General features: G+C 65.0%; 56 protein-coding genes and 1 tRNA gene (1 of these 57 running past the window's edge). 31 read left to right on the forward strand and 26 right to left on the reverse strand.

What is annotated here, in order from left to right; genetic code table 11:
• Positions 1–95: 95 nt before the first annotated feature.
• The 5 genes from AX703_RS22765 to AX703_RS22785 form a co-directional block, all read right to left on the reverse strand.
• Complete coding sequence (locus AX703_RS22765) at positions 96–452, reverse strand: hypothetical protein (RefSeq protein ID WP_039336380.1); 357 nt, start codon at positions 450–452, stop codon at positions 96–98.
• A gap of 106 nt (positions 453–558) precedes the next feature.
• Entirely contained in the window at positions 559–1,677 is a 1,119-nt protein-coding gene (locus AX703_RS22770) for an ATP phosphoribosyltransferase regulatory subunit (RefSeq protein ID WP_062347473.1), read from the reverse strand.
• 86 nt (positions 1,678–1,763) lie between these two features.
• A complete protein-coding gene (serA, locus tag AX703_RS22775; RefSeq protein ID WP_062347475.1) occupies positions 1,764–3,350 on the reverse strand; it encodes a phosphoglycerate dehydrogenase in 1,587 nt (528 codons plus the stop codon).
• Positions 3,351–3,524: 174 nt separating this feature from the next.
• Entirely contained in the window at positions 3,525–4,664 is a 1,140-nt protein-coding gene (locus AX703_RS22780; RefSeq protein ID WP_062347477.1) for a phosphoserine transaminase, read from the reverse strand.
• Between the two features lie 172 nt (positions 4,665–4,836).
• Positions 4,837–5,421 (reverse strand): TlpA disulfide reductase family protein, encoded by a 585-nt coding sequence (locus tag AX703_RS22785; protein WP_062347479.1) that lies wholly within the window; start codon positions 5,419–5,421, stop codon positions 4,837–4,839.
• A 25-nt stretch (positions 5,422–5,446) separates the two neighbouring features.
• Between AX703_RS22785 and argH the strand changes: the two genes are divergently transcribed.
• The 4 genes from argH to AX703_RS22805 are packed head-to-tail and all read left to right on the forward strand — an operon-like array spanning position 5,447 to position 9,121.
• On the forward strand, positions 5,447–6,829 hold the full coding sequence (argH, locus tag AX703_RS22790) for an argininosuccinate lyase (RefSeq protein WP_062347550.1): 1,383 nt from the start codon (positions 5,447–5,449) through the stop codon (positions 6,827–6,829).
• Positions 6,826–7,077: a hypothetical protein gene (locus tag AX703_RS22795; RefSeq protein ID WP_039336391.1), complete on the forward strand. Its 252-nt coding sequence runs from the start codon at positions 6,826–6,828 to the stop codon at positions 7,075–7,077. The genes argH and AX703_RS22795 overlap by 4 nt, the downstream gene beginning before the upstream one ends.
• 9 nt (positions 7,078–7,086) lie before the next feature.
• Positions 7,087–8,346: a diaminopimelate decarboxylase gene (gene lysA, locus AX703_RS22800; RefSeq protein ID WP_062347480.1), complete on the forward strand. Its 1,260-nt coding sequence runs from the start codon at positions 7,087–7,089 to the stop codon at positions 8,344–8,346.
• A 1-nt stretch (position 8,347) separates the two neighbouring features.
• On the forward strand, positions 8,348–9,121 hold the full coding sequence (locus AX703_RS22805) for a bifunctional precorrin-2 dehydrogenase/sirohydrochlorin ferrochelatase (RefSeq protein WP_062347483.1): 774 nt from the start codon (positions 8,348–8,350) through the stop codon (positions 9,119–9,121).
• Positions 9,122–9,255: 134 nt separating this feature from the next.
• On the opposite strand, the gene AX703_RS22810 is transcribed toward AX703_RS22805, so the two are convergent.
• Positions 9,256–10,164 (reverse strand): SDR family NAD(P)-dependent oxidoreductase, encoded by a 909-nt coding sequence (locus AX703_RS22810; RefSeq protein WP_039336397.1) that lies wholly within the window; start codon positions 10,162–10,164, stop codon positions 9,256–9,258.
• 187 nt (positions 10,165–10,351) lie between these two features.
• Between AX703_RS22810 and AX703_RS22815 the strand changes: the two genes are divergently transcribed.
• A complete protein-coding gene (locus AX703_RS22815; protein WP_082734765.1) occupies positions 10,352–11,806 on the forward strand; it encodes an OprO/OprP family phosphate-selective porin in 1,455 nt (484 codons plus the stop codon).
• A 72-nt stretch (positions 11,807–11,878) separates the two neighbouring features.
• On the opposite strand, the gene AX703_RS22820 is transcribed toward AX703_RS22815, so the two are convergent.
• Together AX703_RS22820 and AX703_RS22825 are read right to left on the reverse strand one after the other, a co-directional pair.
• Positions 11,879–12,979, reverse strand: a complete 1,101-nt coding sequence (locus AX703_RS22820) for a branched-chain amino acid aminotransferase (RefSeq protein ID WP_062347485.1) — start codon at positions 12,977–12,979, stop codon at positions 11,879–11,881.
• Positions 12,980–13,438: 459 nt separating this feature from the next.
• A complete protein-coding gene (locus tag AX703_RS22825) occupies positions 13,439–13,993 on the reverse strand; it encodes a hypothetical protein (protein WP_052242578.1) in 555 nt (184 codons plus the stop codon).
• On the opposite strand from AX703_RS22825, the gene AX703_RS22830 reads away from it, so the two are divergent.
• The 4 genes from AX703_RS22830 (at position 13,992) to AX703_RS22845 (ending at position 16,147) form a co-directional block, all read left to right on the forward strand.
• Entirely contained in the window at positions 13,992–14,786 is a 795-nt protein-coding gene (locus AX703_RS22830; RefSeq protein WP_197423808.1) for a TlyA family RNA methyltransferase, read from the forward strand. The two genes, AX703_RS22825 and AX703_RS22830, sit on opposite strands and share 2 nt — an antisense overlap.
• A 123-nt stretch (positions 14,787–14,909) precedes the next feature.
• On the forward strand, positions 14,910–15,464 hold the full coding sequence (locus AX703_RS22835) for a TspO/MBR family protein (RefSeq protein ID WP_039336402.1): 555 nt from the start codon (positions 14,910–14,912) through the stop codon (positions 15,462–15,464).
• 75 nt (positions 15,465–15,539) lie between these two features.
• Positions 15,540–15,791, forward strand: coding sequence for an accessory factor UbiK family protein (locus AX703_RS22840; RefSeq protein WP_039336498.1), 252 nt, complete (start codon positions 15,540–15,542; stop codon positions 15,789–15,791).
• A 74-nt stretch (positions 15,792–15,865) separates the two neighbouring features.
• Positions 15,866–16,147, forward strand: a complete 282-nt coding sequence (locus AX703_RS22845) for a hypothetical protein (RefSeq protein WP_062347487.1) — start codon at positions 15,866–15,868, stop codon at positions 16,145–16,147.
• A 3-nt stretch (positions 16,148–16,150) separates the two neighbouring features.
• Here AX703_RS22845 and AX703_RS22850 read toward each other — a convergent pair whose 3' ends face one another.
• Positions 16,151–17,488 (reverse strand): PAS domain S-box protein, encoded by a 1,338-nt coding sequence (locus tag AX703_RS22850; RefSeq protein ID WP_062347489.1) that lies wholly within the window; start codon positions 17,486–17,488, stop codon positions 16,151–16,153.
• 93 nt (positions 17,489–17,581) lie between these two features.
• Positions 17,582–18,790, reverse strand: coding sequence for a PLP-dependent aspartate aminotransferase family protein (locus tag AX703_RS22855; RefSeq protein WP_039336406.1), 1,209 nt, complete (start codon positions 18,788–18,790; stop codon positions 17,582–17,584).
• Positions 18,791–18,873: 83 nt separating this feature from the next.
• Between AX703_RS22855 and AX703_RS22860 the strand changes: the two genes are divergently transcribed.
• Positions 18,874–20,196 (forward strand): phospholipid carrier-dependent glycosyltransferase, encoded by a 1,323-nt coding sequence (locus AX703_RS22860; protein WP_062347491.1) that lies wholly within the window; start codon positions 18,874–18,876, stop codon positions 20,194–20,196.
• Here the strand turns inward: AX703_RS22860 and AX703_RS22865 are convergent.
• Genes AX703_RS22865 through AX703_RS22880 form a run of 4 tightly spaced genes read right to left on the reverse strand, consistent with a single transcriptional unit; the run spans position 20,180 to position 23,655 of the window.
• A complete protein-coding gene (locus tag AX703_RS22865) occupies positions 20,180–20,812 on the reverse strand; it encodes a DUF2238 domain-containing protein (protein WP_062347493.1) in 633 nt (210 codons plus the stop codon). The genes AX703_RS22860 and AX703_RS22865 overlap by 17 nt on opposite strands.
• Position 20,813: 1 nt before the next feature.
• Positions 20,814–21,938 (reverse strand): glycosyltransferase family 2 protein, encoded by a 1,125-nt coding sequence (locus AX703_RS22870; RefSeq protein ID WP_062347495.1) that lies wholly within the window; start codon positions 21,936–21,938, stop codon positions 20,814–20,816.
• 12 nt (positions 21,939–21,950) lie between these two features.
• Positions 21,951–23,009, reverse strand: coding sequence for a 3-isopropylmalate dehydrogenase (leuB, locus tag AX703_RS22875; protein WP_062347497.1), 1,059 nt, complete (start codon positions 23,007–23,009; stop codon positions 21,951–21,953).
• A 34-nt stretch (positions 23,010–23,043) separates the two neighbouring features.
• On the reverse strand, positions 23,044–23,655 hold the full coding sequence (locus tag AX703_RS22880; RefSeq protein WP_039336415.1) for a DNA repair protein RecO: 612 nt from the start codon (positions 23,653–23,655) through the stop codon (positions 23,044–23,046).
• Between the two features lie 112 nt (positions 23,656–23,767).
• Here AX703_RS22880 and apaG point away from each other — a divergent pair, with 112 nt between their 5' ends.
• From apaG to AX703_RS22895, 3 genes are all read left to right on the forward strand, one after another.
• Positions 23,768–24,166, forward strand: a complete 399-nt coding sequence (gene apaG, locus AX703_RS22885) for a Co2+/Mg2+ efflux protein ApaG (protein ID WP_062347557.1) — start codon at positions 23,768–23,770, stop codon at positions 24,164–24,166.
• 12 nt (positions 24,167–24,178) lie between these two features.
• The gene (locus AX703_RS22890; protein WP_039336417.1) at positions 24,179–24,976 is read left to right on the forward strand and encodes a LysR family transcriptional regulator; all 798 of its coding nucleotides are present in this window, start codon (positions 24,179–24,181) and stop codon (positions 24,974–24,976) included.
• Between the two features lie 90 nt (positions 24,977–25,066).
• Positions 25,067–27,067 carry a bifunctional diguanylate cyclase/phosphodiesterase gene (locus AX703_RS22895; RefSeq protein WP_082734766.1) on the forward strand — a complete coding sequence of 667 codons (2,001 nt, stop codon included), beginning with the start codon at positions 25,067–25,069 and terminating at the stop codon, positions 27,065–27,067.
• Positions 27,068–27,212: 145 nt separating this feature from the next.
• On the opposite strand, the gene AX703_RS22900 is transcribed toward AX703_RS22895, so the two are convergent.
• Positions 27,213–28,481, reverse strand: coding sequence for a multidrug effflux MFS transporter (locus tag AX703_RS22900; RefSeq protein ID WP_039336505.1), 1,269 nt, complete (start codon positions 28,479–28,481; stop codon positions 27,213–27,215).
• An 86-nt stretch (positions 28,482–28,567) separates the two neighbouring features.
• Here AX703_RS22900 and dinB point away from each other — a divergent pair, with 86 nt between their 5' ends.
• The gene (dinB, locus tag AX703_RS22905; RefSeq protein ID WP_062347499.1) at positions 28,568–29,704 is read left to right on the forward strand and encodes a DNA polymerase IV; all 1,137 of its coding nucleotides are present in this window, start codon (positions 28,568–28,570) and stop codon (positions 29,702–29,704) included.
• Here the strand turns inward: dinB and AX703_RS22910 are convergent.
• The 5 genes from AX703_RS22910 to AX703_RS22930 all read right to left on the reverse strand — a co-directional run bounded on the left by AX703_RS22910 (position 29,683) and on the right by AX703_RS22930 (position 34,853).
• Positions 29,683–30,168: an NUDIX domain-containing protein gene (locus tag AX703_RS22910; protein ID WP_062347501.1), complete on the reverse strand. Its 486-nt coding sequence runs from the start codon at positions 30,166–30,168 to the stop codon at positions 29,683–29,685. The two genes, dinB and AX703_RS22910, sit on opposite strands and share 22 nt — an antisense overlap.
• A gap of 40 nt (positions 30,169–30,208) precedes the next feature.
• Entirely contained in the window at positions 30,209–31,501 is a 1,293-nt protein-coding gene (locus AX703_RS22915) for a cytochrome P450 (protein WP_062347503.1), read from the reverse strand.
• 14 nt (positions 31,502–31,515) lie between these two features.
• Positions 31,516–33,066, reverse strand: a complete 1,551-nt coding sequence (locus AX703_RS22920) for an acyl-CoA synthetase (protein ID WP_082734768.1) — start codon at positions 33,064–33,066, stop codon at positions 31,516–31,518.
• A 158-nt stretch (positions 33,067–33,224) separates the two neighbouring features.
• Entirely contained in the window at positions 33,225–33,785 is a 561-nt protein-coding gene (locus AX703_RS22925) for a fasciclin domain-containing protein (protein ID WP_062347505.1), read from the reverse strand.
• Between the two features lie 30 nt (positions 33,786–33,815).
• Positions 33,816–34,853, reverse strand: coding sequence for a hypothetical protein (locus tag AX703_RS22930; RefSeq protein ID WP_062347507.1), 1,038 nt, complete (start codon positions 34,851–34,853; stop codon positions 33,816–33,818).
• Between the two features lie 76 nt (positions 34,854–34,929).
• On the opposite strand from AX703_RS22930, the gene AX703_RS22935 reads away from it, so the two are divergent.
• The 3 genes from AX703_RS22935 (at position 34,930) to AX703_RS22945 (ending at position 38,850) form a co-directional block, all read left to right on the forward strand.
• Positions 34,930–35,613, forward strand: a complete 684-nt coding sequence (locus AX703_RS22935) for a spermidine synthase (protein WP_062347509.1) — start codon at positions 34,930–34,932, stop codon at positions 35,611–35,613.
• Between the two features lie 140 nt (positions 35,614–35,753).
• On the forward strand, positions 35,754–36,698 hold the full coding sequence (locus AX703_RS22940) for a fumarylacetoacetate hydrolase family protein (protein ID WP_062347511.1): 945 nt from the start codon (positions 35,754–35,756) through the stop codon (positions 36,696–36,698).
• Between the two features lie 64 nt (positions 36,699–36,762).
• Entirely contained in the window at positions 36,763–38,850 is a 2,088-nt protein-coding gene (locus AX703_RS22945; RefSeq protein ID WP_062347512.1) for an acetate--CoA ligase family protein, read from the forward strand.
• 25 nt (positions 38,851–38,875) lie between these two features.
• Here AX703_RS22945 and AX703_RS22950 read toward each other — a convergent pair whose 3' ends face one another.
• The 3 genes from AX703_RS22950 to AX703_RS22960 are packed head-to-tail and all read right to left on the reverse strand — an operon-like array spanning position 38,876 to position 40,760.
• Complete coding sequence (locus AX703_RS22950) at positions 38,876–39,547, reverse strand: phytanoyl-CoA dioxygenase family protein (RefSeq protein ID WP_082734769.1); 672 nt, start codon at positions 39,545–39,547, stop codon at positions 38,876–38,878.
• A gap of 6 nt (positions 39,548–39,553) precedes the next feature.
• Positions 39,554–40,090: an adenine phosphoribosyltransferase gene (locus AX703_RS22955; RefSeq protein WP_062347514.1), complete on the reverse strand. Its 537-nt coding sequence runs from the start codon at positions 40,088–40,090 to the stop codon at positions 39,554–39,556.
• Positions 40,091–40,115: 25 nt separating this feature from the next.
• Complete coding sequence (locus AX703_RS22960) at positions 40,116–40,760, reverse strand: HAD-IA family hydrolase (RefSeq protein ID WP_039336509.1); 645 nt, start codon at positions 40,758–40,760, stop codon at positions 40,116–40,118.
• Positions 40,761–40,906: 146 nt separating this feature from the next.
• Here AX703_RS22960 and AX703_RS22965 point away from each other — a divergent pair, with 146 nt between their 5' ends.
• From AX703_RS22965 to AX703_RS22975, 3 genes are all read left to right on the forward strand, one after another.
• Positions 40,907–41,686 carry a universal stress protein gene (locus AX703_RS22965; RefSeq protein WP_039336435.1) on the forward strand — a complete coding sequence of 260 codons (780 nt, stop codon included), beginning with the start codon at positions 40,907–40,909 and terminating at the stop codon, positions 41,684–41,686.
• A gap of 50 nt (positions 41,687–41,736) precedes the next feature.
• The gene (locus AX703_RS22970) at positions 41,737–42,216 is read left to right on the forward strand and encodes a COG3650 family protein (protein ID WP_062347516.1); all 480 of its coding nucleotides are present in this window, start codon (positions 41,737–41,739) and stop codon (positions 42,214–42,216) included.
• Between the two features lie 394 nt (positions 42,217–42,610).
• Positions 42,611–44,929, forward strand: coding sequence for a CDC48 family AAA ATPase (locus AX703_RS22975; protein ID WP_039336436.1), 2,319 nt, complete (start codon positions 42,611–42,613; stop codon positions 44,927–44,929).
• A 21-nt stretch (positions 44,930–44,950) separates the two neighbouring features.
• On the opposite strand, the gene AX703_RS22980 is transcribed toward AX703_RS22975, so the two are convergent.
• Positions 44,951–46,273, reverse strand: coding sequence for a sensor histidine kinase (locus AX703_RS22980; protein ID WP_052242581.1), 1,323 nt, complete (start codon positions 46,271–46,273; stop codon positions 44,951–44,953).
• A 169-nt stretch (positions 46,274–46,442) separates the two neighbouring features.
• On the opposite strand from AX703_RS22980, the gene rpmH reads away from it, so the two are divergent.
• From rpmH to dapE, 7 genes are all read left to right on the forward strand, one after another.
• Positions 46,443–46,577: a 50S ribosomal protein L34 gene (rpmH, locus tag AX703_RS22985; RefSeq protein ID WP_039336437.1), complete on the forward strand. Its 135-nt coding sequence runs from the start codon at positions 46,443–46,445 to the stop codon at positions 46,575–46,577.
• A 37-nt stretch (positions 46,578–46,614) separates the two neighbouring features.
• A complete protein-coding gene (gene rnpA, locus AX703_RS22990; protein WP_062347518.1) occupies positions 46,615–47,016 on the forward strand; it encodes a ribonuclease P protein component in 402 nt (133 codons plus the stop codon).
• Positions 47,013–47,222: a membrane protein insertion efficiency factor YidD gene (yidD, locus tag AX703_RS22995; RefSeq protein WP_062347520.1), complete on the forward strand. Its 210-nt coding sequence runs from the start codon at positions 47,013–47,015 to the stop codon at positions 47,220–47,222. The genes rnpA and yidD overlap by 4 nt, the downstream gene beginning before the upstream one ends.
• Positions 47,223–47,270: 48 nt before the next feature.
• The gene (gene yidC / locus AX703_RS23000; RefSeq protein WP_062347522.1) at positions 47,271–49,064 is read left to right on the forward strand and encodes a membrane protein insertase YidC; all 1,794 of its coding nucleotides are present in this window, start codon (positions 47,271–47,273) and stop codon (positions 49,062–49,064) included.
• Positions 49,061–49,714 carry a ribosome biogenesis GTP-binding protein YihA/YsxC gene (gene yihA, locus AX703_RS23005; RefSeq protein WP_062347524.1) on the forward strand — a complete coding sequence of 218 codons (654 nt, stop codon included), beginning with the start codon at positions 49,061–49,063 and terminating at the stop codon, positions 49,712–49,714. Before yidC ends, yihA begins: the two co-directional genes overlap by 4 nt.
• 426 nt (positions 49,715–50,140) lie before the next feature.
• Complete coding sequence (locus tag AX703_RS23010) at positions 50,141–50,815, forward strand: glutathione S-transferase family protein (protein ID WP_039336514.1); 675 nt, start codon at positions 50,141–50,143, stop codon at positions 50,813–50,815.
• Entirely contained in the window at positions 50,815–51,942 is a 1,128-nt protein-coding gene (gene dapE, locus AX703_RS23015; RefSeq protein WP_062347527.1) for a succinyl-diaminopimelate desuccinylase, read from the forward strand. The genes AX703_RS23010 and dapE overlap by 1 nt, the downstream gene beginning before the upstream one ends.
• A 93-nt stretch (positions 51,943–52,035) precedes the next feature.
• Here the strand turns inward: dapE and msrA are convergent, their stop codons facing one another.
• On the reverse strand, positions 52,036–52,572 hold the full coding sequence (msrA, locus tag AX703_RS23020; RefSeq protein ID WP_062347530.1) for a peptide-methionine (S)-S-oxide reductase MsrA: 537 nt from the start codon (positions 52,570–52,572) through the stop codon (positions 52,036–52,038).
• 77 nt (positions 52,573–52,649) lie between these two features.
• Here msrA and AX703_RS23025 point away from each other — a divergent pair, with 77 nt between their 5' ends.
• The 4 genes from AX703_RS23025 (at position 52,650) to AX703_RS23040 (ending at position 55,038) form a co-directional block, all read left to right on the forward strand.
• Positions 52,650–53,507 (forward strand): class I SAM-dependent methyltransferase, encoded by an 858-nt coding sequence (locus AX703_RS23025; RefSeq protein ID WP_062347532.1) that lies wholly within the window; start codon positions 52,650–52,652, stop codon positions 53,505–53,507.
• A 62-nt stretch (positions 53,508–53,569) separates the two neighbouring features.
• On the forward strand, positions 53,570–54,418 hold the full coding sequence (gene aguB, locus AX703_RS23030) for an N-carbamoylputrescine amidase (RefSeq protein ID WP_039336450.1): 849 nt from the start codon (positions 53,570–53,572) through the stop codon (positions 54,416–54,418).
• A gap of 17 nt (positions 54,419–54,435) precedes the next feature.
• A complete protein-coding gene (gene folK, locus AX703_RS23035) occupies positions 54,436–54,924 on the forward strand; it encodes a 2-amino-4-hydroxy-6-hydroxymethyldihydropteridine diphosphokinase (RefSeq protein WP_231735667.1) in 489 nt (162 codons plus the stop codon).
• 38 nt (positions 54,925–54,962) lie between these two features.
• Positions 54,963–55,038, forward strand: a tRNA-Lys gene (locus tag AX703_RS23040).
• Positions 55,039–55,172: 134 nt separating this feature from the next.
• On the opposite strand, the gene AX703_RS23045 is transcribed toward AX703_RS23040, so the two are convergent.
• A protein-coding gene (locus tag AX703_RS23045) for a TauD/TfdA family dioxygenase (RefSeq protein ID WP_039336452.1) crosses the window boundary here: on the reverse strand, positions 55,173–55,697 show its 3' portion. 429 nt of this gene lie beyond the right edge of the window; 525 of the gene's 954 nt are visible here — the last part of the coding sequence; its start codon lies off the right edge, out of view; it ends in the stop codon at positions 55,173–55,175.

The following is a 55,697-nucleotide window of genomic DNA, read 5'->3' on the forward strand; positions in this document are numbered from 1 at the left end:
GCCCAGCGCTGAAGAAGAAAAGCCAAGTCCCGGATCAAGTCCGGGACGACGGGTTTTGGGGTCGTGATGTTGTTGCTTGGATAGCAGGAACGGGGTTAGGCGCTGTCCTGATCTTCAACGATGATCCACGTCCACAGTCGCGCCCCTTCAATTGGGAAAACTACCCGCAGCGCGTTGGTCAGCATTGCAACTTTCGTCTCTGACAGGAGATTTTGACTCCTTTGGAAAAAGAGACGCTGTTGCGGATCTGATGGTTCATCCGGCTGTTCGGTAAAAGTCCAACCATCCCTTTCCATTGCCTCGACCGCAGCCGCGACATGCTGTGGAGGAACATCAATCCTCAATTGAACGGTTCGTTCGACGGACGGGCTTAGGCTTTCCTCATCCGCAGAAGTCCAGTAAATCCCATCCGGATCAAGAACCCGTTCAAGTGTGTCGCTAAAGCTGCTCATACCACTTTTATGCAAGGGATGCGCAGTTGGTTCAATGTCTGCGATGGCGTCGGTCCGGAACGGCCGCTTCCAGTGCAGAATGAAGCGAAACTTGCCGTTCGCTACCTCAAACCTTCTCTGGCCCTATAGCGCCCAGCACATGCGTGCACCCCAGCGCCTGCGCACTGTCCGCATCACTGAGCGCTGCAACGGTGCGCCAACCGATCGAGCGCAACCGCGCCGCCTCGGCACGGTCATGCCCCAACGGCAGGAACACGCGGTCCTCTGGTGTTTCGCTCGCCGAGAGCAGATCGATCAGCGCGTCGGGGTAGAGCGAGAAGCCGGTCGCCGCTTCATCCTTGCCATTGCCTGCAATGCGATAGGTGCCGCCGCGACCGACCGGTCCGCGCGCGCCTTCGGCGTAGAGGGTGAAGCCGAACCAGGTCTGGTATTCGAAGCCGTGGCGCTCGCTGGGGTCGAGCGTCAGCCGCGCCGCGCCGTTCAGGCTGGCGGCGATCTGCCTGAGCGACGCGATGCGCGAGGCGAGCGCGCCGCCTGCGTCGATCTCGCAAAGCTTCTCGATCGCGCTGTCGAACTCGCCGGTGGCGTAGAGCAGCGGCACATAGGCCTCGCCGCCCACATCGCGCAGGCCGCCCGCATCCTTGGTGTCGAGTTCGCGCCGCACCGCCTCGATCTGTTCGGGCGCAAGCGGGAAGGCCTTGGCGGCGAGCGTATCGACCAGATCGGGCAGGGTGAAATCGACGCTGACGCCGCGCGCGCCTGCTGCCTGTAGAGCCTCGACGGCGATGGAGACGATCTCGGTCGCCGCCGCCAGATTGTCCGCGCCGACGAGTTCGGCGCCGCACTGCAGCTTCTCCCGCGCGGGGTTCAGTCCGTCGCTCTTGATGGTCAGCACTTGCCCTGCATACATCAGCCGCAATGGCCGCGCCGCTTCGGCCAGCCGCGTCTGCGCGATGCGGCCGATCTGCGGGGTGTGGTCAGACCGCAGGCCCATCATTCGCAAGCTCGACGGATCAGTGAAGCGGAACATGCGACGTGACTGAATTCCCGCCATGCGCGCGGCGAGGCTCTTCTCGAACTCGATCATCGGCGGCAGCACGCGGTCATAGCCGTGGCCGTGCATGACGTCCTGAATGCTGCGCATCACGCGCGTGGTGGTCGCCGCCTCGGCAGGCAGGCGGTCCTCAAGCCCCTCGGGCAGCAAGCTGGAATCGACGTCGGTCATGGTTGCGGCGCTTAGCGGCTAGGTAGCCAAAAGCAAAGGGCGGGCGCATCGCTGCACCCGCCCCTCGATTTCACGCTGACGCTGGATCAGACGAAGTTCAGGGCCTTGACCACGCGTACGCCTTCGATGTCGCAGGCCTGCTTGAGCACGTCCTGCGGGACCGGGCTGTCAAGCGAGAGCAGCAGCACGGCTTCGCCACCGGCTTCGCGACGGCCGAGGTGGAAGGTGCCGATGTTGATGTTCGACTGGCCGAGCAGCGTGCCGATGCGGCCGATGAAGCCCGGTGCGTCGGAGTTGACGATGTAGAGCATGTCGCCATCGAGATCGGCTTCGATGCCGATGCCGAAGATCTCGACCAGGCGCGGCTGGCCGTTGCCGAACAGCGTGCCTGCAACCGAACGCTCGCCCTGCGAGGTGCTGACGGTGACGCGCACCAGGGTGCGGTATTCGCCTTCGCGATCATGGCGCACTTCGCGCACGTCAAGCCCGCGCTCCTTGGCGAGGAACGGCGCGTTGACCATGTTCACGCTCTGCGAATACTGGCTCATCAGGCCGGCAAGCACCGCAGCGGTGATTGGCTTCTGGTTGAGCTGCGCGGCGGCGCCTTCAACCTCGATGGCGATCTTGGTCAGGTTGTCGTGCGCGAGCTGGCCGACCAGCTTGCCCAGCTTTTCCGCCAGCGCCATGTAGGGCTTGAGCTTCGGCGCTTCCTCGGCCGAGAGCGAGGGCATGTTGAGCGCGTTGGTGACGCCGCCCGTCACGAGGAAATCGGCCATCTGCTCGGCCACCTGAAGGGCGACGTTGACCTGCGCTTCGGTCGTGCTCGCGCCGAGGTGCGGGGTGCAGATGAAGTTCGGGGTTCCGAACAGCGGCGATTCCTTGGCGGGTTCGGTCTCGAACACGTCGAGCGCGGCGCCTGCCACCTGGCCCGAATCCAGCGCAGCCTTCAACGCTGCTTCATCGATCAGGCCGCCACGCGCGCAGTTCACGATGCGCACGCCCTTCTTGCACTTGGCGATGTTCTCGGCCGAAAGGATGTTGCGGGTCTGGTCGGTCAGCGGCGTGTGCAGCGTGATGAAGTCCGCCTTGGCCAGCAGCGTGTCGAGGTCGGCCTTTTCGACGCCCATTTCCACGGCGCGCTCGGGCGTCAGGAAGGGGTCGAAGGCGACGACCTTCATCTTGAGGCCAAGCGCGCGGCTGGCAACGATCGAGCCGATGTTGCCAGCGCCGATCAGGCCCAATGTCTTGCCGGTGACTTCAACGCCCATGAAGCCGTTCTTCGGCCACAGGCCCGCCTGGGTCTGGGCGTTGGCTTCCGGGATCTGGCGGGCGAGCGCAAACATCATCGCGATGGCGTGTTCGGCGGTGGTGATCGAGTTGCCGAACGGGGTGTTCATCACCACCACGCCCTTCGAGGAGGCGTAGGGGATGTCGACGTTGTCGACGCCGATGCCGGCGCGGCCGATGACCTTGAGGTTGGTGGCGGCATCAAGGATCGCCTTGGTCACCTTGGTCGAGGAACGGATGGCGAGGCCATCGTATTCGCCGATGCGGGCGATCAGCTGTTCCGGGGTTTCGCCGGTGATCACGTCGACGTCGCAGCCCATCTCGGTGAAGATGCGGGCGGCGTTGGGATCCATCTTGTCGGAAATGAGAACCTTGGGCTTGGTCATGTTTCGATCCAATCCATCAGAATGAGACACCGTCATGCTGAACTCGTTTCAGCATCCATCCCTCGGCCAGAGAAGTCGGTTGAGGGGGAGAAATGGACCCTGAAACAAGTTCAGGGTGACGACGGGAAGAACGGGGAGGTACTGGCGCTACCCTGCGGCAGCGCCAAACCTTGATCAGGCCGCGGCCAGTTCGGCCTTGGTCGTCTCGTAGGCCCAGTCGAGCCATGGGCCGAGATCGGCGATGTCCTCGGCGTTGACGGTCGCGCCGCACCAGATGCGCAGGCCCGCCGGGGCATCGCGGTAACCGGCGATGTCGTAGGCCGCGCCCTGCTTTTCGAGCAGGCCTGCGAACTTCTTGATGAAGTCTGCGTCCGCGCCTTCGACCGAGAGGCAGACCGAGGTCTTCGACCGGGTCGCTTCGTCAGCGGCCAGGTGCGAGAGCCACGAACGCTCTTCGACGATCTTGTTGAGCGCTGCCGCATTGGCATCGCTGCGCGCCTGGAGGCCCTTCAGCCCACCCAGACCCTTCGCCCATTCGAGCGCGAAGATCGCGTCTTCGACAGCAAGCATCGAGGGGGTGTTGATGGTCTCGCCCTTGAACACGCCCTCGGCCAGCTTGCCCTTTGAAACAAGGCGGAACACCTTGGGCAGCGGCCATGCAGGGGTGTAGGTTTCGAGCCGTTCGACCGCGCGGGGCCCCAGGATCAGCACGCCGTGGCCGCCTTCGCCGCCAAGGACCTTCTGCCAGGAGAAGGTGGCAACGTCGATCTTCGACCAGTCGATGTCGTAGGCAAAGACAGCCGAAGTCGCGTCGGCGAACGAGAGGCCTTCGCGGGTTTCCGGGATGAAATCGGCGTTCGGCACGCGCACGCCCGAGGTGGTGCCGTTCCAGGTGAACAGCACGTCGTTCGACCAGTCGATCGCGTTCAGATCGGGGATCTGGCCATAGTCGGCGCGCAGGATCGTGGGATCGAGCTTGAGCTGCTTGGCGGCATCGGTGACCCAACCTTCACCGAATGATTCCCATGCCAGCGTGGTGACGGGGCGGGCGCCCAGCATCGTCCACATCGCCATTTCGAAAGCGCCGGTGTCAGACCCCGGAACGATGCCGATGCGGTGCGTATCGGGCAGCTGCAGCACTTCGCGCATCAGGTCGATGCAATACTGCAGGCGCGTCTTGCCGATCTTGGCGCGGTGTGAACGGCCGAGCGATTCGGTGCTGAGCTTTTCGGGGGAGTATCCGGGCGGCTTTGCGCAGGGACCGGACGAGAAGAAGGGGCGCGCAGGCTTGCGAGCCGGAATCGTAGCAGACATTGTAGTCTCTCCTTGCAGAGAGCACGCGCGGCGTTGGGACCGCGTGGCCCGCCGGCCGCTCTAGTGGCACGTGAGCGAATGTCAAACCATTCCGTTTCCAACTCTCCTGAACTTCAGGGCAAGTCTCCCCCAACTCTCCGAAGCAGAAGGCCAACTCGCGGGAGCGAACGCCCTACTTCTCGAGGGTCTCCGCGAGCATCGCGGCGGTCCTTGGACCTGACCAATCATGCGCGCCGATCATGCGCCAGACTTCCTTGCCATCCCGGTCGTAGAGCACCGTCGTCGGCAGCATGCCCGTCTCGTAGAAGAAGCCGAGGTTGTTCTCGGTGTCGAGCCAGGGTTCCAGCTTGGCGAACTTCTTCTCGGCATAGAACGGTGCGACCTTCGCCCCTCCTTCGATGTCCTGCGATACAGTGAGGACGCGGAGCTTGCCCGCGTTGTCCGCTGCCAGCTTGTCGAGCATCGGCATCTCGAGGACGCATGGCCCGCACCATGTCGCCCAGAGGTTGACCAGCACCGGCTTGCCCTTGAGATCGCGCAACTTGAGCGTCTTGCCCGACGGATCGGTCACGGTGAAGTCGGGCATGTCCTTGCCGCGATTGGCGATGTCGAGCGTGCCATTGAATTCGCCCTTGGCGACAGATTCCGTAGGTGCCGCGCTGCTCTGCGGTTGCGAGTCGCTCGGCGCTTGCCTATCGCACCCCGCAACGGCAAGGGCCGCCACGAGCAACAGCACTTTGGGCGAATAGACGGACATGGGCGACAAATCAGGCTCCAACCAGATGTGGGGCGGGCGCTTCGCAGGCGGTCCCTCGGCGATCATGCGCGAGATTAACGCCTCGATTCCCTTCGACAAGGCGCTGTGGCGGCAAGACATCGCCGCGTCAAAGGCCCATGTGGACATGCTGGGTGCGCAGGGAATCGTCTCGGCCGAGGATGCTGCGCTGATCGCGCAAGGGCTGGATCAGGTCGCGGCGGAGTATGAGGCCAACGGGGTGCCCGAAAACTGGGACCTCGAAGACATCCACATGACCACCGAGAGCCGCCTTGCCGAACTGATCGGCCCGGCGGCAGGGCGCCTCCACACCGCGCGCAGCCGCAACGACCAGGTGGCGACGGATTTCCGCCTGTGGGTGCGCGATGCGATGGACCAGGCCCAGCTTGGCCTCAAGCAGTTGCAGGTGGCGCTGGTGAGCCGCGCAGGCGAACACGCCGCATCGATCATGCCCGGCTTCACCCACCTGCAGACCGCGCAGCCTGTCACGCTTGGCCATCACCTGATGGCCTATTACGAGATGATCGGGCGGGATCGTTCGCGCTTTGCCGATGCGCGCAGCCGCATGAACCGCAGCCCGCTGGGTTCGGCGGCACTTGCCGGAACCGGCTTTCCGATCGACCGCTTCCGTACCGCCGAGGCGCTGGGCTTTGACGGGCCAACCGACAACAGCCTCGATTCGGTGTCAGACCGCGATTTCGCGCTCGATTACCTGATGGCGGCGGCGCAGTGCTCGCTGCACCTTTCGCGGCTGGCCGAGGAGTTCATCATCTGGGCAAGCCAGCCCTTCGGCTTCGTGACGCTGCCCGACAGCCTGTCGACCGGCAGTTCGATCATGCCGCAGAAGAAGAACCCCGATGCCGCCGAACTGGTGCGCGGGCATTCCGGACGGATCGTCGGTTGCCTGACCGCCCTGATGATCACGATGAAGGGCCTGCCGCTGGCCTATTCGAAGGACATGCAGGACGACAAGCCGCCGGTGTTCGAAGCCGCAAGCCTGCTCGCCCTGTCGATCGCCGCGATGACCGGTATGGTGGCCGAAGCCAAGTTCCGCACCGACCGCATGCGCGCCGCCGCCGAACTCGGCTATGCCACGGCGACCGACCTTGCCGACTGGCTGGTGCGGCAGGCGAACATCCCGTTCCGCGAGGCGCATCACATCACCGGCAGCGCCGTGAAACTGGCCGAATCGCGCGGTATCGCGCTCGATCAGCTCTCGATCGAGGACCTCAAGGCCATTGACCAGCGCATCGACGATCGCGTCTACGCCGCGCTTTCGGTCGAGGCGAGCGTGGCGGCGCGTTGCAGCCATGGCGGAACCGCGCCGGACGAGGTAAGGAAGCGCGTGGCCCAGGCGCGCGTCGCGCTGGGGCTGGAGGAACAGGCTTGAAGCTTTCGCGCACCATTTTGCTCGGCACCCTTGGCGCCCTCGCTCTGGCAGGCTGCGGCAACAAGGCCGAGCTGAAGCTGGCGCCAGACCAGACGCCGCCGCCGATCCCCTATGGCCGCGAGGTCCAGCCGGGCGCGGACGATCTGCTCAAAACCCCCGCGCAGGCAGCCCCTGCGCGCAACGTCGAGCCGCGTCGCCGCTCGCAGGATCGCGAAGACGATCCTTTCGACCTGCCTCCCGAAGACTGAGAATTTCCGATGGACCATTTTGAACTGAACAACGGCGTGCTCTGCGCCGAGAACGTGCCCCTGCCGGTGATCGCAGCGGAAGTCGGCACGCCCGTCTATGTCTATTCGCGCGCGACGCTGACCCGCCACGCCCGCGTGTTCCGCGATGCCCTTGGCGTGCTGCGCGACGTGAAGATCGCCTTCGCGGTCAAGTCCAACCCCAACCTCGCCGTGCTCAAGGTCCTGGCTGCCGAAGGCTACGGCGCCGATGTCGTCTCGGGAGGCGAGATGGAACGCGCGCTGGCGGCAGGCATGGCGCCCGATGGCATCGTGTTCTCGGGCGTGGGCAAGACCGCGGCCGAAATGCGCCGTGGCATCGAAGCCGGGATCGGCCAGTTCAACCTCGAAAGCGAGGAAGAAGGGCTGGAGCTTGCGGAAATCGCCGCGTCGATGGGCAAGGTCGCTTCTGCCGCGCTGCGCGTGAATCCTGACGTTGACGCCGGGACGCACGGTAAGATTTCCACCGGCAAGGCCGAGAACAAGTTCGGCGTGCCGTTCGATCGTGCTGCGGCAATCTATGGCCGACTGGCCAATACGCCGGGCCTGAACATGCGCGGCCTCACGCTGCACATCGGCAGCCAGCTTTCCAGGCTCGAGCCGCTGGAAGCCGCCTTCAACAAGGTCGGCGCGCTGATGGAAGAGATCCGCGCTGCTGGCCATAGCGTCACGCACATGGACTTGGGCGGCGGCATCGGTGTGCCCTACAAGACGGGCGAGGTGTTCCCGCAGCCCGCCGAATATGCGGCGATGGTCGCGCGGGTGACCGGCAACTGGGGCGTGACCCTGATGTTCGAACCGGGCCGCGTCATCACCGGCAACACCGGCGTGCTGGTGACGGAAGTGATCCGCGTGAAGGAAGGCGTGGGGCACCCCTGGGTCGTCGTCGACGCCGCAATGAACGATCTGGCGCGCCCGGCGCTCTACGATGCCTGGCACGATTTCGCCGCGGTGGAGCCGAAGGGCGAGACCTTCACCGCCAACATCGTCGGCCCGATCTGCGAAAGCTCGGACACCTTCGCCATGGCTCGCACCATCGACAAGGTTGGGCGTGGTGACCTTGCCGTGTTCCGCACCGCCGGGGCCTATGGCGCGACGATGGCCAACACCTACAATTCGCGGCCCTTGGTGCCCGAAGTCATGGTCGATGGCGACAAGTGGGCCGTGGTGGCTGATCGCATCGCTCCCGCGACGATCCTGGCGGCAGAGCGCGTGCCGGACTTCCTCAAGTAAGATGCATTCGCTCCCCCTCTTCCACCGCATCGCGGGCCAGCCGGTGATCCTGCTGGGCGAGGGAGATGCCGCCGCGGCCAAGCAGCGCCTGATCGAGCGCGCGGGCGGAGTGATCTACCGCGATATCAACGCCGGGATCGACGACGGCGCGCGCCTCGCCTTCATCGCGCACGACAATCCCGACATGGCGCAGGGCGATGCGATCCGGCTGCGCTGTGCCGGCCTGCTGGTGAACGTGGTCGACCGGCCCGAACTGTGCGATTTCACCACGCCCTCGATCCTCGACCGTGACCCGGTGCTGATCGCGGTGGGCACGGGCGGGGCCTCGGCAGGCCTCGCCAAGATCCTGCGCCTGCGGCTGGAGCGCCTGTTGCCGCAAGGGCTTGGCGCGCTGGCCCGCGCGCTGGAAGAGGCGCGCGAGGGGATGCGCAAGCGCTGGTCCTCGGTCGCCGACCGCCGCCGTGCCCTCGATGCGGCGCTGGACGAGGGCGGGGAACTCGACCTGTTCCGCGCAGGCAGCGAGACGAAGGTTGCAGACTGGCTGGCCTCTGGCGCGGAAGGGCAGTCCGGGCGCTTCGAAATCACCCTGACCTCGAACGACCCCGAAGACCTTACCCTTCGCGCCGCGCGGCTGCTTGGGCAGGCGGACGTGGTGGTGCATGATGCAGGCGTTGCGCCGGAAGTCCTGTCACGCGCACGGGCTGATGCGGTGCGTGTGCTCGCCGGGTGTGAGGTTCCGCAGGGCGGGATCGTCGTGGTGCTGCGAGTAGTTTGACTGATCACTCCTGACCGTCCCGGACCTGATCCGGGACCCCACTTTTCTTGCCGCAAGCTGCGTTTTCACCGAGGCCGCAAAAGGCAGCGGGGTCCCGGATCAAGTCCGGGACGACGTGGTTTTAAAGCGGACAGTTACCCCTTCATCGCCGCCTGCAACTGCCCGATGATAACCTGGCTCTGTTCCGCGCCTGATTGCGGGGCGAAGTCGCCGGTGCGGTCGTTGATCTTGTCCCAGTTGGCTGCGAAGCCTTCGACGGTGCGCTCGTTCGGTGCCAGCAGGACGCCCTTGTTCATGGTGACCCATGCGCCGTGGTATGCGCCGCCACCGGCGCCGACGATGGCGTTGGTGGGGGCGTCTTCCGAGACGAGGAAGAGCGCGGCGGGCACGACGTTTTCCGGGCCGAACAGCTTGAAGGCTTCCTCGGGGAAAATGTCCTCGGTCATGCGCGTGGCGGCAACCGGGGCCAGCGTGTTGACCTTGATGTTGTTCTTCGCGCCTTCAAGATAGAGCGTCTTGGTCAGCCCGGCGAGGCCGAGCTTGGCCGCGCCATAGTTGGCCTGCCCGAAGTTGCCGAACAGTCCGGTGGACGATGCCGTCATCAGGATGCGGCCGTAGTTCTGTTCGCGCATCAGGTCCCAGCAGGCCTTGGTGGCGAAGGCCGAGCCGATCAGGTGGACGCGCACGACCATCTCGAAATCGGCCGGGTCCATCTTGGTGAAGCTCTTGTCGCGCAGGATGCCGGCGTTGTTGATCAGCACGTGGACGCCGCCCCAGCGTTCCTTGGCCTTGGCGACCATCTCGACCATCTGCTCGTATTCGCTGACCGAGCCGCCGTTAGACATGGCCTCGCCGCCCATGGCCTCGATTTCCTCGACGACCTTGAGCGCTGCGTCCGAATGGCCCGTGCCATCGCGCGATCCGCCAAGGTCGTTGACCACAACCTTCGCCCCGCGTCGGGCGAGTTCGAGGGCATAGGCGCGGCCAAGGCCACCGCCTGCTCCGGTAACGATCGCGACGCGGCCTTCGAACGAAATGCTCATGCTTGGGTCTCTCCGGAGCGCCCTAACCGGGCGATTAACGCAGGCATCAGCGATGCCACGGCGAGGGCCGGAACGCAACGGGCGAGGCGTTGCCGCAGCATTTGCGACAAATCGGCAAAACCACCGTCAACAAAATGTAACACTACAGACATATTTGGCCGCAAACCGGTAGGCTCAAGGATTCGTCATGAAGTTTGCAACGCGCGTCTCGATCACCGCTCTTGCCTGCGCCGCTGGCTGGGCTGTCCCGGCTGAGGCCGCGTCCTCGAACGCGGATATTGCCGCCATGCAGGCCCAGCTTCAGCAGATGCAGGCGCAGATGCAGAGCCAGATGGATGCAATGGCCGCGATGCAGGCGCAGATCCAGACCTTGCAGGGCCAGCTCGCCGAAGCCAGGGCCAAGAGCGACGCGACCGCCACTGCCGTCGCCGCAATCCCTGCGCCGACCGCTTCGGGCAAGCCGCCAGTCGCGATCAGCTGGGATGGTGGGCCGAAGATTGAAGCCCCGGTGGACCCGAAGAACCCCAAGGCCGGCAAGTGGAGCTTCAAGCCGCGCGGCCGCCTGCAGATTGACACCGCCTCGGTCTCCGCGCCGTCGTCCATAGGCAGCAAGAGCCTTGGCCTCGCCATGGAATTCCGCCGCGCCTACCTGGGCTTCGACGGCACCATTCCCGGCAACTTCGGCTACCGTATCGAGGCGGACATCGCCAACAGCAGTGTCGATCCGACCGACGTCTACCTCACCTATACCGGTATCAGGAACCTTACGCTCACGATCGGCCAGCACAAACCGTTCGAATCGATGGAGGACACCGAGTCCGACCTGTTCACCAGCTTCATGGAGCGCGCCGCGTTCAACACCGCCTTCGGTTTCGAGCGCCGCCTCGGCCTTTCTGCACAGTACCAGAAGGGCATGGTCCTGGCGCAAGTCGGCGTGTTCTCCGACAACGTCACCGACCTCAACGCCGATACCGACAACAGCTATTCCATCGACAGCCGCTTTGCCTTGCAGCCCAGGCTGTTCGGCGGCCAGGCGCACATCGGCGGCTCGGCGCACTACCACGACCTCAACGACAGCAGCGCCACCGTGCGTTATCGCGCGCGCCCGTTCACCCACACCACCGACATCCGCTTCGTCGATACCAAGGCGATCAGCGCGCTGTCGGAAACGAATTACGGCGTGGAACTGGGCTGGACCGGCGGTCCGGTGCATTTCACTGCTGAATCGCAGTGGATGAAGGTCAACCGTCCGGCAGGGATTGCCGACCCCACCTTCAACGGCGGCTATGTCGAAGCGGGCGTGTTCCTGACCAAGGGGGATACGCTTCCCTACAAGGCAAGCGAGGGCACCTGGACCCGGATCAAGCCGAAGAACGGTGTAGACAAGGGCGGCATTGGCGCGGTGCAGGTCAACGCCCGCTATGACTGGCTCGACCTCAACGACGTCGATGGTGCTGGTGGGGGCGTGCTGGGCGGCCGCCAGCAGCTCGTCGGTGCCTCCTTGCTGTGGGTGCCGACGGACTACGTGCGCTTCATTGTCGACTACGGCCATCTCTGGCTAAAGGATGCCGCGGTCGCTGCAGGTGCGGATCGCAATTACAACGCCGACGTCATCGGCATGCGGGCGCAGTTCGACTTCTGAGGCAGACGCAATGAAAAAGGCCCGCCGTTCCACATGGATCGGCGGGCCTTTTCGTTTTCTCAGGTCTCGCTATCAGGCGATCCGCGTCACCCAGCCATGGGTATCGGCAATCTCCCCGCGCTGGATGCCGACGAGCCTGGCGCGCAGCTTCTGCGTCAGCTGGCCGGGACCGCCCGAACCGATCGTGAACTCGCCCTCGTGGCTGGCGACCTTGCCGACTGGCGTGACAACCGCCGCGGTTCCGCAGGCGAACGTCTCGATCAGCTTGCCCGAAGCCGCGTCTGCCTTCCACTGGTCAAGGCTGTAGCGGCCCTCGCGCACGGTCAGGCCCTCTTCGGCGGCAAGCTTGAGCAGGCTCGAACGGGTGATGCCGGGCAGGATCGTGCCGGTCAGTTCAGGCGTCAGGATCGAACCGTCATCGAACACGAAGAACAGGTTCATGCCGCCCAGTTCCTCAACCCACTTGTGTTCAGCTGCATCGAGGAACAGGACCTGATCGTGCCCGCGCGAGAAGGCTTCGGCGGTGGGCACGAGGCTGGCGGCATAGTTGCCGCCGCACTTGGCCGCGCCGGTGCCGCCGGGGGCAGCACGCGTATAGTCCGAAACCCAGATTGAAACCGCCGGCGCGCCCGACTTGAAGTAGCTGCCGGCCGGGCTGGCGATGACCATGAACTTGTACTGCTTCGCAGGCCGCACGCCCAGGAACGCCTCGCTGGCGAACATGAACGGGCGCAGGTACATCGAGCCGCCCTCCACAGTAGGGAACCAGTCCTTGTCGGCCAGCACCTGCTGGCGCACGGCATCGACGAACAGCTCTTCCGGCAGTTCGGGCATGGCGAGGCGGCGCGCAGACGCATTGAAGCGCTGCGCATTGGCTTCCGGACGGAACAGGGCGATGCCGCCGTCGGCCAGGCGATAGGCCTTCAGCCCTTCGAAGATTTCCTGCGCATAATGCAGCACTGCAGCCGCAGGATCGAGCGCGATGGGGCCATAGGGAACGACGCGAGCGTCGTGCCAGCCGGTCCCCTCGGCGTAGTCGATCTCGACCATGTGATCGGTGAAGGCGGTGCCGAAGCCGGGGTTCGCCAGCACTTGCGCCCGCACGTCCGCAGCAACCGGAGCCGGGTGCGGATGCTTGGTGAAAGTGAGGCTGTTGTCGGCGAGCGTCGCCATGGGGCAGTCCTTGCGCTAGAATCGAGGAAGCAGCGCCGTGAACTATTATTGCGCGAAAGGCAAGGGGAATGTAATAAATGTGAAGGGCCGCGTCGGTCAATCCGAGCGGCCCTTCGCATGGTCAGCGGCCGGAAGTGCCGCCCACGAAGCCTTTATCGCTTAATCGAAACTCAGCGATAATGCCTCGCGCGGGACTGTACCGACCTCTCTGCTGAACCATGAGACATCGGATCACCTCCTTTCGCGCTGTTGAGCCAAAGTCACAGGCTGTCGGGCCTGCTGGACCGGGAGTTTGTATTCTCACCGGCCTTGTTCTGAATGTGATTCATCCATGGCAAAACAACAAGACTTGATCGAAAAAAAATTGTCGTCACAATCTCCGTTTCGCGCCTGCAGTATGGTCACCCCTGCAACCGGATAGGCAACTGGCCATGCAGGCGGCCATGCAGGCGGATCGCGTTATTTCCGGCAATCCTCGATCACCCGCCCCACTTCGGCCCAGGCTGGCAGGTAGAGCGTCGGCAAGCCGTTCACCTCGATGGCAAAGCGACCGCGGCTGAACGCCATGGAATCCAGCAGCGGATCGCGTGAGGGCAGCGTTGCCACCAGTTGCGGCTGGCCCTGCGGCGCCGGATCGGCCGAAAGCGGGCGGATATCGCTGGTGGTTGCCACCGTCATCGGCAGCGGCACGGTGGAAGTGCCGGTGCGGATCAGGCTCATCGTTCCTGCGGCGCGGTTGCAGGCCATGGCGAACAGTGTGGCGTCGCCCGGGCCGAAACGGGCGACCCCCGGCTCATAGCGCCAGTTGCCCACGGTCTGTGGCGCATCGCGCCAGTCCTTGAAAGTCTGCGCAGGTGGCGGCGGGGGCGGTGCCTGGGTTGGCCTAGGGGCCGGCGGCGGCGCGGCTTGCGGGACCACCGTCGGCGCGGCGCAGGCGGAAAGGGCCAATGGCAGGACGAAAGCCAGCGCACCGGATAAAACGAGGCGGGGGCGGTGTGCATGGTTGATCTTCATGGTGCAGTTATGGAAGGAACGCGCCGTGACCTCAACCCGCCCCCCCAAACAGCCCGGCGCATCCAAGCTTCGCGTGGACCAGTTGCTCGTCGAACGGGGCTTGGTCGAAAGCCGCGCGCGCGCGCAGGCCCTGATCCTTGCCGGGCTGGTCTACTCGGGCGAGACCAGGATCGCCAAGGCCGGGCAGGCGCTCGCTCTCGATGCAGCCTTGGATGTGCGTGGACGCGATCACCCCTGGGTCTCGCGCGGCGGCATCAAGCTCGCCCACGCCATCGAGCATTTCGGCCTCGATCCGTCGGGCGTCACCGCAATGGACATCGGCAGTTCGACCGGCGGCTTCACCGACGTGCTGCTGCAAGGCGGCGCGGAGCACGTCTTTGCCGTGGACTCGGGCACCAACCAGCTCGCCTGGAAGCTGCGCCAGGATCCGCGCGTCACCGTACTGGAACAGACCAGCGCGCGCATCCTCACGCCGGGACACATCGATCGACCAGCGACCTGGGTGGTCTGTGATGCCAGCTTCATTGCCTTGCGCAAGGTGCTGGAAGTGCCGCTCTCCCTGGCGACGAGACCGACCCGCCTCGTCGCGCTGATCAAGCCGCAGTTCGAAGTGGGCAAGGCCGAAGTCGGCAAGGGCGGCGTGGTGCGTGATCCCGCGCTTCACGAACGCGTCTGCGGCGAGGTGCGCGATTGGCTGGAAGGCGAAGGCTGGGAGGTTCAGGGCATCGTCCCGAGCCCGATCACCGGGCCCGAAGGCAACGTCGAATTTCTGGTTTCCGCGCTGCGTGGCTGAGTTTTCCCCGGATTGTGTCTCCGCGCGGGATGCAATGCGGGACGACTTCCGATTGCAGAGCAGGCAACCCCTCGCCAATATCCCCGGCGAATCGCGCGTTTTGCGCAGTTGCTTGCGGGTGCCATGAACTATCTTGCCTCTTCGGGACAGCTTCGCGCCAGTCTTCTGCGCTGGTCGCTGTTCACCATTCCCCTTGTCGTCGCTCTCGGGTTTCTGTCCGGACAAGCTGCGGGCAGCGGCCCTGGCAACCCGTGGTTCGATGCGCTGGTCAAGCCGTCGATCTATCCACCGCCGGCTGCCTTCGGAATCGTCTGGACCGTCCTTTATGTTCTGATGGGGCTGGCGCTGGCGATGGTTCTCTCGGCACGCGGCGCGGCGGGTCGTGGCATTGCCGTCGCGATGTTCGTGGTCCAGCTTCTCATCAACCTCGCCTGGTCGCCTACGTTCTTCGCGTTGCATCAGATCACGGTGGCGTTCTGGATCACCGTTGCCATGGCCGTGGCGATCGTCTTGACGGTGGTGCTGTTCTGGCGCGTGCGCCCGGTCGCGGGCATGCTGCTGCTGCCATATCTCGCGTGGGTCTGCTTCGCTTCGGTGCTGACGTTCGAGTTCGGCCGGTTGAACCCCGATGCCGATGGCGCATTCGGCACCGTGACGACCGAGCGCGTCGAAATCTGACCTGTCCGGCCACTTGCGCAAGGCATGATGGCGGCCCACATAGCGGGAACCGAATGCCAGCCAGGACCCAAGCCCATGCAGAGTGAAAACCCGATGATCGCCGACTTCGTCAAGCTGCTGAACAGCGCGGCGGGAACGATTGCGGGCATGGGCCGCGAGGCGGGCGAAAACGCGCGCGAGAAGGCCAAGGAAATCTTCGGAGGCCTCGATTTCGTCAGCCGCGAGGAATTCGACGCGGTCAAGGAACTGGCTGCTTCCGCGCGTGAGGAAGTGGAAGCGCTCAAGGCCCGCATCGCGGCGCTTGAGGCTGCCTCAAAGGGCGAGTGAGGAACCCGTTTCCCGTTTCGCGGATTTAACCTGCATCAAGTTGGCGCCCGACGGCGCACTGCAGGAAGACAACCGTGTTTACGCAACTCAATCCGACAATTCCCTTGCACGTGCTGGGCAAGGGCGATGGCTATGCGATCGGGATGATCGACTATGGCCAGGAGCACAATCTCATCTGGGTCACGGCGCTCGATGAGTCGGGCGAGATCTGGTGTGCGCCCAACAGCAAGGTCCGTCTCGGCAAGAACTGGACAATGGGGCGGGCGGAAAACCGCCTGATCACGCAGGACAAGCAAGACGCAACTTCCAAGGCCGAGGTAGAAGCAGAACACTGTGAAGGCCGGCGCGCCGCCTGAGGTTCAGCTTTCCAGCATCCTTGCCGTGGCGAGCGAGCAATCCAGCCGCCAGTGCAACCCGGTCGGCGCGTAATCGATGGTCACTTCGGCATCGAGGCTTCGGGCCGGGATATGCCGCATCAGCGTGGTACCAAACCCGTGATGCGTCGGCACGCACATCAGGGGCACGCCGCTCTCACGCCAGTCGATGACGAAGCGATCTGCGGTTTCCTCCCAGCACAGCACGACTTTGCCTGCCGGCGCGGCCAGGGCGCCGTACTTGAGCGCATTGGTGGCAAGCTCGTGCAACGCCATGCCGATGATCTCGGCGCTGCGGGGGCTGAGGGGAATCGAGGCTCCACGCAATTCGATCTGCGCCCGCGCCTCGCGCCCCAGTATCGCCAACTGGGCCTCGGCCAGCTCATCCATGAGGATGGTCGACCAGCCGCGTCGGACCAGCAAGTCCTGATTGGCCGAGAGGCTGGCGAGGCGGCGTTCGAAGCGGTGCAGGAAATCCGGGTCCTGGCAGCCCGAACGGCGGGCAAGGGCCTGAACGACGGCAAGCAGGTTCTTCGAGCGGTGGTTCACCTCCATCAGGAGAACGCGAATCTGCTCTTCCTTCTCGAGCATGTCGGTCACATCGGTATTGGTGCCGAACCAGTAGAGGATCGCGCCCGAAGCGTCGCGAATGGGTAGCGCGCGCGACAGGAACCAGCGGTATTCCCCGTCGCCCGATCGCAAAGGGAAGGTGTCCTCCCACTCCACCCCGGATTCTATGCTGGTCTTGAAGTGTGCAAGGACCCTTTCGAGGTGGTCCGGGTGATGGACCTGATCCCAGCCCCAGCCGTCGCAATCGCCTTCTGCAAGGCCGGTGTAGTCATACCAGCGCTTGTTGTACCAACCTATCCAACCGGACCGGTCGGCAACCCATGCCAGTTGGGTGATGTTGTCGGCCAGCATGCGGAAGCGCATCTCGCTTTCGCGCAAGGCGCGCTGGCCTTCCTCGCGAGCGGTGATGTCGCGGGCGATCTTGCTTGCGCCGACGATCTTTCCTGCCTGGTCGTAGATCGGTGAGACCGTGAGCGAGACGGAGATGAGGGCTCCGTCCTGGCGCTGGCGGACGGTGTCGAAGCTCTTCACCCGCTCCCCACGCGCTATGCGAGCAAGGATATCGTCTTCTTCGGCCTGCCGATCTTCTGGGATCAGGCGCCGGATCGACTGGCCGATCATGTCCGCTTCCGCAAATCCGAAGATGCGCGTGGCCGCCGGGTTCCAGCTCAGGACTGTCCCTTGCAGGTCCTTGCTGATGATCGCATCATCGGAAGACTGGATTATGGCAGATAGATGGGCCTCGGCCAGCAAAGCAGCTTGCTCCGTTGCGACCCCACCCGGCTGCCTATTTACGGCAAGGGTGGCGCGATGCAACCGAATTGGCGCAATTTCAGGCAGATGGTTTCACAAACCCGCGGCCCGCAGGGCCTGGTCGAGATCCTCGATCAGGTCATCGGGGTCCTCAAGGCCGACATTGAGGCGCAGCATGCCTTCGCCCACGCCCATGTCGGCGCGGGTTTCCGGGCCGACGCCGTAATGCGTGGTCGAGGCCGGATGGCACATCAGCGAGCGCGAATCGCCGATGTTGTTCGAGATGTCGATCAATTGCAGCGCATCTAGAACGGCGTGGGCCTGCTTCAGCCCACCATCGAGGTGGAACGAGAAGATGGTGCCGCCCGCCTTCATCTGCTTGCGTGCCAGTTCGTACTGCGGATGGCTGGGCAGGAACGGATAGAGCAGACGGGGCACGCGGGCTTCGACAAAGCTCGCGACCTTGAGCGCGTTCTCGCTCTGGCGGTGGATGCGCAGGTCAAGCGTTTCGAGACCCTTGTGGACGACCCAGGCGTTGAACGCGGCGATGTTCGGACCGGTGTTGCGTTGGAACGGCAGCAGGACGTTGTTGATCCACTCGGCCGAACCGCACACTGCGCCAGCCATGACGCGGCCCTGGCCATCCATCATCTTGGTGGCTGAATAGGCGACGACATCCGCGCCGAAGTCCATCGGGCGCTGCAGAGCAGCGGTGGCAAAGGCGTTGTCGACCACGGTGGTGATGCCGTGGCGTTTGGCGAGCGCGCAGACGAACTCGAGATCGACAATGTCCATCGTCGGGTTGGCCGGGCTTTCGAAGAAGAACACCTTGGTGTTTGGCCTGATCGCGGCTTCCCACGCAGCGTTGTCCGAAGCGTCGATCGTGGTGCCGGTAATGCCGAAGCGCGGCAGCAGGTTGTCGACCAGCCAGCGGCACGAACCGAATGCGGCCTTGGCGGCGACGATGTGGTCCCCGGCCGAAAGCTGGCAGAGCAGGGCGGTGGTCATCGCCGCCATGCCGGTGGCCTGCGTGCGGCACGCCTCGGCTCCTTCCATCAGGGCGATGCGCTCTTCCAGCATCTGCACCGTGGGGTTCTGCAGGCGCGAATAGGTCATGCCTTCCGCCTCGCCGGCGAAGCGTGCGGCAACCGTTGCGGCATCGTCGTAGGTAAAGCCGGAGGTGAGGAACAGCGCTTCGGACGTTTCGCCCATTTCCGAACGCCACGTGCCTCCGCGCACGGCTTGCGTTGCGGGACGCCACTTCTGCGTGATCGAACGGTCCTGGCCAGCAGTTCTCTTCATGCCAGCCGCCTTAGTTTTCCGGACGGCTGCGCGCAAGCGGCGGGATTGCGAAGCGGCCCTGCGCGCCCTATCGGTCAGGACGCATGACGCAACAGTTCCAGACCGCAGCCCCGCGCGAGAAAGACCCTGCATTCTGGTGCGCGGTCATCGCGTCCGCGTTCTTCCTACTCGTGCTGCACCGGCTCGGCATTCCGTCAAAGCCTATGTTCGACGAGGTGCATTACTTGCCGGCGGCAAGACGGCTGATCGACCTGACGTCGCGGCTGAACCCTGAGCATCCCCTGCTGGCCAAGCAACTGATCGCCTGGTCGATGCAGCTGATCGGCGATACCCCGTTCGGCTGGCGCTTCCCCTCGGCCGTGCTTGGCGGGCTCGGGCTCTGGGCAATGATGCGGGCGCTGTGGTGGGCGAGCTTTTCCCGTTCGGCCACGGTCTTGTTCGGCCTGCTGCTGGCAACGGACTTCATCTGGTTCATGATGTCGCGGATTGCCCTGCTCGACATGGCGATGGCCGGGTTCATGGCGCTGGCCATGTGGCAATGGGCGCTCGCTTGGCGCAATCCTTCCGGCAAGGCCTTGCTGGCGCGGTCTCACCTGCTGCTGGCGGGCGTGTTCATGGGGCTTTCGCTGGGCGCAAAGTGGAATGGCGCGCTTCTGCTGCCGCTGCCCGGACTGGTCTTTGCACTGAACCGCTGGGAGGCGCTGAAGGGCAGGAGGAGTGGCCTCCTGTGGGCCTCGCGCGAGGCCGGACCGGTGCCAGGTGTCTCGCTGGTCGAGGCGGCGTTATGGCTGGGGGTGGTCCCGGTGGTGGTCTATCTTGCCACCTTCCTGCCCGCCTTCTTCTATGAAAAGCAGCCGATGACCGTAGGCGGGCTGTGGCATTGGCAGCAATACATGCTGGAACTGCAGGACAGCGTGAAGAAGCCGCACACCTACATGAGCGTGTGGTGGCAGTGGGTGGCCAACATCCGGGCGATCTGGTTCCTTTATGAAGAGGTCGATGGTGCGCAGCGTGGTGTGCTGATGATCGGCAATCCGTTCACGATGCTCGCCGGGCTGCCCGCGCTGCTGTTCTGTGCGTGGGACGGGTTCAAAGGCATGAAGGGTGGGGCAAAGCGGCTCCACCTGCTGGTCTTCGCCGCCTATGTCCTGCTCGTCGGCTTCTGGGCGATCAACGGCAAGCCAGTGCAGTTCTACTACCATTACATGCTGGCCAGCTGCTTCCTGCTGGCCGCCCTTGCGCTGGTCCTGGGCGAGTGGTGGGATCTGGGCCTGCGCTGGCCGACCAAGGTGACGCTGGTGCTGTCGTTCGGTCTGTTTATCGGATTCTACCCGATCCTCTCGGCAGGCGAACTGCCGCGCAAGGATTCCTACCGGGACTACACCTGGCTCAATAGCTGGAAATAGCGCGCAGCCGTAGCCAGACTGCGGTGGTCAGAGCGCCAAGCCCGGCAAGCGCCATGTCCTTCTGCGGGTCCCACACATCGCCCTGCTGCCCGTTATACGCATCTGCATCCGGCCCGGCCATGACCACGGTAAGCTGCCACTCGAAGATTTCGTAAAGCGCGCTGCCTGCCAGCACGAACTCCACCGCGATGTAGGTGGCCAGCGCAGGCGAAAGCCCGCGATGGCGCGCAAGCCAGCAGGCGATGGGCCAGGCCCACAAGGCGCCGAAGCTGAAATGAACGAGCCGGTCCCATGAATTGCGACCCAAGCCGAAAGCATGGTCGATCGAGGGCAGGCCAAGTGCGCCGAGCCACTGCTCGTAGGGCACGTACGAGTAGATGTAGCGCCCGCCGATGGTGTGCAGCGCCATGAATGCCGCGATGCACATGATCGCGCTTGTCGGCATGGGCCAACGACGCAGCGCGAGCCAGAGCATGGCAACGATGAACAGCGTCGGCAGGTTCTGGAGCGGCGCGAGTGCCGGGTAAGGCGTATCGATCAGGCTGAACAGAGCCCCTGCGCCGGTCAACCCGAGCAGAAGCGCTTGCGGTCCCGGAAGCCCCGCGACCGCGCGCAAATCAGTACTTGCCCCAGACGAAGCGCGACGACAGCGCGAAGTTCCACACCGAGCCGAGCACGATGCCGACGATCACCGCAACCACGCTGTGGAAGCCGATGGTCTTGAGCACGGCAGCCGAACCGACGTTGGTCAGCAGGCCCAGTGAGCAGGTAAGGCCGAACTGCGCCCAGCCGCGCAGCAGCGGGCCGAAGCCGCGCAGGCGCTTGTCGGAATAGGTCAGCTCGTTGTTGAGCACGAAGTTGAAGGTCATGGCGATGATCGCCGCCAGCGTGTTGGCGGTGTTGAAGGTCGCGCTTTCCGACCAGTTGCCATAGACGAAGCGTTCGCCGGCAATGACCTTGAGCAGCACCCACAGCGCGCCCAGTTGCACCGCGACGCCCATGGCGCCAACGGTGCCGAACAGCGCGAAGCGTGTCGGGATGATGCGGCCGAGCCACTTGTCGTACAGGCCTACGAGGAATTCGAACACTACGGTCTGGTCCAGCTTGCTCTCGCCCTCGATGCGGGCGACGAAGTTGAGAGGGAATTCCTTGACCTTGAGCGGGCGGTCGACCGTGGCAAGGATATCGAGCAGGATCTTGAAGCCGACGCCGGACAGACGGTGCGCGTCCGCGCGCAGCGTTTCGGTGCGAAGCATGAAATAGCCGCTCATCGGGTCCGACAGTTCGACGCCGGTCACCTTGTTGGCGATGCGGTTGGCCAGGCCCGACGCCTTGACGCGGTCGGGACGGCCCCATTCCTCGGTACTCGCACCTTCCGCAAAGCGCGAGGCATAAGCGAGGTCATACTCGCCGCTTTCGACCGCAGCGAGCATCTTGGGCAGCAGTTCGGGATCATGCTGCTGGTCAGCGTCCATCACTGCGACGATCGGGGCAGCCGTGGCGCACATGCCCTCGATCGCAGCCGAGGCAAGGCCGCGGCGACCGATCCGCTCGATCACGCGGACGCGCGGATCGGTAAGCGAAATGCGGCGCGCCTCGTCGGCGGTGCCATCGGGGCTGTTGTCGTCAACGAAGATCGCTTCCCACACCACGCCCTGCAGCGCAGCGTCGAGACGCGCGACCATCGGCGCGATGTTCGCGCGTTCACGATAGGTCGGAAGGATAACGGCTAGCTGGAGCATCGGACGGGGCCTTTAGAGCCTTGCGAGCACCGCGTCACCTACTTCCGTCGTCCCGGCGCTACCGCCAAGATCGCGACCCAGCACGCCATCGGCCAAAGTCCTGGCCACGGCGGCCTCCACCCGGTCTGCCGCTTCTGCCAGCCCCAGCGAGTGGCGCAGCAGCATCGCCGCCGAAAGGATCGTCGCCATCGGATTGGCAAGACCCTGGCCAGCGATGTCGGGGGCCGAACCGTGGATCGGCTCGTAAAGGCCGAAGGTGCCGTGCGCGGTCTGGCGCTCGCCGAGCGAAGCCGAGGCAAGCAGGCCGATCGAGCCTACGCACATCGAGGCCTGGTCCGAGAGAATGTCGCCGAACAGGTTGCCGGTCAGCACGACGTCGAACTTGCCCGGCGCGCGGACGAGCTGCATCGCGGCGTTGTCGACGTACATGTGCTCGAGCGTGACCTCGGGATATTCCCTGGCCACCTCGATCACCACGTCGCGCCACAGTTGGCTGGTTTCGAGCACGTTGGCCTTGTCGACCGAGCACAGGCGCTTGGCGCGGCCCATCGCGGTGCGGAAGCCGACATGGGCGATCCGGCGCACTTCGGATTCGTTGTACGACATGACGTCGTAGCCCTCGCGGTCACCGTTGGCAGCGGTGCGGAAACCCTTTTCGCCGAAATAGACGTCGCCATTCAGCTCACGCACGATGACCATGTCGATTGCGCCGGCCACCTCGGGGCGCAGGGCGGAATGTCCTTCGAGGCCGGCAAAGACCTTGGCCGGACGCAGGTTGGCGAACAGCGTCAGTTCCTTGCGCAGGCCAAGGATCGCCTGTTCCGGGCGCAGGTGGCGTTCGAGCGAATCGCAATCGGGATCGCCTACCGCACCGAACAGGATGCCATCCGAAAGGCGGGCGATCTCCAGAGTCTCGGCCGGGAGGGGATGGCCATAGGCCTTGTAGGCCGCGCCGCCGACCGGGGCTTCCTTCATCTCGATGTCGGGCAGGCCGAGCGCTTCGATCACGCGGACCGCTTCACGCGTCACCTCGGGACCGATGCCATCACCGGGCAGAACCGCAATCTTCATGAAATACCCCTTCGTCCCTGCACTCGCTCGCCGCTTATGCGTCGAAGCCAATCCTTCTCAGGCGGCCGAGCAGAATCGCGCGCGCCCCCATAACATCGCGCGTGCGATCGGCAAGCAGGCGGTTGGCGATGGCCTTGCCCTGACGCTCCAGACGGGCCAGCAGATCGGGCCATTGCTCGTCTGGCGGAGGGGCTGGGGCCGTGCCATATCCGACCTCGCGCAGCAGCAGCACTTCGTAGCCAGCCAGGACCCGTGCCCATCCTCGGGCCGAGGGGGCATGGCAGATCGCATCGAGCAAGGCGACGAGCGACTCGTAGAGCACCGGGTAAGGGTGGCCTTCGGGCAGTGTCGCGGCGGTCAGCGCGCAGGCCCAGCCGATCCCCGCGCTGGGCAGTGGTTCTGACAGCCACGGCCCCCGACTTGCCACGAGCTCGACGCGGGCAGATGGCAGTTGCGAAGCCGTGCGTGAGCGCACTTCAACCTCGATCAGGTTCCCAGGGATCAGCACGGGCCGCAGTTCGCGCCCCCGCGCCCCGGCGACATAGGCGGCGGCAAGGCCATGGTCGGCGGTCAGCACGCGGATGATCGCGCCGTGTTCGCCGTTGGGCAGGACCGAGCAGAGAATGGCGGGGGCGCGGATCAGCATCGCGTCATCCTCTGCGCCTGCCACCCTTTTTGGGCAATGCCTTCATGGGCAGGCGGCACAAAGTTGCACATCGGCGTTGGAACATCTGGCGGTTTGCGATAGTTTGATGGGCATGAAGCAGCTCTTCCAGCATGCCGCCATCACCGAAGGCGTCACGGTGCGAGTCGCCGTGAACTTCCTCCCCGAACAGTCGCGGGTGGAAGCGGGAAAGTGGTTCTGGGTCTATCATATCCGCATCGAGAATGACGGCGAACAGCCGGTGCAACTGCTGTCGCGCCACTGGCGGATCACCGACGGGCGGGGCATGATCAACTTCGTCGATGGCGACGGCGTCGTCGGCGAACAGCCCGTCCTGCAGCCGGGGCAGAGCCACGACTACGTCTCCGGCTGCCCGCTTGGCACCCACCATGGCAGCATGGAGGGCCATTACACGATGCAGCGTGCCGATGGCTCGTTGTTCGATGTGGCGATTCCGTTCTTTCCTCTGGCGGCACCGGCTCCGGCGAACTAAATCCGGTTCGCAATGAAGCGGACCCATCTCCCTCTCAATGGCCTGCGCGTGCTTGACGCTGCGGCCCGGCACCTCTCGTTCACGCGCGCCGCCGACGAACTGGCGGTGACGCCGGCGGCGGTCGGGCAGCAGATCCGCGCGCTGGAAGACCTGCTCGGTGTCGTGCTGTTCCGCCGCACTTCGAAGGGCCTTGAACTCACCGACGAGGCGATTGCCGGTCTCGATGCGATCCGCGAAGGCTTCCTGCGCTTTGAAGAAGGCGTGCAGGCGATGCAGGCCGGGCAATCGAGCCATGTCTACACGATCGCCTGCCCGCGCGATTTCTTCGCCGCGTGGCTGTCGCCCCGGCTTGCGGCGTTTCGCGCCGGCAATCCGCAGATGCGCTTCTCGCTCGTCGGCGGCGATGCCGATATCGACTTTACCGAAGCCAATCTCGACCTTGCAGTGCGTTGGGCCGAGGGGCCGGGCGAACTGGAAGGCATCGCATTGGGCCAGCCGCTAATGGTGACGGTGGCCGCGCCCGATGCCGCGCCCGATTGCCCGTGGATCGGCTGGCCCGGCGATCCGGCACCGGGCGGCGGCGATGTCGGCTTCTCGGTCGGCGACGCCGGAACCGCGATCAGCGCAGCAAGCGCCGGGCTGGGCCGGGCGCACGTGCCCTATCAACTGGTCGACAATGCGATCGGCATGGGCCGCGTGGTCGTGCAGGGCGAACCCGTGACATCACGCAAGGGTTACTGGCTCGTCGCACCCCTGCCGCAGTGGCGGCAAAAGAAGGTCAAGGAGCTGGTCGCGGCGCTTTCCGCGTAAAGCTAAGGCGATGATTTGCCACGCCAGATAGACCCGATTCGGAATTGACCCTTACGCGCTGTTAACTGCCTTGGTGCTATCCGCGCAGCCATGTTTACCGGGTTGCGCAGTCTTGTCGCTCGCGGACGGCGCTTCGGCCGTCCGCTGCGCAATGCGCGTCCCTTCTCTTCCAGCTGGCAGCAGCGCGAGGGCGACAATTTCACGCTCGCCTATGCGCGAAGCCTGTCGCATCGCCTGCCGCTTCTCTATCTCGTCGTCGTCTTCGACATGCTGCTTGTGGCATTCCGGTTTCGCCATATCGCGCCCGTCTGGCTGATCGCGCCGGGACCGATATTCCTCGGCGGCTTTGCGCTGTGGCGGGCATATTACTGGCGACCGGCAGCGGTCGAGCGGCGTGCAACGGCGGTTCTCCGGCGTGATCTCGCCTCGATGAGCTGGCTGGGAGCATTCGCCAGTTTCCTGTTCGCCCTGTGGGGCATGGCGCTCTACGTCCATGGCGATTGGGAAGCGCAATCCTTCATCCACTATATCTTTGCCGTTACGCTGTTTTCCGGGATTCTCGGCCTCGGCCATTCGCCCATGACGGCATTGCGCATCGCGATTGCGACAACGATCCCGACCACTGGCCAGATCCTCTTCAGCGGGCATCCGAATGCGGTCATGGTCGTGCTGGTGCAAGTGGTGGTGACGACCTTGCTGCTGCTGATCACCAACGGCCACCACCGCGATTTCGTGCGGCTTGAACTGTCGCGTCAGCAATTGACCCGGCGAGAGCGCGAAGCGGCGCGGCTGGCGCAGGAGAACCTGCTCCAGGCAACCATCGATCCGCTGACCGGGGGGCTCAACCGTCGCGCCATCCTCGATCGGCTGGCCGAGGATATCGAACGCAGCGGCAGGGGCGTGCAACGGGCATGGCTTGCCTTGATCGACCTCGACGGGTTCAAGCACATCAACGATACCTATGGCCACGCGGCAGGCGATGCCGTGCTCCAGGCCGTGGCGAATCGGCTTGGCGGAATGGAGCGTGTGCGCTGCTTCGGTCGGCTTGGAGGCGATGAATTCGCCGTGGTGCTCGACCCCTCTCTTGATCACGCAGCCGCCTTTGCGATCGGTACGGCGCTTTCGGATTCACTGCGCGCCCCGGTGCTGCACGGCGGTGCAGTGCTGCGCTTTTCCGGCTCCATTGGCGTCCATCGCATGGACGGGCGCAGCGTCAGCGATTGCCTCGAACGGGCCGACGCCGCGCTCTACAAGGCCAAGGAGCTTTCCGATGGCGCCGTCGTCGTCTTCAGCCCGGACGACGAGGCCGAGCTGCAGGATCGCGCTGCAATCACCCGCCTGTTCAACGAAAGCAATCTCGCCGACCGGCTCAAGCTCGTCTACCAGCCAATCCTCGATGCCGAGAGCGGCGGCGTGATCGGCCTCGAAGCGTTTGTGCGCTGGAGTCCCGATGGCGAGCGCTGGCTGGCACCGGGGCAATTCATGTCGCTTGCCGAAGCGACGGGGCGGACCGGCGAAATGACCCGCACGGTCATGGCGCGCGCCCTGGCCGAATGCCCGGCGTGGAAGTACGGACGTTGGCTGGCGATCAACCTCAGCCCCCGCGACGTGATGCGGACTGGCACGGCCGAAGCTCTAGCGCGCCTGGTGGAAGACCATGGGGCGCCGCCGCATTCGATCATCCTGGAGGTTACCGAACGGGCCCTGCTCGAAGATCCCAAGCGCGCCGAAGCACAATTGCTGGCATTCCGCGCGCGCGGTTTCCGCATCGCGCTGGACGATTTTGGCGCGGGCTGGTCAAGTCTCAATCAGGTGCACAGCCTGCCGCTCGACATGATCAAGATCGATCAGGAACTGTCCCGCGCCCTCGCCACCGACCCGGGTGCGCGTTCCCTCGTCGGTACGATCGTTTCACTTGCCTGGCAGCTTGGCATCGACTGCACGATCGAGGGCGTCGAGGACGAAGCGCAGGCCAGCACGGCGCGCGCTCTGGGCATCCGGCTCATGCAGGGGTATCATCTGGGGCGGCCGCAACCCGCAGCAGAAGCCTTGGCGCTGATCTCGGATAACGCCTTGAGCCTGCGCGCCTGAGAGTTCTTTGATCCGAAACTGGCGTTTCGAATCTTGCGGCACCGGCCCGCTCCCCCGCCCGACCACCCATTCAGGATACTTGCGTGGGTGGCCGGGCGGGGGAGCGGGCCGGTGCCGCACGAACCTCGCCGGTGGCGAGGTCAGATCAATGCTCCAGCACGATCGGGCGCGGTGTGCCCGGCGGGTGCAGGCGGCGGAACAGTTTCCCCTTTTCGCTGAACAGCACCAGCAGAAGGCTGAGCACGCCTGCTGACAGCAGCGCGAGCGCCAGCGGATGCGCCGTGCCGTCGTAGGCCTGGCCGACGAAGATCCCGATGACCGAGCCGATCACCATGCGCAGGAAGGCGTGCATCGAATTGGCGCTCCCTGCCGTGCGTTCGAACGGCTGCAGCGCGATCGAGCCGAAGTTCGCGCCGATGAAGCCGATCAGGATCATGTTCGTGATCATCAGCGGCATGAACTGCCACAGCGTCTGCCCTTCCAGACTCGAGGAGAAGGTCTGCAGCGCGCTGACGAGGATGAACGCGATTACCGCCGTGTGCGAGACGCGGCGCGCGCCGAAGCGCTCGACGATGCGCGAGTTGGAGAAGCTGGCGCAGGCCATCATCAGCGCCGAAAAGCCGAACAGCACGGGGAACATCTTGCCCGCGCCGAAGTGTTCGCCGACGAGCTGCTGCGAGGAGTTCACATAGCCGATCATCGCCCCGAAAGTGAGCGAACCGCCCAGCACGTAGCCGATGGCCGAGCGGTTGGTGGCAGCGTGCCCCATGTTCTTCGCGATCGTCATCGGGCGGATCGCCTGGCGATATTCGGGGTGCAGCGTCTCAGGCAGGCGGATATACAGCCATGCCGCCATGCCCGTGGCCAGAACGGCCAGCAGCACGAAGATCCAGCGCCACCCGGCAAACAGCAGCACGACCTGCCCAATGCTCGGCGCAAGCATCGGCACGACCATGAAGATCACCGAGATGATCGACATCTGCTTGGCCATCTGATCGCCCGAGAAGCGATCGCGGATGATGGCACCGGGCAGAACGGCAAGCCCGCCGCAGCCGATCGCTTGCCCCACGCGCATCGCCAGCATGCCGTCGAACGAAGTGACGAGCGCGCAGGCCAGCGAAAACAGGATGTAGATCGCCATGCAGGTCAGCAGGACCGGGCGGCGGCCATAGCGATCCGCCAGCGAACCCGGGAGGAGTGAGGCAAAGCCCGAGGCGAGCAGGAACGTGCCGACCACCAGCTGGCGGCGGTTGGGATCGGCAACGCCAAGATCCGTCGCAATGTCGCCAAGCGCGGGCAGCATGGCATCGACGGCGAGCGCCTGCATCGCCATGACGAGCGCCATCATCGCGATGGTCTCGCGCTCGCCCATCGTGCGCGGCGCGCGCAGGGTGTTGGAATCGTTAGCGGGCATAATCACCCTTTGAACGAGAATGGCTTCAAATCCCATCCCCCAAAACCGGGTTTATGTTGCAATGCGAAACGGAGTATCGTGGGCACATGGAATTTGCGCGAGACCAGGACGAGCCTGACCGTCAGGCGATTGCCTTGCGCAAGATCATCCATGTCGACATGGACGCCTTCTTCGCCAGCGTCGAGCAGCGCGACGATCCCTCGATCTGGGGCCTGCCCGTGGCCGTCGGCGGATCGTCCGGGCGCGGCGTGGTGGCAGCGGCAAGCTACGAGGCGCGCAAGTTCGGGGTGCGTTCGGCCATGCCCTCGGCGCGTGCGGCGCAATTGTGCCCGGACCTGATCTTCAGAAAGCCGCGCTTCGATGTCTACAAGGCAGTGTCGCAGCAGATCCGCAGCGTTTTCCTGCACTTTACGCCGCATGTCGAGCCGCTCTCCCTTGACGAGGCCTACCTCGACGTGACCGATGATGTGCGCGGGATCGGTTCGGCCACGCGTATCGCCGAGCTGATCCGCCAGCGCATCAGGGCCGAGACCGGCCTTACGGCAAGCGCCGGGGTGTCCTACAACAAGTTCCTCGCCAAGCTCGCCAGCGACCAGAACAAGCCGGATGGCCTCTGCGTGATCCGTCCGGGCGAAGGGGCGCAGTTCGTCGGCTCGCTTCCGGTGCGGCGCTTCCATGGCATCGGGCCGCGCGGCGCTGAGAAGATGGCCAGGCTGGGCATAGAGACCGGCGCTGACTTGAGGGCCAAGGACCTGGCTTTCCTGCGCGCCAACTTCGGGAGTTCGGCAGACTATCTCTATCGCGCGGCTCGGGGGATCGACCTCAGGCAGGTCAAGGCAGATCGGCCGCGCAAGTCGGTCGGCGGCGAGCGGACGTTCGAGCGGGACATCTCCTCCGGCCCCGCGCTGCGCGAGACACTGGAGCGGATCATCGAGATCGTGTGGGAGCGGATCGCGCGCAGCGGGGCAACCGGGCGAACGATAACGCTCAAGATGAAGTCCAACGATTTCACCCCCTGCACGCGCGCCAGGTCCCTGCCGCGCCCGATCGCAGGGAAGGAGGAGTTTGCCGCACTCGCCCGCGACCTGCTCGATGCGCAATTGCCGCTGCCCAAGCCGATCCGGCTGATGGGGCTGACGCTCTCGGCGCTGGAAGGCGAAGAGGCCGAGGACGGCGACGAGGGCGCCGCAGCGCCGGTGCTTCAGGCCGAACTGCCGTTCTGATCGGCCAGCCAGCGCGCAACCATCTCTCGCACCGGGCCGCTGGTGTTTGCCGGGAGCGCCTCGGCCGCAAAGAAGCGTGCTTCCTCGATCTCGCGGCCATCGGCGGCGGGCAGGTCCCCTGTCGTCCCGACGACGAGTTCGATCGCATTGGTCCAGCCCTTGCGGTCCAGCACCACCGTGCCAAGGTGACGCGGCGCATCAAGGATGCAGCCGGTCTCCTCCAACAGTTCGCGTGAGGCTGTCACTTCCGGGCGCTCGTCACGGCCCAGCCCTCCGCCTGGCAGCATCCACGTGTCGCGCGCGTGGTAGCTGTGCCGGACGAGCAGCACTTCGCCTGCGGCATTGACGGCGATCACGTTGCAGCCGCGCACGCGCTTGCGCGTGATGCGCCAGTACGACAGCCGCGCGGCATGGGCAGTGCGCAGCAGGGTACGGTGGAGCGGGCCGGGAATGAAGTGCAGCACCAGCCCATTGTGAGGCCGGTGCTGCCGATTGTCACCCCGGTTACGCCGCCTTCCAGCGCAGCGGCAGCGCCTTGAACCCGCCGACGAAGGTTGAATTCACGCGGCGCGGGCTTCCCGCCAGTTCGAGGCTCTCCACCCGGTCGAGCAGCACATCGAGCAGGATGCGCATTTCCAGGCGGGCGAGGTGCAGGCCGAGGCACTGGTGCGAGCCAGCGCCGAACGCGGCGTGACGGTTAGCCGGGCGCGTCGCGTCGAACTTGCGCGGTTCGGGGAACTGGGCGGGGTCGTGATTGGCCGCGACGTAATTGAGCATCAGCCAGTCACCTTCGGCGATCTGCTGGCCACCAAGCTCGGTGTCGCGCGCGGCGGTGCGCATGAAGTGCTGAACGGGCGTGGTCCAGCGGATCGCTTCCTCGACGATGCCGGGCAAAAGGGTGCGGTCGGCCTTGGCGCGGGCAAACAGGTCAGGATCGCGGGCGAGGGCGAGAACGGCTCCTGCAGACGAGGCCGAGGTGGTGTCGTGCCCGGCACTGGCGACGATGATGTAATAGCCTGCCGTATCGCGATCGCTCATCGGTTCGCCATCGATCACGGCATTGGCGATCACGGTGGCAACGTCCTCGCCGGGGTTCTGGCGGCGCTCGGCAGCAAGTCCGGCAAAGTAGCGCTCGAACTCTGCCACTGCGCCGGCGACGATCTGCGAAATCTGTTCGGGCGGCAGGTCCTTGATGCCGGACTTGTTCATGTCTTCGTCCTGCCCGCCGAACATCTGCTGGGTCAGGAACAGCATCTTCGGCTCATCCTCGGGCGGCACGCCGAGGATCTGCATGACAACGTGGAGCGGATAGGGCGCAGCGACCAGCGGGATGAAATCGCCTTCCTCGCCCGCCGCCAGCATCCGGTCGATCGATTCGTTGGCGATCTTGCGGATCTCGCCATCAAGCTTCGACAGGTTCTTGGGCATGAACCAGTCCTGCGTCAGGCGGCGCAGCTTCGGGTGCTTGGGTGCGTCCATGGCGACGAGCGAATCCACCAGATGCGGGCTCCCGCCGGTGATCGAGCGGGCCAGCATGTCTCCGACGCGCAGGGTGAAGACGGCCGACTTGGGCCGGTTGAGGAAAGTCGCATTGTCCTTGCTGACCTTCATCACTTCGTCGAAGCCCGAAACCAGCCAGAACGGCTCGTGCTCGTCTTGGGGCGCGACGACCCGGGCCACGGGCGCCTTGGCGCGAAGGGCATCGAACTGGTCGAGCAACGGGTCCCACGTGCCGTAGGACTTGGGGTCGATGACGGCGCGGCCCACCTCAGCCGGAACCACTGGAACGCTTGCCATTGTCCTGTCCTCCCTCAGACCGTGGCCGCTTGCGCGGCTTCGTGGGCCTGCTTGTATTCGTCGCGGAGCAGGCGCTTGAACAGCTTGCCGGTGGGCTCGCGGGGCAGCTCCTCGCGGAAGTCGATCTGGCGCGGCATCTTCACGCGCGAAAGCTGCGGGTTCAGCCACTCGGTCAGCTCGGCTGCAAGTGCCGGACCAGCCTCGGCCATGTCGCGCGGCTGGACGACCGCAACGACTTTCTCGCCCATGTCGGGATCGGGCGCGCCGATCACGGCGACGTCGGCCACCTTGGGATGGGTGACAAGCAGGTTCTCGATCTCTTGCGGGTAGATGTTCACTCCACCAGAAATGATCATGAAGCTCTTGCGGTCGGTCAGGAAGAGGTAGCCGTCCTCGTCGACCCAGCCCACGTCGCCAAGGCTGGTCCAGCCGTGCTTGTTGGTGGCGTCGCGCGTCTTGTCGGGGTCGTTGTGGTAGGTAAAGGCATTGCCGCCTTCGAAGAACACCTGGCCTTCGGTGCGCGGCGGAACCTCGTCGCCCTCCTCGTTGCAGATGCGGATCGTGCCAAGAATCGCGCGACCGACCGAGCCGGGACGCTGCAGCCAGTCCTCGCTGGCGATGAAGGTGAAGCCGTTGCCTTCGGTGCCGGCGTAGTACTCGCGCAGGGCCGGACCCCACCACGCGATCATCGCCTGCTTTACCGGCACCGGGCAGGGCGCAGCGGCATGGATCGCGCACTTGAGGCTGGAGATATCGTACTTCGTGCGGACGTCATCGGGCAGCTTGAGCATGCGCACGAAGTGCGTCGGCACCCACTGGCTGTCGGTGACCTTGTACTTCTCGATCAGTTCGAGGGCATGCTCGGGATCGAACTTCTCCATCGCGACCACGGTGCCGCCCATGCGGTGAATGGTCATCGACCAGCGCAATGGTGCGGCGTGGTAGAGCGGAGCGGGCGAGAGATAGACCGCATCGCCGGTGATGCCGAAGGCCTGGTTCGCAATGCCGATCAGCGAATTGACCGCGCCGATCTCGGGGTCTTCGGGAAGCGGAATGCGCACGCCCTTGGGCTTGCCCGTGGTGCCCGAGGAATAGAGCATGTCGCAGCCGGCGCGCTCGTCCGCGATGGGCGTGGCAGGCTGCGCCGCCAGCGCGGCGTCGAGTGAAAGGGGGCCTTCGGTATCGAAGCGCAATTGCGGCACCTCAGGGGCCAGCTTTGCCACTTCGTCGAGCACCGGGGCGGTGTATGCCGAACCGATCAGCAGGCGGGTGCCACTGTCATGCGCAATATAGGCGATCTCGGGCGCGGCGAGGCGGCACGAGACGGCGACGTAGACGAGGCCAGCCCGCTGCGCGCCCCAGGCCAGAGCGAAGAAATCGGCCCGATTTTCAAGGCACAGTGCGATCGTATCGCCAATCTGGAGCCCGCGCGAGCGCAGCAGCTGCGCGAACTGGTTCGATTTGGCCTCGAGCTGCGCATAGGTGACCACCTCGCCGCTGCCGCCCATGATGACGGCGGCGCGATCGGGATTGCGGGCGGCATGATATTTGGGGTGGAAATGCACCGGCCTTGTCCTCTCGCAACTAGCGGACTCAGGCCGCCATTTGCGAGGAAGCTTAACCGATCAGTTAAGGGGTGCAACCGGGATTTGCGAGTCCGGTTGCACCACCTTGCTGCAATTCTTGCCCGATCCTTTCACAGCGGAATCATCCGCCAAGGCCGTTACTGCGGCGCGGGCAGGACGCGGTCGATCGGATAGATCACGCCGTTGCGGGCGACGATCGGTTCGCCGACCAGTCTGGGCGCGTCGTCTCCGCTGCCGAGGCGGATGGTGTCGCCGCTGCGGGTGAGCGTAAGAGGCTGCCCGCCGAGACTGGCGAGGCGCACCGTGCCGTTGGCGCGCTCGATGCCCTGCTCCAGATCGGCCCGCGCGACATAGCCCGGCGAGAGGTGCTGGCTGACGAGAGCGAGGAGTTGCACCTTGCCGTCCTCGCTTTCCAGCGCTTTGCGATCGGCTTCGGGCAAGGCCTTGATCGCTTCGTTGGTCGGCGCGAACAGGGTGTAGCTGCCGACGCCCTCGAATGTCTTCTCCAGCCCCGCCGCCTTGATCAGCCGGGCCGATTCGGAAAGATCGCTGCTGTCGTCGAGAGCGTCGAACAGGTCCTTGCTCGACGCCTCGGCGACTGCGCCGCTGCCCTTTGCATCTGGCGCATCGCTCTTTCCGCAGCCGGCAAGGGCGAGCGCTGCGACCAGCACAGTCCCCATCATCGTATGGCGCACCATGGAAATCCTCTTCGTGTCTTCGAGTGCAGGTCAGGCGATCAGTTCAATCACGGCGCGGACCAGCTGGGTGGTCGGGTCGACTTCGTAGACGTAGCCGTCGCTATAGCGGTACCAGCTGTCGGGCGTGTCGGCGTAGCGGCCGCGCCAGTCAGGGGGTACGTTATAGAAGCCGTAGCCGGCCGGCATCGGCTGGCCCACTACCCACGGATCACCCGTCAGCAGCGCGGCGATGCCCTCGATCACGTTGGACTGCGGATTGACCTCGAAGATGGCGTTCTGCGCGTAGCGATAGTCATAGCCATCGCGGAAGCCATAGTAGCGGTCGTAATAGCTGGGTACGGCGTAGTCGCTGTACTGCGTGGGCCAGACCTGCCCGCCGAACAGGGCACCGCCAAGCAGGGGCACGATACCCGAGACCAGCCCGCCATTGCCGACGCGGTACATGTAGCCGTTGCCGTAGCGCCAGTCATAGTTGTTGCCGAGGTAGCGCACCGGGTACCAGTCACCCCAACTGCGCGAGTCCCGGATCTGGCGGGCCTGGCCCGGCGGCAGGCAGCCGTTGTTCTTCTTGGCAAGGCCGGGAGGGCAATCGCTCGCGACCGGAATCAGGAAGCGGCGGTCGTCGTAACGATAGCGGCCGTCCTGCCATTGGCGGCTTGCCACGCGGATGACGTTGCGGTCGTCCCCTCGGTCAACGCGGCCGTCGCCGCCGCGGTTGACCTGGCGTTCAAGCTTATCGAAAGCCTTCGCACCGTTGTCGCGGCCCGGGCCCTTCCCGGGATCCTTGTCATTGTTGCCGCGCATGGCCTGCTGGGGCATTTGCCGCGCGTCGTTGCCGCGGGACTTTTCCGGGCGCATTTCGGCGCGCTTGTCAGGGCCCTTCGCCCTGTCAGGACCCTTGGCCTTCTCGGGGCCTTTCTGGCCCCCGCGATCCATTTTCTCGGCCTTGGCCGGGCCGCCGCCGCCCTTGCTGTGGCCGTTTCCGTTGCCGTTCCCATTGCCTTGGGCGAGGGCCGGGGCACTGGCCGCGAAAGCGGCGATACCGGCCATGAGCATCATCTTGCGCATCGTCTTGTCTCCGAATCCGTCGGTTGAGGCAACGTGCGCCTTGTGGCTGCGGTTCCCGCAGACTAGGGCCTCAAGTATGATAGCACGCGAACTTCTCGGCACGGCACGAGTGCCCGATGGCGAAGAGCTGAAGCTCTACAGGCACGACCGCGATTTCATGATCGTGCTCGGCCACAACGAATTGATGAGTACGCGGCAGAACGGTTCGGAGATTGCACTCGCCACGCAAAGCATCGCCCGGATTGCCAGGGCGCAGCGGCCGGCGATGCTGATCGGCGGCTATGGCATGGGCTTCACCCTTCGCGCAGCGCTGGAGAAGCTTCCGGCCGACGCGCACGTGACCGTGGCCGAACTGGTGCCCGAAATCATCCAGTGGGCCAAGGGGCCGATGGCGGAACTGGAAGCAGGCTGCCTCGGCGATCCGCGCGTGCGGCTGGTGATGACCGACGTGGCCGACGTGATCTCGGCCAATGCGCTGTCGGTGGGCGGGACCGGGTACGATGCCATCCTGCTCGATGTCGACAACGGACCTGATGGGCTGGTGCGGGCGGGCAACAACCGGCTTTACACGATGCGCGGGCTGCGCACGGCGATGGATGCACTGCGCCCCGGCGGCGTGCTGGCGATCTGGTCTGCGGCAAGGGATGCCAATTTTACCCAGCGCCTCAAGGCAGCAGGATTCAACGTCGATGAAGTGGAAGTGCGCGCCCGCACCAATGGCAAGGGTGCAAAGCACGTGATCTGGTTTGCCAGCGCTTGAGGGGTAGCCCAGGGCGAGACTGCGCACGCGAAGGCTCACGTTTCATTCACGGCGTTTATGCCGGGCAATAAATACCATTCCTTTGCTGTCTCGCCCGGCGCGGACTAGGCGTCGGGGCAAGACAGCATCGGGAGAATGACATGCGCCTCGCCACAATCGACAACGGTACTCGCGACGGGCGGCTGATCGTGGTCTCGCCGCAAGGCGATGCCTTCGCCTATGCTCCGGCCGCGACCTTGCAGGAACTGGTCGAGGGCTGGGAGGCGTTCTCGCCGGCATTGCAGGCCATCGCCGCGTTTCCCGAAGCGCTTGATGATGCAAGGCTGCTCGCACCGTTGCCCCGTGCCTGGCAGTGGCTGGATGGTTCAGCCTTCCAGAGCCATGGGGACTTGATGGACGCGGTGCTGGGGATCACCAAGCCCAAGACCGACGTGCCGCTGATGTACCAGGGCATGTCCGATACCTTCATGGCGACGGGGACCGAAGCGCGCTTCCCTTCGACCGACCTCGGCATCGATTTCGAGGGCGAGTTCGGGGTGATTGTCGATGCCGTGCCGATGGGGACAGGCGCTGCCGAGGCGATGCAGCACATCCGGCTTGTCGTTCAGATCAACGACTGGTCGTTGCGCACGCTCGCGGGGCCGGAAATGAAGACCGGCTTCGGCTGGGTCGGTGCCAAGCCAGCCTGCGCGATGGCGCCCTTCGCCGTGACGCCCGATGAACTCGGCGATGCGTGGAGGAACGGGCGCGTCTGCCTCGACCTGCTGGTCGACTGGAACGGGAAGCGCTTCGGTGCCGCCAATGGCCATGCGATGGGCTTTGGCTTCCACGAACTCGTCGCCCACGCCGCGCGCACGCGCGATCTGGTGGCGGGCACGGTGATCGGATCGGGTACGGTCTCCAACGAAAACTTCCGCGAGATCGGCTCGTCCTGCATTGCCGAGCGGCGCGGAATCGAAGTGCTGGACGAAGGCGAACCCAGGACCGCATTCATGGCCTTTGGCGATACGGTGCGGATGGAAGCGGTCGATGCTTCGGGCCGCGCACCGTTCGGTGTCCTGCACCAAAGGGTCGTGCAGGCCTGACCACAACGCCCACTTGCCGTCCTTCCGATAATTGTTATAGCGCATAGCGAAATCGGAGGATGCCATGGCCGTTGTTGCGAGTCTGTCCCACGCTGCGCTTGATCGTTTCCTGCGCCCGAAGTCCGTCGCCGTCGTCGGCGCATCGGACAAGCCCGGCGCGCTTGGTGCAACGCTGCTGACCAATCTCGATCGCAACGGCTATGCCGGTGCCGTCTATCCAGTGAACCCGAAGCGTGACGAGATCATGGGCAAGCGCTGCTTCGCCTCGGTCGACGCGCTTCCCGAAGGTGTGGATGTGGCCGTGCTGGCGATCCCGCGCGCCGGCGTGCTGGATGCCGTGAAGGGCCTGGCGGAGCGCAAGTGCGGCGGCGTGGTGATCTTCTCGGCCGGCTTTGCCGAAGGCGGCGAGGAAGGCCTGGCCGAACAGCGCGAGATCGCGCGTATCGCGCATGAAGCGGGCATGGTGGTCGAAGGGCCGAACTGCCTTGGCCTGGTCAACTATGTCGATCGCATTCCGCTGACCTTCGTGGAAACCAATGCGGTGCCCCCTGCCGGCAAGCGGGCGATCGGCATTGTCTCGCAATCGGGCGCGATGGCGGCGGTGCTCGGCACGATGCTGCTCGCCCGCGATGCCGGCGTCTCCTACTCGGTCTCGACCGGGAACGAGGCAGCCAGCGGGGTCGAGGACTATGTCGATTGGCTGGTCGACCAGGACGATACGCACGTGATCGCGATGATCGTCGAACAGTTCCGCAAGCCGCAGGCGTTCCTCGCTGCGGCGCGGCGGGCGAAGGCGGCCGGCAAGCCGGTGGTCCTGCTGCACCCCGGCAAATCGAGCGCGGCGCGCGAATCGGCGGCAACGCACACCGGCGCGATGGCGGGCGACTACAAGCTGATGCGGGCCATGGTGGCACGTGCCGGCGTGATCTTTGCCGAAACGCTGGAGGAGCTGGGCGACATTGCCGAGATCGCGGTGCGCTGTCAGGCGCTGCCTTCGGGCAAGACCGCGGTGCTGGGCGAATCCGGGGCCTTCAAGGCGCTGACGCTCGACCTCGCCGAAGAGCTCGACGAGGATTCGCCACTGCTGCGCGCGGCGCTGCCGCCGTTCGTGCCGGTGTCCAATCCGCTCGACATCACCGCGCAGGGTCTGTCCGAGCCGGCTATCTACACCCGCTGCGTCGAGGCCCTGCTGGAAGACGACCGCGTCGGCACGGTCTTCGCGGGGATCATCCAGGCCGAACCGATCACCTGCAAGATCAAGTTCCCGCCGATCCTCGCCGCTGTGGAAGGCAAGACGCTCACCAAGCCGGTGATCTTCGCCGGGCTCGACGAAGGCGCCGAGGTTCCGGCCGAGCGCATCGCCGCGCTGCGGGCGGCCGGCATTCCGTGGTTCCCCACCACCGAACGCGCACTGCGTGCCGTGACCCGGCTGACGCACTGGTCCGCTCAGGACCTTTCCGCCAACGACCTTCCGGCAACACCGCTGCCCGGCCTTGCCGATGTCCACGGCGTGATCCCGGAATACAAGTCGAAGGAACTGCTCGGCCCGCTGGGCGTGAGCTTCCCCAAGGGCGGCTTTGCCGACAGCGCCGATGCGGCGGTAGCGGCTGCCGATGCCGTCGGCTATCCGGTGGCGATGAAGGCGCAGGCAGCAGCGCTTGGGCACAAGAGCGATGCCGGCGGCGTGATTCTCAACCTTGCCGATGCCGCTGCCGTGCGCGAGGCGTGGGACCGCATCCACGCCAACGTCGCAGCCTACTCCGCGTCGATCCGCTTGGATGGCGTGTTGATCGAAGCGATGGGCAAGCGCGGCATGGAGATGATCGTCGGCGCCAAGAACGATCCCGAATGGGGTCCGGTCGTGCTCGCAGGTTTCGGCGGGGTGACCGCGGAGGACGTGCGCCTGCTGACTGCAGACCTGACGCAGGCTGCGGTCGAGGCCGAACTGATGAAGCTCAAGAGCGCGGCGCTGCTCAGCGGCTATCGCGGTTCACCCGCGCTGGACGTTCCGGCGCTCGCGGCCCTGATCGTGAAGGTTGGCCAGGTCCTGCGCGCCGAACCCTCGATCCGCGAGATCGACCTCAACCCGGTGATCCTGCACCCCACGGGTGAGGGCGTGGTAGCACTCGACGCGCTGATGCTGGTGGAATGAGTGGCGCGATGTGGTCGCCGGAGTTTCAGACTCCGGCCCACTCAAGGCCGTTGGGTAAAGCCAAGGCCGAGTAATCGACTTGCAGCACCCGGCGATGCATCGGCTGGGTGGCAGCGTCTGACGCGTGAAGAATGAGTGTCGAATAAAGCCAGACGTCTCCCCTCTCGGCGAGGCACGTCAGGATTTGGCTTTGCTCGATGATTGCAGCCACTTGCCGTTCCGGGATTCGACCAAGCCGATGTGATCCGGAAGCAACCAGCAACGGCGCATTGGTTTCCGGCACGGCATCCAGATGAATGCGCAGCGTGACCATGTCCCGCAAGATGCTTTCAGGCGGGGCGACGTGAACCATGCCCTGCTTGTTGGTCCAAGGACCGAAGCCGGGCGTCTCGATTCTCTCGGCCACACAAATCGTTCGGTCCTGATGCCAGCCCAAGGCCCAGTTCGTCCGTTCGCTCTTGTCGAAGAGGAGTGCGCGGACAGGTTGGGCATGCGCTCCAAGCGCGTGACATGCCGCTTGTCCTATCAAACTCCGATGATCGAGTAGTGGCCGCAGGCCCGGTTGTCCCTTCAATCTCAGCCCTGCGCGCTCGGCCGGTAGACCGCAGTTAACAGCGTCAATCGCTGACAGCAGCGGCAAAGCCAATTGTGGCAGTCTTACCGCGCCTGTGCGCTGCAGTTCTTCCAGATCAAACACGGCAGTTCAGTGCCCCGGAAAATCCATCAGCGCCTCTACCGTCAGCCCGGCGTCGCGCAGGCGGGCGGCGCCGTGGAGGTCGGGAAGGTCTATCACGAACAGCGCGTGAGTGACGTGCGCGGCTGCCGTGCGCAGGAGTTCCGTTGCCGCAAGGGCAGTACCGCCCGTGGCGATCAGGTCATCGATGATGACCACGCGCTGGCCTGCGGGAATGGCCGTAGGATCGATCTCCAGCCGGTCGCGCCCGTATTCGAGCGCATAGTCGATGCCGATGGTCTTGCCCGGCAGCTTGCCGGGCTTGCGTACCGGCACGAAACCGAGGCCCATATGCGCCGCTACCGCAGCACCGAAAATGAATCCGCGTGCCTCCATCCCGGCGATCGCCTCGGCACCGGCGTCCTGCGCCATCCGCGCCAGGTGGCCGATGCTGGCGGCAAGCCCGGTCCCGTGCGAGATCAGCGTGGTGATATCGCGGAACAGGATGCCGGGTGCGGGAAAGTCCGGCACGGTGCGGACAAGGGCCTTGAGCTCTTCGGGTGTCATGCCTCCAGCCTAGCCGCCATGCAGGTCAAAAGGAAAGGCCGAGAACCTGCCCGAGGTCGGCCAGGGCCTGTTCGCCGCTGGTCACCTTGATCGCCTGCATCCCCAGCGCGGCGGCCGGTTTGCAGTTGATGCCGAGGTCATCGAGGTAGACGCATTGCGCCGGGGCGAGGCCCAGCGTCTCGCACATCATCAGGTAGATGCGCGGATCGGGCTTGCGCACGCCCGCCTTGCTGCTTTCGATGACGTGTTCGAAGCGGGCGAAGATCTGTTCGAGCTCGTCGTGCGCGTCGGCGCTGCGGGCCATGCCGGCACCGTGGCCGGCGGGCACGTTGTTGGTGATGCAGCCAAGCCGGTAGCCTTCTGCCTTCAGCCGATCGAGCGCCGACACCATCGCCGGACGCACCGCGCCGGCAAGGACGGCCAGGACCGACGCGCCATCAAGCTCGTGGCCAAGCGCCCGGGCCTCTTGCGCAAAGCGGCGGTCGAATTCGGCGCTGTCGATCTCGGCGCGTTCGAACAGCGCCCAGGCGTTGGTATCGCCGTTGCGGGCATTGACGGAACGGACGAAGTCCTGCGGCAGGCCCCGTTCCGCCTCGAGCCGGTTGAACGCCTCGAACGGGGAGGAGGTGATCACTCCGCCAAAATCGAAAATCACCGCTGCGTACGCCATCGTGCCTCCCTTTGTGTGGCGCGCAGCCTTAACCGATCGGTGAAATCGGACAAGGCCATCGGATTTTTCCTCCGTTTTGATGTGGATCATCGTATGTTGACGGCGGCGAAGGCAGACTTTTCCCATTGAAGGACAGGAGGATCCCGATGCGCTCCATTCTTTGCCCCGTCGAAAAGTCCGAAACCCTGAACGACCGCGTGGAAACTGCGCTGGCGCTGGCCCGCAAGACCGGAGGGCACGTTACTTTCGTGATCGCGACTCCGTTCGCGCAAATGGCGGCGTGGGAGCCGTTCGGCGGTGCCGCCATTTCCGCTGCCGCAATCAACGAGGCGCGTGAGGCCGACGAGGCGTTTGCGCGCGAGCTCGATGCCCGGCTGGCTCCGCAGGACGTCGCTTTCGACGTCGCGATAGACGACAACGGCCGGGTCGAAGCTGCAGCGGCCGCCGCGCGCTTTGCCGACCTGATCGTGGCCACGCTGGACGATCCCAGCGTCGAGGAACTGGTTCTTGGCGTGCGCAGCCCTGTGCTGGCGGTGCCACGCGGCGTGCCGATGCTCGATTTCGCGGCACCGGTGCTGATCGCCTGGGACGGCGGGCATGAATCCGCCAACGCCCTGCGCGCTGCCTTGCCGTTCCTGGCGATGGCGAAGTCGGTGCATATCCTGACCGTGCGCGAGAAGGACGATACCTTCCCGGCGGTCGATGCGGCCTGCTATCTCTCGCGCCACGGAATCCATGCCGAAGTGCATGAACAGGAGCGCAACGGTTCGATCGCCTTCACGATCGAGGAATGCGCCCGCAGTCTCGGCGCCGGCCTCGTCGTCATGGGCCTGTTCGGGCACAGCCGCCTGCGGGAACTGCTGATGGGCGGCGTGTCGCGCGAAATGCTCGACCGGTCGCAGATTCCGCTGCTGCTGGCGCATTGACGCCTGGGGCCCGGTTGCGACGCAGCCCGGGTGCGAGCCAGAATGCGGCAATGACAACGATCCGCTCGCTTCCCGCGCTCGCCCTGATGGTCACTGTCTGGCTTGCGGCCTGCTCTCCGGAGCCGGCAACCGGACCGACCGGCGTGGCGGGGGAAAGTGCAGCCGCAGTCGAAGCCGATTCCATGCCGCCTGCCGAGCCGCCTGCGCTGGTAGCAACCGAAGCGGCCGCAGTGATGCCAGCGCCGGTGCCGCCATCTTTTCGCGCCATCGGCACCGAGCCGTTCTGGTCTGCGCGGGTGGACGTGGACAAGCTCTCGTGGTCCACGCCCGAGCAGCCCGATGGACTGGTCGTTCCGGTGAAACGGCAGGATGTCGAAGGGAAGGCGATTCTCTCCGGCCAGGTTGAGGGGAAGGCGCTGGTGCTTGAAGTCAGTGCAGGGTCCTGTTCGGACGGCATGTCGGACACGGTCTATCCCTTCACTGTGACACGGCGTCTGGGCAACGACACCCAGCGTGGCTGCGCGCGCTGATGGTATCCAAATCACGCTTGTGCGCTGCACAACGACGATTCGCACGACATGCCTGCAAACAATTGCGAACGGAACGACTTGGTATGGTTACGCCTGAAACAACTGCAAAATCCCTGTGAAACAGCGGTTTACGCGATAAATTGCAAAAACTGCAACCAATGCCGATCATTTCGCAATTGCACAATATGTGTGTGCAGTGCATACAGAACCTGCCTTTCAGGCATCCTCTCCCAAAACTTTCCGACCCGGCGGGCAACTGCCGGGTCTTTTTTTGCCTGCGTTCCGGGCGGAGCGACGCTCTTCGCAACCTTCGCAGGCCTCCCGCGTTTGAAATCCTGATTGCCGGTTCCCACATCGGAACCCGTCAATAGCTCAAGGGGATTTCTTAAAGCTCATGGCAGATGCGGCAACCGAAGCCCGGACCGATGCGCGCACCGTGCGCCTTCAGGTTGCGGGTGCTCGTCAGGAAGAAAGCGGCCACGGCATTGCCCGCATCAGTCGGCACGTGATGTCGCAGCTGGGCGTGACCGAAGGCGACGTCATCGAGATCGTCGGCAAGCGCGCCACGGCGGCGCGGGTGATCCAGCCCTATCCCGAGGACGAGGGGCTGGAACTGATCCGCCTCGATGGCCTCCAGCGCGCCAACGCCGATGTCGGTTCGGGTGAGCACGTGGAAGTGCGCAAGATCGATTCGCGGCCTGCGCAGCGCGTCGTCTTCGCGCCCGCGCAAAAGGAACTGCGCCTGCAAGGACCGGCCGTGGCGCTGAAGCGCAACTTTGCCGGGCGTCCGCTGGTGACGGGCGATCTCGTGGCGACCGCCGGGCAGCAGCAGGTCAACCGCACCGACATGCCGCCACAGCTGCGCCAGATGCTCAATGCGCCTGCCTTCGCGCTGACCCAGATCCGCCTGACCGTGGTCTCGACCAGCCCGAAGGGCGTGGTCCACATCGACGAGAACACCGAGGTGGAACTGCGGCCCGAATACGAGGAGCCACGCTCGAGCCGTGCCGACGTCAATTATGACGACGTCGGCGGCATGGGCGATACCATCCGGCAACTGCGCGAGATGGTCGAACTGCCGCTGCGCTATCCCGAACTGTTCACGCGCCTGGGCGTCGATCCGCCCAAGGGCGTGTTGCTGCACGGCCCGCCGGGGACCGGCAAGACGCGTCTGGCGCGTGCCGTGGCCAATGAAAGCGATGCCTCGTTCTTCACCATCAACGGCCCCGAAATCATGGGATCGGCCTATGGCGAGAGCGAGAAGCGCCTGCGCGAGGTCTTCGAGGAAGCGACCCGCAACGCGCCCTCGATCGTGTTCATCGACGAAATCGATTCGATCGCGCCAAAGCGCAGCGAGGTTCACGGCGAGGCGGAGAAGCGGCTGGTTGCGCAGCTGCTGACGCTGATGGACGGGCTGCACAGCCGGTCCAACCTTGTCGTGATCGCGGCGACCAATCGCCCCGATGCGATCGACGAAGCTCTGCGCCGGCCCGGCCGGTTCGACCGCGAGATCGTGGTCGGCGTGCCGGACGAATCCGGTCGCCGCGAGATCATCGGCATTCACACCCGCGGCATGCCGCTGGCCGAGGACGTCGATCTGCAGGAACTGGCCCGCACCACGCATGGCTTCGTCGGTGCCGACCTTGCGGCGCTGGCACGCGAAGCGGCGATCGAGGCAGTGCGCCGGATCATGCCGCAGCTCGATTTCGAGCAGCAGACGATCCCGCAGGACGTGCTCGACAACCTGCGCGTGGAGCGCGACGACTTCCTGCAGGCATTGAAGCGCGTGCAGCCATCGGCGATGCGCGAAGTCATGGTGCAGGCGCCAACCATCGGTTGGGCCGACATCGGCGGCCTCGACGATGCGCAGGACAAGCTGCGCGAGGGCGTCGAACTGCCGCTCAAGAATCCCGAGGCCTTCCACCGCCTCGGCATTCGTCCGGCCAAGGGCTTCCTGCTCTATGGTCCGCCCGGCACCGGCAAGACGCTGCTGGCCAAGGCCGTGGCGAAGGAGGCAGAGGCCAACTTCATCGCGATCAAGTCGTCCGACCTGCTGTCCAAGTGGTACGGCGAGAGCGAGCAGCAGATTGCCCGGCTCTTTGCGCGCGCGCGCCAGGTCGCACCTTGCGTGGTGTTCATCGACGAGATCGACAGCCTCGTTCCCGCGCGCGGCAGCGGGCAGGGCGAGCCGAATGTCACGGCGCGGGTGGTCAACACCATCCTTGCCGAGATGGACGGGCTGGAGGAACTGCAGTCGGTGGTGCTGATCGGCGCGACCAACCGCCCGAATCTGGTCGATCCGGCGCTCCTGCGTCCGGGCCGCTTCGACGAGCTGATCTATGTCGGCACGCCGAGCGTCGAGGGCCGCGAGCACATCCTTGGCATCCACACCCGCAACATGCCGCTGGCTGGCGATGTGGACCTTGGTCGTATCGCGCGCGAGACCGAGCGCTTCACCGGTGCCGATCTCGAAGACGTGGTGCGTCGCGCTGGCCTTAACGCCATTCGCCGTGCGGGCGGCAATGTCGATCAGGTCACCGCGGAGGACTTCGCCGGTGCACTGGAGGCGTCACGCGCGACGGTGACCGAGCAGATGGAGGAAGAGTACGGCCGGATGAAGGGCGAGCTCAAGAAGCGCGCCATGAATCCGGGGCCGCTTGGCTTCATCACGCCGGGAATGGTCACGCCCTTGCGCGAATCCAAGCACGGCTGACGGCAACGCGGGCGGAGAGGTTCAGGCCTCTCCGCCTTCAAGCGTGAAGTCCATTTCCACGACGATGCCGCGTGCTTCGAAGCGGCGGACGATCGTGCCGCCCAGCTGACGCTCGGACGAGCGGATCAGGGCTGAGCCGAAGCCTTCGCGGCCTTGCTCTGTCGGTCCAGCCGCTTCCCCGGCGGCAATCTCTTCCCAGATCACCTTGGCGCGCGAGTCCTCGCTCTCCCAGCGGATGCGCAGCAGGCCGCCGGGAGCGGACCAGGCGCCGTACTTCACGGCGTTGGTCGCCAGTTCATGCAGGACGAGGCCCAGCGGCACCGCGTGCCGACCCGGCAGGTTCACCGTGCCGCCATCGAGTTCGCACCGCTCGCTGGAAGAACGGTACGGCGCGATGACCTTGCCGATCAGCTCGGCCAGGTCGACCGTCTGGTCCTTGCCCGACCCTTGCGTGACCTCGTGCGCGGTGACGAGCGCGTGGATGCGCTTGGCGATGCGATCCACCGCGGGGGCGGCAGCGGCATCGCCCCGCGCGCTCATCTTGACGATGGCGAGGATCACCGCGAACAGGTTCTTGACGCGGTGGTTGAGCTCCTTGGCCAGCAGGTCGGCCCGGTCGCGCGCTTCGGCAATGGCGGCGGCGCCCTCTGCCAGAGCCTCGGCCTCGGCCTTGCGGATCGCCTGCCACAGCCCCAGCGCCAAGGCGCAGACGATCACCACGAACAGCGCGGCCAGCGAAGGCAGGATGCGCGCCTCGGCATTGGCCGCGCGCTGCGCCGCCTGATCCAGACGCACGCGCTCGATGTCTTCCAGCCGGGCGACGGCCTTGCGCAAGCCGTTCATGGCGAGCTGGCCTTCGTCGGACAGCAGCCGGGCGTGGGCGTCGGGAATGCGGCGTTGTTCGACAAGGTCGACCACGCCGGCCATCTCGGCCCACTTGGCGTCGCCCAGCCGCGCAATCTCGGCAACGAGATTCGCCTGCTCTGCCGGCAGGTCCGGCCCCATGCGGTCACGCAATGCGCGCATGCCGGCGGCATAGCGGCCCTGGCCTTCGCGGTAGGGTTCGAGGTAGCGGGTGTCGCTGGTGATGAAGTAGCCGCGCTGGCCGGTCTCGCCGCTCATCGTGGCGCGCACGATCTCGTCGAGCGAAGCGATGATGCCGCTGGTGCGGGCGGCCTGCTGGCGCTGGGTGCGTTCAACTTCGACCGTGGCAATGATCAACGAGAAGGTGCCGATCAGCGCCAGGGCGACGACTGCGAACAACGCAAGCGTGGGGATCCGCGGCGCGCGTTGCCACCAGTGCAGCCTCATCTCCTTGAGGAGGGATTCGTTTTCCCTGTTCATCCGGGGGGCCTAGACCCTATGGCTTGCATCGGCAATGTATTGAAGCGCTTGTGCCTTTGCCTGCAGGGTTGACGCAAATCGCCTTGTCGCCTATCGGCCACCCCCTGATTCCGGCGCTTTGTCCCGCGGCAAGTGCCAGTCCACAGATTCGATATAGAAGAGAAAAGCCATGAAGCGCACTTTCCAGCCCAGCAACCTCGTGCGTGCCCGCCGCCACGGCTTCCGCGCCCGTACCGCCACTGTCGGTGGTCGCAAGGTTCTCGCCGCCCGCCGTGCGCGTGGCCGCAAGAAGCTGTCGGCCTAAGCCTTTCAGCATAGATCCGGTTCCGGCGAAGGCGGGGATGACCCGAATCGCCACCATCCGGAAACGGGCAGACTTCGTTGCTGCCAATCGCGGAATCCGGGTCGCAAGGCCCGGATTCGTGCTGTTGGTGAACCGCGACGTGGTGCCTGCCGAAGAGGCCGACCTCCGCTTCGGCGTCACCGTCACCAAGAAGATCGGCAACGCGGTCGTCCGCAACCGCATGAAGCGCCGCTTCCGCGCCCTGCTGCGCGAAGCCCTGCCTGATGCCGGCATTGCCGGGGCAGACCATGTGATGATCGGCCGCGAAGGCGGCGTCGAGCGCGACTTTGCCCTGCTGCGCGAGGAACTGGCCGTCGCGCTTTCGCGTGCTGCCGCCGGCAAGGGCGATCCGCCAAGAAAGCGTGGCGGCGCTCGCACCAACCACGGCAGGGGCAAGTGAAGCGCCTGCTCATCCTCATTGCCCGAGGCTGGCAGCTCGGCCCTTCGTGCGTGCTTCCGCCATCCTGCCGCTACAGCCCTTCGTGCTCGCAATATGCGATCGAAGCGCTCGAAAAGCACGGCGCGATTAAGGGTGGCTGGCTCGCGGCGAAGCGGCTATTGCGCTGCCATCCCTGGGGCGGGCACGGCTATGATCCCGTACCTTAGGCCGGGTGCCCTGACCAACACGAATTTAAGATTTAGGACGCGAACACGGTGCAGAATCAGCGCAACGTCATAATGGCAGTGATCCTGACGGGTCTGCTGCTGATCGGCTGGGAAGCGGCCATGCGCTGGTTTTACCCCGCGCCGCCGGCAAAGCCACAGGCGGCAGCGACCGCGCCTGCCAGCACCGATGCCGCAAAGCCCACGCGCGAAGGCGGACTGCAGAACGCGGCTGACATCGCGCTCGAGAAGAAGGACTTGCGCGCCGAACTCGCCGCCGGCAACCGTGTCGCCATCGACGCGCCGGGCCTCAAGGGTTCGATCAACCTCAAGGGCGCGCTCGTCGATGACGTGACGCTGGTCCGTCACCGCGAGAACGTCGACAAGAACAGCCCGCCCGTGCGCCTGTTCTCGCCTGCGGGCACGCCTGCGCAGCACTATGCCCAGATCGGCTGGGTGGGCGAGGGCGTAGCGACGCCCGACACCAACACCGTCTGGCAGACCGATGGCGCAAGGCTGACGCCGCAGACGCCGGTCACGCTGCGCTGGACCAATCCCACCGGCCAGACCTTCGCGATCAAATACGCGATCGACAGCGATTACATGATCACCGCAACGCAGAGCGTGGCCAACACCGGTGCCGCGCCGGTCGTGGTAAAGCCCTTCGCGCTGGTAAACCGCACCGACAAGACGGCCAGTGTGGATACCTGGCAGCTCCATTCGGGGCCGATTGCCGCGCTCGATGGCTCGGTGAACTTCGACAACAACTATTCCACCGTAACCGAAGCCCCCGGCCAGGCCGTCGCGCTCAAGGGCGCAACCAACTGGATCGGGTTTACCGATATCTACTGGCTCTCGGCGCTGATCCCGGATGCCGGGGCCAAGGCCGAAGGTTCGCTGCGTTCGCTTGGCAACAATGTGTTCCGCGCCGACCTGATCTATCCCGGCGTGTCCATCGCCCCGGGCAAGGCGCAGAGCCAGACTGTCCGTCTGTTTGCCGGCGCCAAGGAAAATTCGGTTCTCGAGAAGTACGAAGCCACTGGCGTCACCAATTTCAGCCTCGCGATCGACTGGGGATGGTTCCGCTGGTTCGAAAAGCCGATCTTCTGGCTGCTCGATTCGCTGTTCAAGCTGGTCAAGAACTTCGGCGTGGCGATCATCCTGCTGACGCTGATCGTGCGCGGTGTGATGTTCCCGATCGCCCAGCGCCAGTTCGCCTCGATGGCGGCGATGCGCGCGCTGCAGCCCAAGATGAAGGCGCTGCAGGAACGCTACAAGGACGACAAGCAGACCCAGCAGCAGAAGATCATGGAGCTGTACAAGACAGAGAAGGTCAATCCGCTGGCCGGCTGCCTTCCCATGTTCCTGCAGATCCCGGTGTTCTTCGCGCTGTACAAGGTGCTGACGCTGGCCATCGAAATGCGGCACCAGCCGTTCGCGCTGTGGATCAAGGACTTGTCCGCGCCCGATCCGCTGCACGTGCTCAACCTCTTCGGCCTGCTGCCGTTCACCCCGCCCAGCTTCCTCGCCATCGGCGTGCTGGCGATCCTGCTCGGCATCACGATGTGGCTGCAGTTCAAGCTGCAACCGGCGGCGATGGACCCGGCGCAGCAGCAGGTCTTCGCGATCATGCCGTGGATGATGATGTTCGTGATGGCGCCGTTCGCGGCGGGCCTGCTGATCTACTGGATCACCTCGAACATCCTGACCATCGCGCAGCAGAAGTACCTCTACAGCAAGCACCCGCAGTTGAAGGCGCAGGCCGACAAGGACCAGCTCGATGTCGACCGCTCGGTCGCGCGTGAGCAGAAGCCTGCTGCCAACCGGAAGCCGAAGACGCGGTGACACCTGAAGAACAAGCTGCCCGCGCCGAACTGATCGAACAGGCGCGCCTCCTCTTTGCGGGGCGCGTGGAGTTCCTCAAGTCGGCCCCTGCGCTCAAGCACCTGCCCGATCCTGACGTGCCCGAGATCGCCTTTGCCGGCCGATCGAACGTCGGCAAGTCGTCGCTGCTCAACGCGCTGACCGGGCGCAAGTCAATTGCGCGCACCTCGGTCACGCCGGGGCGCACGCAGGAACTGAACTACTTCGAAGTGGGCGAGCCGACGCGCCTGCGCCTGGTCGACATGCCGGGCTATGGCTTCGCCAAGGCCCCGCCCAAGGTGGTCGAGCAGTGGCGCCGGCTGGTCCGCGATTTCCTGCGCGGACGTGTCGTCCTGAAGCGCACGCTGCTGCTGATCGACAGCCGCCACGGCGTGAAGCCGGTGGACGAGGACATGATGCAGATGCTCGATGAAGCGGGCGTCGGCTATCGCGTCGTGCTGACCAAGGCAGACAAGATCAAGGCCAGCGAACTCGAAGCCGTCACGGCCGAGACCATCGCTGCAGCGCGCAAGCGCACGGCCGCCTATCCCGAAGTGCTCGTCACCTCTTCCGAAAAGAAAATGGGCATCGAGGAACTGCGCGCAGCCGTGCTGCAGGATTCGTTAATTTAATTACCACTTTCTCTGAATGGTGGACAAGCGCCTGTTCTCCCCTTCCGCAGGCGGGAGGGCGCTAACGCAATCTCCCCTCCCGCAAGCGGGAGGGGTCGGGGGTGGGCAAGCGGCGAAAACCGCCGACCATTTCCAACACTCCGCCATTACGGAGCGATAAGCGCTGTCCTACAGCCGCGCGCATGACGCAGCCTTCGCGCCATGCCCTACCGCGATCCTCTCCTCCCCGCCCGCAATTCCTTCGGCCAAATCTTGCGCGAAGCCGTGACGGCGCCAGCTTTGCTGAACGGATATCGCCTCCACGAAGCTCTACGAGGGGTCGAGACGATACACGCCCTGAACTGTGTAAACCGTGTAAACCCGTTCACGGTCGACACAGCGAACCTGAACGGCTACGCGGCTCGCAGGCGTAACAGGGCGAACACGATGAAGCTGATCATCGGCAACAAGAACTACTCCAGCTGGTCGCTGCGGGGCTGGCTGGCGTGCAAGCAGTCCGGCCTGCACTTCGAGGAAATCACCGTCCCGCTCTACGGCGAGGACTGGGACGAAGCGCGCCGGACGGACGAACTTGCACCATCTTCGGGCAAAGTGCCGATCCTGTGGGACGGCGATGGCGAAGACGCTCCTGTGGTTTGGGACAGCCTCGCGATCATCGACTACCTTGCCGACAAGGTCGGGCGCGACCGTTTCTGGCCCAAGGACGAAACCGCGCGCGCCATGGCCCGCTCGATGGTGGCCGAGATGCATTCGAGCTACCTGCCGCTGCGCCGCAGCCTGCCGATGAACATCCGCAAGCGCGTGGAGGGCGTTGAGATCAGCGCCGAGGTTCGCGCCGACATCGTGCGCATCCTCTCGCTCTGGGCCGAGGCGCGGGCGCGGTTCGGCAAGGGCGGGCCGTTCCTGTTCGGCACCTTCTGCGCCGCTGACATCATCTATGCCCCCGTCGTCTCCCGCTTCATGACCTACGGCGTGCCTGTGCCCGGCTTCGCCATGACCTACATGGAAGCGGTCTGGACGCACGACTGGATGCAACAGTGGATCGAAGCCGCCGAGAGCGAGGGCTGGACCATCGAGCAGTTCGAGGAGCCCGCGCGCTGATGTCTCTTGATCCTGTAATCCTGGCCGAGCGGCTGATCGATTGCGAAAGCGTGACGCCCGCAACCGGCGCGGTATTCGACTGCCTGCAAGGAATGCTCGAACCGCTGGGCTTCGCAATCCATCGCTTCGTGGCGGGCGAAGCACCCGACGGCCCGGTCGAGAACATGTTCGCGATCCGGCGTGGTCCTGAAGGCTCGCGGCACTTCGCTTTTGCCGGGCACCTCGATGTCGTCCCGCCGGGTGAGGGCTGGACGACCGGTCCGTTCAAGGCCGAGCGCCGGGGCGAGCTGCTCTACGGGCGCGGCGCGGTTGACATGAAGGGCTCGATCGCCGCGATGGTTGCCGCTGCGGCCGAGGTTCCGGCCGAGGCCGGAACGCTGAGCTTCATCATCACTGGCGACGAGGAAGGCCCGGCGCGCTACGGCACGGTGCCGCTGATCGAACTGATCCGCGAAATGAAGACAGAGCCGGACCTGTGCCTGGTAGGCGAGCCGACCTCGGTCCACCGTCTGGGCGATATGGTGAAGATCGGCCGTCGCGGTTCGGTCAACATGTGGATCACCTGCAAGGGCGCGCAGGGCCACGTTGCCTATCCGCACCTCGCCGACAATCCGATCCCGCGCCTGATCGCGCTGCTGGCTGACCTTGACGCGCTGGTGCTGGACGAGGGCACGGAGTGGTTCCAGCCGTCGAACTTAGAGATCACCGACCTTGAAGTGGGCAACAAGGCGACGAACGTGATCCCCGCCGAGGCGCGCGCGCGCATCTCGATCCGCTTCAACGATCGTCACACCGGGGCGGGGCTGGTCGCGATGGTCGAGGACGTGGCGCGGCGGCACAAGGGTGAGGTTCGTGCTGTCATTTCCGGCGAGAGCTTCATCACCCTGCCGGGCGATTACTCGACGCTGATTGCCGAGGCGGTGAAGGCCGAGACCGGCCTCGACCCCGAACTCTCGACCAGCGGCGGCACGTCGGACGCGCGCTTCCTGCGCAGCCTCTGCCCGGTGGTGGAATTCGGCCTGTGCAACGCGACGATGCACAAGAAGGACGAGGCGGTGGCGCTGGAAGACCTGTCCGTCCTCCAGCGCATCTACCGGCGTATCACGTTATCTGCGCTGCGCGCGTGAGGCGGCACCGGCCCACTCCCCCACCCGGCCACCCACGAGAGTACCCTGAATGGGTGGCCGGGTGGGGGAGCGGGCCGGTGCCGATCAAAGGCCTCAGCCTTTGACTTTCGACGCGAAGCTCTTGCGCAGCTTCATCAGCTTGGGCGGAATCACGGCGAGGCAGTAGGGGTTCCGCTGGCCTTCGCCTTCCCAATATTCCTGGTGATAGTCCTCGGCCGGATACCAGGTTGCCATCGGTTCGATCGTGGTGACGATGGGCCCCGGCCAATCCGGCTGGGCGCGGGCGATCGCTGCGTCCATCGCTGCCCTCTGCTCCTCGTCCGCCGGGAACATGGCCGAGCGGTACTGCGTGCCGACGTCGTTCCCCTGGCGGTTCAGCTGCGTCGGATCGTGCGTCGCCAGGAAGATATCGAGGATCTGGTCGAGGCTGATCGTTTCGGGATTGAACGCCACGCGGATAGCTTCCGCATGGCCGGTGGTGCCGGAACAGACCTGCTTGTAGGTCGGGTTCTCGACCGTACCGCCGATGTAGCCGCTCTCGACATTGCTCACGCCGATGACGTCGCGGAACACTGCCTCGGTGCACCAGAAGCATCCCCCTGCGAGGATGGCCGTTGCTTGTTCGCTCATGCGCTATATTCTCCTGAATTGAGTGAGAGATAAGCACGCCTCCCCCGCTTGTCACCGGCCCGAAGGAGAATCTCCCCATGCGTTCATTGAGCCTTGCCTTGCTTGCTGCCGTTGCTGGCAGCAGCCTTGCCAATCCCGTAATGGCAGAGACTGCGAAGACGGCATCGGCCATGATCGACCCGGCCCTTGCCGCCGCAGTCGCTGACCCCTTGCGCGAAAAGGACCGTGCCCGTGACGTCTATCGCAAGCCTGCGGAGACGCTGAGCTTCTTTCAGGTTTCGCCGACGATGAAGGTGGGCGAATATGCGCCGGGCGGCGGCTGGTATTCGCGTCTGCTCGGGCTCTATCTCGGCCCGAAGGGCAAGCTGGTCGGTCTGTACTTCGACCCCACGTCGAGTGCGTTCGGCGACAAGATGAAGGCGGGCATCCGCGAAGGCGCGACCAAGTATCCGGCGGAAGTTGCCGAATGGTCGGGCCAACCGGCTGAGCGCTTCTCGGCCTTCACCCTCGATGTCCTTCCCGACAGCGAAAAGGGCACGTTCGACCGCATCCTCGTCATGCGCATGATGCACAACCTGCTGCGCTGGAACCTTGCCGCGCACGAGATCAAGCAGATGCGCGAGCTGCTGAAGCCCGATGGCATGATCGGCATCGAGCAGCACCGCGCCAAGCCTGATGCGCCCTACTCCTTCACCGACGGTTCGAAGGGCTACCTGCGCGAAGCCGACGTGATCAAGTTCATGGAGATCAACGGCTTCACCTTTGTCGGCAAGAGCGAGGCCAACGCCAACCCCAAGGACCCGGCGAACTGGCCAAACGGCGTCTGGACCCTGCCACCGCAGCTGGGCGGCAATCCGGACGAGGCCACCAAGGCCAAGCTGCAGGCCATCGGCGAGAGCGACCGCATGACCCTGCTGTTCCGCAAGCGTCCCTGATCTTGCGTTGATCGCAAACGGCGGCGGTTGAATTGCCGGGGCAGGGGCCTTAGGTCCCACCCATGACCACGATCTCCGTCGCCGCCCTGCAACTCGCCCTTCCCGGGGGCGAGGCCGAGAATATCGCCGCCACTGCCGCGCTGGTGGAAGAGGCCGCGCGTGGCGGCGCGCAGATCGTGCTGCCGCCCGAACTCTTCGCCGGGCCCTATTTCTGCAAGGTCGAGGACGAGGCCCTGTTCTCGATGGCCTATCCGCTCGATGCGGACCCGTCGGTGCGCGAGATGCGCAAGCTCGCCAAGGCGCACGGCATTGCCATCCCCACCAGCTTCTTCGAGCGCGACGGGCACCACTACTACAACACGCTGGCGATGATTGGCCCGGATGGCGAAGTCATGGGCATCTATCGCAAGAGCCACATTCCCGATGGCCCCGGCTATGAGGAGAAGTACTACTTCCGCCCCGGCAACACCGGCTTCAAGGTGTGGGACGTTTTCGGCACGCGCATCGGCGTGGGCGTTTGCTGGGACCAGTGGTATCCCGAATGCGCCCGCGCCATGGCGCTGATGGGGGCAGAGCTGCTGTTCTACCCCACCGCAATCGGCAGCGAACCCTATGACGCCGATCTCGACACCAGCCGCATGTGGCGCCGCGCGATGATCGGCCATTCCGTCTCCAACTGCATGCCGGTCATCGCCGCCAATCGCATCGGGACCGAAGATGGCCAGCGTTTTTACGGGCACAGCTTCATTTCTGACGAATGGGGCGATTACCTTGCGGAGTTCGGCGCCAGCGAAACCGGTGTGCTGCACGGGACGATCGACCTCAAGCGCGCTTCCACGCACCGTGCTGGCATGGGCTTCTTCCGCGATCGCCGCCCGCAGCTTTACGGCCGGCTTGCCGAGGACATCTGAGCCTGCACCGCTACATCGTGGCGCTCGGCTCGAACCAGCGCCATCCGCGCCATGGCGATCCTTCGGCGATCCTGTGGGCGGCGCTGGATGAGATCGGGCGGCGCAACTGCAGGATCGATGCGGTGTCCCCGACGATCCGCAGCAGGCCGATAGGTCCGTCGCAGCGCGTCTATTGCAACGGCATCGCTGTGGTTTCGACCGGTCTCGAACCCCACGAGCTGCTGGACGAACTGCAGGCTGTGGAAGCCCTGTTCGGACGTCGCCGACAAGGGCAGCGCTGGCGCTCGCGCACGCTCGATCTCGACATTGTCTTGTGGTCCGGCGGGTGCTGGGCGGACGAGAGCCTGATCATCCCGCACCCCGAATTCCGCAAGCGCGATTTCGTGCTGGGTCCGGCGGCGCGCGTTGCCGCTGGCTGGCGCGATCCGATTACCGGACTGACAGTGCAGCAGTTGCATCACCGGCTCGCCAAAGGCTTGACCCGCTCGCCCACGCCCCCTAGGTGACGCGCCACGCCTGACGCGCGATCCGCGTCAATGCAGGCGGGCCCTTAGCTCAGTCGGTAGAGCAACTGACTTTTAATCAGTAGGTCGCTGGTTCGAACCCAGCAGGGCTCACCATTACAGATCCGCAGTGATGCCGAATTGCAGAGCTATCGCAAGTGGCCTGCTGGTCGCTCTAAGCCGGACTCTTTTCCATCTCCCGTTTGCCACGGGAATGGGGCGACGGTGAGGGCCGCCGCCCCTGCCGGCCCTCAGGCAGGCTGGTATTGCGTGGCCCTTTCCTTGCGAACGGTGCGGCTGTTGCGACCGTCGATGCCAACCGGCACTTCGCCCGCGATTGTCGCGCGGCGCAGGGTGCGGCGTTGCAGGCCGAAGTCGGCGACGGCGCGGTGCTGGGTCGACTGGTTGTCCCAGAAGGCCACGTCACCGGGCTGCCAGCGCCAGCGCACGACGTTCTCGGGACGGGTGATGTGGTCCTGCAGGATCTGGAACAGGCGCGAAGAGTCAGCCTGGTTCAGCCCGACGAACTGCTTGACGAAATGGCCCAGCAGCAGGCTGCGCTGTCCCGAGACGGGATGGACGCGGACCACCGGGTGCTCGGTTTCGTAGACGGTCGAGGCGAAGACGTTCTTCTGGAACAGCTGCCGTTCCTTCTCCACCGCGTCACCCTTCGGCGCGTTCGAGAGGACCGCTGCGTAGTCGTAGAGGTTGGTGTGGACTGCCCAAAGGTTGTTCACCAGCTGGCGCAGCGTTTCAGGGAGGCTTTCGTAAGCTGT

Origin of the sequence: Novosphingobium sp. CCH12-A3 (assembly GCF_001556015.1) — a bacterium.
GTDB lineage: Bacteria > Pseudomonadota > Alphaproteobacteria > Sphingomonadales > Sphingomonadaceae > Novosphingobium > Novosphingobium subterraneum.

Excerpts from the sequence above, each read along its gene's own strand:
- AX703_RS22765 (WP_039336380.1), bottom strand. The coding sequence starts at position 452 with ATGAGCAGCTTTAGCGACACACTTGAACGGGTTCTTGATCCGGATGGG.
- AX703_RS22770 (WP_062347473.1), bottom strand. The coding sequence starts at position 1,677 with ATGACCGACGTCGATTCCAGCTTGCTGCCCGAGGGGCTTGAGGACCGC.
- serA (WP_062347475.1), bottom strand. The coding sequence starts at position 3,350 with ATGACCAAGCCCAAGGTTCTCATTTCCGACAAGATGGATCCCAACGCC.
- AX703_RS22780 (WP_062347477.1), bottom strand. The coding sequence starts at position 4,664 with ATGTCTGCTACGATTCCGGCTCGCAAGCCTGCGCGCCCCTTCTTCTCG.
- AX703_RS22785 (WP_062347479.1), bottom strand. The coding sequence starts at position 5,421 with ATGTCCGTCTATTCGCCCAAAGTGCTGTTGCTCGTGGCGGCCCTTGCC.
- argH (WP_062347550.1), top strand. The coding sequence starts at position 5,447 with ATGTGGGGCGGGCGCTTCGCAGGCGGTCCCTCGGCGATCATGCGCGAG.
- lysA (WP_062347480.1), top strand. The coding sequence starts at position 7,087 with ATGGACCATTTTGAACTGAACAACGGCGTGCTCTGCGCCGAGAACGTG.
- AX703_RS22805 (WP_062347483.1), top strand. The coding sequence starts at position 8,348 with ATGCATTCGCTCCCCCTCTTCCACCGCATCGCGGGCCAGCCGGTGATC.
- AX703_RS22810 (WP_039336397.1), bottom strand. The coding sequence starts at position 10,164 with ATGAGCATTTCGTTCGAAGGCCGCGTCGCGATCGTTACCGGAGCAGGC.
- AX703_RS22815 (WP_082734765.1), top strand. The coding sequence starts at position 10,352 with ATGAAGTTTGCAACGCGCGTCTCGATCACCGCTCTTGCCTGCGCCGCT.
- AX703_RS22820 (WP_062347485.1), bottom strand. The coding sequence starts at position 12,979 with ATGGCGACGCTCGCCGACAACAGCCTCACTTTCACCAAGCATCCGCAC.
- AX703_RS22830 (WP_197423808.1), top strand. The coding sequence starts at position 13,992 with ATGGTGCAGTTATGGAAGGAACGCGCCGTGACCTCAACCCGCCCCCCC.
- AX703_RS22825 (WP_052242578.1), bottom strand. The coding sequence starts at position 13,993 with ATGAAGATCAACCATGCACACCGCCCCCGCCTCGTTTTATCCGGTGCG.
- AX703_RS22835 (WP_039336402.1), top strand. The coding sequence starts at position 14,910 with ATGAACTATCTTGCCTCTTCGGGACAGCTTCGCGCCAGTCTTCTGCGC.
- AX703_RS22840 (WP_039336498.1), top strand. The coding sequence starts at position 15,540 with ATGCAGAGTGAAAACCCGATGATCGCCGACTTCGTCAAGCTGCTGAAC.
- AX703_RS22855 (WP_039336406.1), bottom strand. The coding sequence starts at position 18,790 with ATGAAGAGAACTGCTGGCCAGGACCGTTCGATCACGCAGAAGTGGCGT.
- AX703_RS22860 (WP_062347491.1), top strand. The coding sequence starts at position 18,874 with ATGACGCAACAGTTCCAGACCGCAGCCCCGCGCGAGAAAGACCCTGCA.
- AX703_RS22870 (WP_062347495.1), bottom strand. The coding sequence starts at position 21,938 with ATGCTCCAGCTAGCCGTTATCCTTCCGACCTATCGTGAACGCGCGAAC.
- leuB (WP_062347497.1), bottom strand. The coding sequence starts at position 23,009 with ATGAAGATTGCGGTTCTGCCCGGTGATGGCATCGGTCCCGAGGTGACG.
- AX703_RS22880 (WP_039336415.1), bottom strand. The coding sequence starts at position 23,655 with ATGCTGATCCGCGCCCCCGCCATTCTCTGCTCGGTCCTGCCCAACGGC.
- apaG (WP_062347557.1), top strand. The coding sequence starts at position 23,768 with ATGAAGCAGCTCTTCCAGCATGCCGCCATCACCGAAGGCGTCACGGTG.
- AX703_RS22890 (WP_039336417.1), top strand. The coding sequence starts at position 24,179 with ATGAAGCGGACCCATCTCCCTCTCAATGGCCTGCGCGTGCTTGACGCT.
- AX703_RS22895 (WP_082734766.1), top strand. The coding sequence starts at position 25,067 with ATGTTTACCGGGTTGCGCAGTCTTGTCGCTCGCGGACGGCGCTTCGGC.
- AX703_RS22900 (WP_039336505.1), bottom strand. The coding sequence starts at position 28,481 with ATGCCCGCTAACGATTCCAACACCCTGCGCGCGCCGCGCACGATGGGC.
- dinB (WP_062347499.1), top strand. The coding sequence starts at position 28,568 with ATGGAATTTGCGCGAGACCAGGACGAGCCTGACCGTCAGGCGATTGCC.
- AX703_RS22915 (WP_062347503.1), bottom strand. The coding sequence starts at position 31,501 with ATGGCAAGCGTTCCAGTGGTTCCGGCTGAGGTGGGCCGCGCCGTCATC.
- AX703_RS22925 (WP_062347505.1), bottom strand. The coding sequence starts at position 33,785 with ATGGTGCGCCATACGATGATGGGGACTGTGCTGGTCGCAGCGCTCGCC.
- AX703_RS22930 (WP_062347507.1), bottom strand. The coding sequence starts at position 34,853 with ATGCGCAAGATGATGCTCATGGCCGGTATCGCCGCTTTCGCGGCCAGT.
- AX703_RS22935 (WP_062347509.1), top strand. The coding sequence starts at position 34,930 with ATGATAGCACGCGAACTTCTCGGCACGGCACGAGTGCCCGATGGCGAA.
- AX703_RS22940 (WP_062347511.1), top strand. The coding sequence starts at position 35,754 with ATGCGCCTCGCCACAATCGACAACGGTACTCGCGACGGGCGGCTGATC.
- AX703_RS22945 (WP_062347512.1), top strand. The coding sequence starts at position 36,763 with ATGGCCGTTGTTGCGAGTCTGTCCCACGCTGCGCTTGATCGTTTCCTG.
- AX703_RS22955 (WP_062347514.1), bottom strand. The coding sequence starts at position 40,090 with ATGACACCCGAAGAGCTCAAGGCCCTTGTCCGCACCGTGCCGGACTTT.
- AX703_RS22960 (WP_039336509.1), bottom strand. The coding sequence starts at position 40,760 with ATGGCGTACGCAGCGGTGATTTTCGATTTTGGCGGAGTGATCACCTCC.
- AX703_RS22965 (WP_039336435.1), top strand. The coding sequence starts at position 40,907 with ATGCGCTCCATTCTTTGCCCCGTCGAAAAGTCCGAAACCCTGAACGAC.
- AX703_RS22970 (WP_062347516.1), top strand. The coding sequence starts at position 41,737 with ATGACAACGATCCGCTCGCTTCCCGCGCTCGCCCTGATGGTCACTGTC.
- AX703_RS22975 (WP_039336436.1), top strand. The coding sequence starts at position 42,611 with ATGGCAGATGCGGCAACCGAAGCCCGGACCGATGCGCGCACCGTGCGC.
- AX703_RS22980 (WP_052242581.1), bottom strand. The coding sequence starts at position 46,273 with ATGAACAGGGAAAACGAATCCCTCCTCAAGGAGATGAGGCTGCACTGG.
- rpmH (WP_039336437.1), top strand. The coding sequence starts at position 46,443 with ATGAAGCGCACTTTCCAGCCCAGCAACCTCGTGCGTGCCCGCCGCCAC.
- rnpA (WP_062347518.1), top strand. The coding sequence starts at position 46,615 with ATGACCCGAATCGCCACCATCCGGAAACGGGCAGACTTCGTTGCTGCC.
- AX703_RS23010 (WP_039336514.1), top strand. The coding sequence starts at position 50,141 with ATGAAGCTGATCATCGGCAACAAGAACTACTCCAGCTGGTCGCTGCGG.
- dapE (WP_062347527.1), top strand. The coding sequence starts at position 50,815 with ATGTCTCTTGATCCTGTAATCCTGGCCGAGCGGCTGATCGATTGCGAA.
- msrA (WP_062347530.1), bottom strand. The coding sequence starts at position 52,572 with ATGAGCGAACAAGCAACGGCCATCCTCGCAGGGGGATGCTTCTGGTGC.
- AX703_RS23025 (WP_062347532.1), top strand. The coding sequence starts at position 52,650 with ATGCGTTCATTGAGCCTTGCCTTGCTTGCTGCCGTTGCTGGCAGCAGC.
- aguB (WP_039336450.1), top strand. The coding sequence starts at position 53,570 with ATGACCACGATCTCCGTCGCCGCCCTGCAACTCGCCCTTCCCGGGGGC.